Genomic DNA, 56000 nt, shown 5'->3' with positions numbered 1-56000 from the left:
GCCAAGTACCACGAAAAGGAAGCCGAGATCATCGCCCAGGCCGGTCGCCCGGGTGCACTGACTATCGCCACCAACATGGCGGGTCGTGGTACCGACATCCTCTTGGGTGGCAACTGGGAGGTGGAAGTCGCGGCAATGGAGAACCCTACTCCGGAGCAGATTGCGCAGGTCAAGGCCGACTGGCAGAAGCGTCACCAGCAGGTGATCGAGTCTGGCGGCTTGCATGTGATCGCTTCCGAGCGTCACGAATCCCGTCGTATCGACAACCAGCTGCGCGGTCGTTCCGGCCGTCAGGGTGACCCTGGATCCAGCCGTTTCTACCTGTCGCTGGAAGACAGCCTGATGCGCATCTTCGCCTCCGATCGGGTGAAGAACTTCATGAAGGCCCTGGGTATGCAATCGGGCGAGGCCATCGAGCATCGCATGGTTACCAATGCCATCGAAAAAGCCCAGCGCAAGGTCGAGGGCCGCAACTTCGACATTCGTAAGCAACTGCTTGAATTCGACGACGTGGCCAACGAGCAACGTAAAGTTATCTACCACATGCGTAACAGCCTGCTGGCAGCTGACAATATTGGTGACACCATCGCCGAGTTCCGTCAGGAAGTGCTCGACGCTACCGTTGCCCAGCACATCCCGCCGCAATCGCTGCCAGAGCAGTGGGACGTGGCAGGCCTTGAAGCGGCGTTGGCCAGCGATTTCGGGGTGAAGCTACCGATCCAGCAATGGCTCGACGAAGACGATCACCTGTACGAAGAGACCCTGCGCGAGAAGCTCATGAACGAGCTGATGGCGGCGTACAACGAGAAGGAAGAGCAGGCAAGCGCCGAAGCCCTGCGTACCTTCGAGAAGCAGATTCTGTTGCGTGTTCTGGACGACCTGTGGAAAGACCACCTGTCGACCATGGATCACCTGCGTCACGGCATTCACTTGCGTGGCTATGCGCAGAAGAACCCGAAGCAGGAGTACAAGCGCGAGTCCTTCAACCTGTTCCAGGAATTGCTCGAATCGATCAAGCGCGACACTATTCGCGTCCTCTCGCACGTTCAGGTTCGCCGCGAAGATCCTGCCGAAGAAGAAGCTCGCCTGCGTCGCGAAGCAGAAGAACTGGCCGCTCGCATGCAGTTCCAGCACGCCGCAGCCCCTGGTCTGGAGCAAGTCGAGGAGCAGGAAGAGGGCGCTGAAGTTGCCGTCGCCGCTGCCCCGGTACGCAACGATCAGAAGCTGGGCCGCAACGAACTGTGCTGGTGTGGTTCGGGCAAGAAGTTCAAGCACTGCCACGGCCAGATCAACTAAAGTCTTCTACCCGGCAGTCTGCTGATTCACGAACACTACGCCGCGACTGGTACCTTGCCGTCGCGGCGTTGTTCCATCTCAAGCACCGGCATTTCTGGCCCGGTGTACTTTTTCTAGGAGCGCTTACATGGCTGTTGGTCTTGGTCCTTTGCCAACGTTGCACCCGGTTCCAGGCTTTGAACTGGGTATCGCCTCTGCAGGTATCAAGCGCCCGGGGCGCAAGGACGTCGTGGTCATGCGCTGCGCCGAAGGTTCCAGCGTGGCCGGTGTGTTCACCCTCAACGCCTTTTGTGCAGCGCCCGTTATCCTGGCCAAGCAGCGCGTGCAAGGTACCGTGCGTTACTTGCTGACCAACACTGGCAATGCCAACGCCGGTACTGGCGCGCCGGGCCTGGCCGCTGCCGAGCGCACGTGCGCCAAGCTGGCTGAGCTGACCGGTGTCGACGCCAGCGCGGTGTTGCCGTTTTCTACAGGTGTCATCGGTGAGCCGCTGCCGGTCGAGAAAATCGAAGGCGCCCTGCAGGCTGCGCTGGACGATCTGTCGGAAAACAACTGGGCTGAAGCGGCCACAGGCATCATGACCACTGACACCTTGCCAAAAGGTGCCAGCCGTCAGTTCCAGCACGACGGCGTAACCATCACCGTAACCGGCATCAGCAAAGGCGCCGGGATGATTCGTCCGAACATGGCGACCATGCTCGGTTATATCGCCACCGATGCCAAGGTCGCGCCTCAGGTGCTCAAGGACCTGATGCTCGATGGTGCCAACAAGTCGTTCAACCGCATCACCATCGATGGCGATACCTCGACCAACGATTGCTGCATGTTGATTGCCACGGGCAAGGCAGATGTGGCCGAAGTCACCGAAGCCCGTGGTTCGTTGTTCGAGGCGCTTAAAAAGGCGGTGTTCGAAGTGTGCATGGAAGTGGCTCAAGCCATCGTCCGTGACGGCGAAGGTGCTACCAAATTCGTGACTGTCCAGGTCAACGGCGGTGGCAACCATCAGGAATGCCTGGATGTGGGTTACGCCGTTGCGCACTCGCCACTGATCAAGACCGCGTTGTTCGCCTCCGATCCGAACTGGGGCCGCATCCTTGCTGCCGTGGGTCGTGCTGGGGTGCCGGAGCTGGACGTCAGCCTGATCGATGTGTACCTGGGTGATGTGTGCATTGCCAGTAAAGGTGGCCGCGCCGCGACCTACACTGAGGCGCAGGGTTCTGCAGTGATGGCCCAGGAGGAAATCACCATTCGCATCGAGCTGGGCCGTGGCCAGTGCAGCGAAACCATCTGGACCACCGACCTGTCCCACGAGTATGTGAAGATCAACGCCGAATACCGTACGTGACTTAATCGCCGGGCAAGCCTTTTCCCACCGTGGGAGCGGGCTCGCCCGGCGGCAGTCCCCCTCGATGGAGCCGAACATGAACTACCACCTGATCATCGGCGACAAGCTGTACTCTTCCTGGTCGCTGCGCGCCGCCCTGGCCCTTGAGCTGGCCGGCGCAACGTATGAAGAAACCCTGATCAAACTCAACCAGCCCGACACCCGTACACGGCTGCTGGAGTATTCCCCTACCGCCAAGGTTCCGTTGCTCAAATGCGAGCACGGCATCATCGCCGACTCCCTGGCGATTGCCGAGTACTTGGCCGAGCGTCACCCGCACGCCAATCTGTGGCCGACGGATGTTGCTGCCCGTGCACAGGCTCGGTCGGCCTGCGCGCAGATGCACAGCGGCTTTTTCGCCCTGCGTGGCAACATGCCTTTCGATCTGTCCCGGGACGAAGCGCTGGAGAATGTTCCGCTGGACGTTCAGGTAGACATCGATCGCATCGTCGCCCTCTGGTCTGAATGTCGTCTTGCCAGCAAAGAAAGCGGTCCGTTCCTGTTTGGCCAGCCATCGTTGGCCGATGCCTTCTTCGCCCCGATAGCCGTGCGTTTACGTACCTACCGGGCCGAGGTGCCGGCAGACGCGGCAAGTTATATCGAAACCATCTACCAGTGGCCGGCCTTCCAGGCCTGGCAAAAGGCTGGCCTGGCGGAGCGGGAAGGGTGAAACGTATACATGTAGCGGCGGCGGTGATTCGCGGTGCCGACGGTCGTATTCTCATTGCCCGTCGCGCCGATAGCCAACATCAAGGTGGTTTGTGGGAGTTCCCAGGCGGCAAGGTCGAGGATGGCGAGGCTGTCGAGCTGGCGCTTGCCCGCGAGCTGAATGAGGAGCTGGGTATTGTCGTCAGCGCTGCGCGACCGCTGATCAAGGTCAGCCACGACTACAGCGACAAGCAGGTATTGCTTGATGTCTGGGAGGTCACAGGTTTTACCGGTGAGCCCCATGGCGCTGAAGGGCAGCCCCTGCTTTGGGTATCGGCCCGCGAATTGGCGCAATACGATTTTCCTGAAGCCAACCGGCCGATCGTTGCAGCTGCGCGCTTGCCGGCTGAATACCTCATTACCCCGGAAGGCTTGGAAGTGCCGCAGATGTTGCGCGGTATTCAGAAAGCCATCGCTGGCGGGATCAAACTGGTCCAGTTGCGCGCCCCGAACATGTACGACCCCAAGTACCGCGATGTGGCCGTCGACGCTGTAGGCTTGTGTGCGGGCAAGGCGCAACTGATGCTCAAGGGGCCGTTGGAATGGCTGGGGGATTTCCCTGCTGCGGGCTGGCACCTGACTTCGGAGCAACTGCGCAAGTACGCCAGCAAAGGCCGTCCGTTTCCGAAAGAGCGTTGGCTGGCGGCATCGTGTCATAGCGCCGAGGAAATGGCGCTGGCCGAGCAGATGGGAGTGGATTTCGTCACCTTGTCACCGGTGCAGGCGACCCAGACGCATCCCGATGCCCAGCCGCTAGGCTGGGAGCAGGCACAGCAACTGATCGAAGGCTTTAATAAGCCTGTGTATCTGCTCGGTGGTGTAGGTGCTGCCGAGCGGGAGAAGGCCTGGCAGCATGGTGCTCAAGGTGTAGCAGGCATTCGCGCGTTCTGGCCTGAGGTCTGAATCAAGAGCTGCGGCGATGAAAGCTTCAGGGTTTCGCTGCAGCCTGCCAAAGCACTTCGGCTACACCTTGGCGGCGCCCGATCAGGCGCGCCGCCACAAACAGCAGATCCGATAACCGATTGATGTATGCCAGGCCAACCCCGGCCAGTGGCTCGACGCTGTTCAACTGTTGGCAGCGGCGTTCGGCGCTACGCGCCAGACTGCGGCATACATGGGCTTGCGCAATCAATGCCGAGCCACTGGGCAAAATGAAGTTTTCCAGTGGTCCCAGTTCTTCGTTCCAGCGATCGATAGCCGCTTCCAGGCGTTCGACCTCAGCACTGTTGAGCGCCTGATAGCTAGGCATTGCCAACTCGCCACCGAGGTCGAACAAACGGTGTTGGCAGGGTGCCAATACCTCTGCCACTTCGTCCAACCCGTGTTGGTCCAGCCCGGCAAGCAGCACCCCGAGTTGGCTGTTAAGACTGTCGACTTCGCCGATCGCCTCGATACGGGGGTGATCCTTGGGCACCCGACGGCCGTCACCGAGACCAGTTTCGCCTTTGTCACCGGTACGGGTGTAGATCTTCGATAACCGAAAGCCCATGTTCATGTCTCCAATTTGTGTGGCTCGGCCACTGTCGGCACACTGCCAGCCAATGGCAGGCGCAAGGTAAAGCAGGTGCCTTGACCCGGTGCGGATTGCACCTCCATCTGGCCTTTGTGGTTATTGGTGATGATGAAGTACGACACTGACAGGCCCAGCCCCGTGCCCTGACCAATTTCCTTGGTGGTGAAAAAGGGCTCGAAGGTCCGTTTTCGCACAGTCTCCGGCATGCCGACACCGTTATCCTCGACCTGGATCTCTGCCCAGGGTGGATTGAGTCGCGTGCGCAGGATGATCCGTCCTGGTTCGCTGTCGTCTTCGCGCAGGTGTATGGCCTGGGCTGCATTTTTCAGAAGATTGAGCAGCACTTGCTCCAACTCGTTGGCAGTGCAGGGTACCGGGCCCAGATTGGGATCGAACTGACGCACAATCGCTTGTCCCTTGAAGTCGAAGCCGATGGTCAGGTCGAAGTCATTGCCAGCAATTTCTACCGCCTGGTCGATAAGGGCCGGTAAGTCGCAGGGTGCCAGCTGACGGTTGCTGCGGCGGCTGAAGCTGAGCATGTGGGTGACGATTTTTGCGGCGCGGGCACCCGCCTGCTGAATGCCATCGAGCAGCTGCGGTACTTCTCGGCTTTCCAGGTAGCGGTTGACCACAGGAAGATCCACGCCGATTTCGCCCGCTTGCTCCTGGTTTTTCGCCAGGTCCGGCGACAGGCGACGACGGATGTTCTGAACGTTATGCAAAATCGCCCCCAGCGGATTGTTGATCTCATGGGCCATGCCTGCGGCCAGGCCGCCGACCGAGAGCATTTTCTCCGACTGCACCATCATTTCTTCAAGCGACAGGCGTTGGGTGATGTCGTCGATACGGATCACCACGCCGCGTCCACCACCGCCCATCAACGGATAGAAGGTCAGCGCGTAGTGTCGAGCGTCTTCGCCCTTGGTCCAGGTTACTCGCTCGATTTTCGCTACCCGATGCTTCTCGACGCTTTCCTTCAACTGCGGCAGGAACGGCTTGAGGGGCTCGAAGGCAAGGAAGATCGGTTGGTTCAAGGCTTCGTCCAGCGGCGTTCCGGAAAGCACACTGGCCTCCTGGTTCCACTGGGTGACGTAGAGCTGTTCATCGAGGGCGATCAGTGCCGAGGGCATGGAGTCGATGATGCTGTTGAGGTAGTTCTGGAAACCTGTGAGCTTCTTCTCGATCTTGCTGCGTACCTGAACCTCAAGCTCCAACTTGCGGTTGGTGTGACGGGTTTCCTCGGCCAGGCCCTGGGCTTGGTCGTAGGCATCCTGGAATTCGTCGCGGGCCCGCTTGAGCTGCTGTTCACGCGCCTCGATACGCGAGAGCATGGTGTTGAACGCATCGGCCAGGCTACCGATTTCGTCGTCATTGCCGCGTTGCGCGCGCAGTGAGTAGTTTTCTTCGCGGGTCACCTGGCGAGACAGTTGTTCCAGCGAGTTGATCGGCTGGGTGATCAGGCGCTTGATTTGCCGGGCAATGATCATCCACAACAGAATGCTGAATACCAGGATCCCCAGGCTGGCGGTAAGAATGCCGGTGTAGAAGGCCATGGGCAGTTCGCTGCTAGCCACCATCAACAGGTAGCCGGGAGGAGCCCCCGGACGCGTCAGCTTGGTGAGCTGGGTATTGCGAAACTCGGTGAGCCGCCAGTTCTCGATATGCCGAAAGCGCGTGGGCAGGGGCAACAGTTCGCCATGCTGCAGTTGCGCCAGCAGCTTGCCGTCGCTGCCGTACACCGCTGCGGCACGCAATGGGGTATAGCTGTCGAGTTCCTTGAGCAGGGCCTGGGCTTTTTCGGGCGAATCAGCCGCTTGCGAGGCCAGTTGCGGGTTGGCCACCAGGCGACCGATGGTCTGCAGTGCCTGGGGTGCCATGCTTTCCTGGGAAATCCAGTAGGCGGCGCTGATGAAAGTCAGGTTGGCCACCAGCAAAATGGTGATCAGCAGTACCAGCAGGGCGGCCAGCAGTTTTTGCCCGACTGGCAGGTTTTCCAGGCGTTCGCGCAATGTCATGTGTGAGCGGGATCCCGGTGTCAAGGTGAAGGGCAGGGTAACGCTGCGCTCAGTCGCAGGGCAATCCGCGTGCGCTCAAGTGTTCGAGCAGGCGCCGATAGAGGCGCTCCAGGTGCGGCAGCTCAAGGTGGTGCCGGCTGGCAGCGCGGCAAGCGTGACCAAGCAAGTAGTGAATTTCGGTACGGCGGCCCTGTCGCACGTCCTGATACATGGAAGAATAGTTGGCTGCGGTAGCCTTGATCACCCGTTCCACTTCCTCGCTGAGCCCTTGCGCCGCTTCGGTCTGGCCGCAACACCGTAGCAGTTCGGCGAGCTCGGCGCAGAGCGTCGCTACTTCACAATGGTGCTCTTGCAGGCCACCGTTGCGACAGTCATGCAACACGGTCAGCGGGTTGATCGCGCAGTTAAGCGCCAGCTTGCGCCACAGGCGGGTGAGAATGTCTGGCGTCCATTGGTGGGGAATCGCCGCATCCTGAAGGTCATCGAGCCACTCAGGCGCCACTGGATTGGCCTGGTCGCCCAGCCAGTTAAAGCCGTGACCGGCGAAGTTCACTTGCCAGTCAGCCTCGCGGAAGGCCCCTTCGGTGCTGGAGGCAAAAATACAGCGGGCGTGTGGAACCTGATTGGCTACCGCGTCCTGACTGCCGAGGCCATTCTGCAACAAAATCAACTCGGCGCCGTGAACCAGCCGAGGGGCCAGTTGCGCGACCGCCTGCTCGGCATCATAGGCCTTGCAGGCCACCAGCAGTCGGTGGATCGGTGTAGTGTCCTGTACGGTTTGCGCCGGGATTGCATGCAGTTGCGCCTGGCCTTTTTCGATCAGGGTCAGGCCCCCGGTCGCTTGATAGGCTTCAAGACGTGCGCAATCGCGTAGGATCAGGCGGACCGCTTTGCCTGCACGGGCCAGTCGACAAGCCCAGAGGCTGCCCAGACTGCCGGCGCCGAGAATATGCCAGGTGCTGCTCATCAGCGTTTCGCAACCGTTATAATGAGCCGGTATTTTAACCGTCAAACCCTGCGCGCTCCATCGCCCTCTTTCAATAGAGCCGAGAGCGTGCGTTTATTTTTTGGAGAGAAGGTATGCCGTCGTTCGACGTGGTATCGGAACTGGACAAGCACGAAGTCACCAACGCAGTGGAAAACGCGGTCAAGGATCTGGATCGCCGCTATGACCTCAAGGGCAAGGGCAGCTTCGAGTTCAAGGAAAAGGACCTGGCCATCACCCTGACCGCCGAAGCCGAGTTCCAGCTGGAAGCGATGATCGAGATCCTCAAGCTGGCCCTGGTCAAGCGCAAGATCGACGTCCAGTGCCTGGAAGTGAAGGATGCCTACGCGTCGGGCAAGGTAATGAAGCAGGAAGCCACCCTCAAGGAAGGCATCGACAAGGAGCTGGCAAAGAAGATCGTCGCTCACATCAAAGACGCCAAGCTCAAGGTCCAGGCGGCCATCCAGGGCGAGCAGGTACGCGTCACCGGCAAGAAGCGTGACGACCTGCAGGAAGCCATCGCCGCCTTGCGCGCCAAGGAATTCGGCATGCCGCTGCAGTTCAACAACTTCCGCGACTGATTGCGCTGTCTTGGAACCTTGGCGCTGTTTTGGCGTCCGAGGTTCCTGTTGCCGCTGAAACGATTGCGGCGCGATTTTTACAGCTTTTGCCCCTCGGCATCAGGAGAACATTATGGATTTGAGTGCTGAAGTCGATCAGCTGGTCAAAACGTCGCAAACCTGGATCCCCTTGATCATGGAATACGGTAGCCGCCTGTTGCTGGCACTGCTGACCCTGGCCATAGGCTGGTGGGTGATCAACAAGGTGACTTACCGCCTGGGCAAATTGCTGGCATTGCGTAATGCCGACCTGGCACTGCAAGGCTTCATCAGCAGCCTGGTCAACATCATTCTGAAGATTCTGCTGGTGGTCAGCGTTGCCTCGATGATCGGCATCGAGACCACCTCGTTCGTCGCCGCGATCGGTGCTGCGGGTCTGGCCATCGGCCTGGCCTTGCAAGGCAGTCTGGCGAACTTCGCTGGCGGTGTGCTGATTCTGCTGTTCCGTCCATTCCGCCTGGGTGACTGGATCGAAGCCCAGGGCGTTGCCGGTACTGTCGACAGCATCCAGATTTTCCACACCGTGCTGCGTACTGGCGACAACAAGACAGTGATTCTGCCCAACGGCAGCCTGTCCAACGGGATCATTACCAACACCAACCGCCAGCCGACCCGTAAGGTGGTCTTCGATGTAGGTGTCGATTACGAAGCCGATCTGCAAAAGGCCCGTCAGGTGCTGCTGGATCTGGCCAAGGATCCACGTATCCACCAGGACCCGGCTCCACAGGCGGTGGTTTCGCTGCTGGGCGATAGCTCTATCACCCTGTCTCTGCGGGTTTGGGTTAACACTGGCGACTACTGGGATGTGATGTTCATGCTCAACGAGCATGCGCGTGACCGCCTGAAGGCAGAGGGTATCGACATTCCCTTTCCGCAGCGGGTTATCCGTGTAGTGCAGGAAGCTGCTGTGCAGTAACCAACGGCTTGATCGCGGGGCTGGACCGCTGCCACAGTATCCCTGTGGCAGTGGGCTGGTCCCGGGATTACACTTGTTCACGTCTTCGCGCTTTCTGCGTTTCGGTGTTTCTGGCATATAGGCTGGCTTACTTCTGTTTGTCCGGTCTTATCATGCTTACCCCCCTGATCCATATCACCCCATTGCGAGCGTTCTGCTTCGCCATGACCCTGGCGCTGTTCGAGTTGCTGACCTACGTTGCCAGCGATGTGGTGATGCCAGCCATGCCGGTCGTGGTCAGCGATCTGAATGCCAGCCCGGCGTTCATTCCCCATGCGCTGAATTTATACCTGCTCGGCGGCGTGCTGCTGCAATGGCTGATCGGCCCACTTGCGGACCGCTATGGCCGCAGGCCGATGTTGCTGGTGGGTTGTGCCATTTTTGGGGTGACGTGCCTGGCTACCTTCTGGGTGCAGAGCATCGAGCTTTTCAACCTGCTGCGACTGTTGCAGGGAATTGGCCTGGGCTTCGTGGTGACAGTCAGTTATCCGGCCTTGAACGAAGCATTCAGCGAGGCGGACGCGGTGCGGATGATGGCCTTGTTGGCCAATATCGCGCTGCTCTCGCCGTTACTTGGGCCTTTGGTGGGCACCTTGTTACTGGAGTGGGTGTCCTGGCGCTGGTTGTTCGTTATCTTTGGCGCCAGTGCTGTGGTCTCGTGGCTGGCGCTGTATCGGTTTATGCCCGAGACACTTGGTGTGGCGCGCAGTGATGGTACGCGCCTGGCGTTCCAGCCCATTCACCTGAAAACCTTGCTGGCCGGTTACGCCCAACTGCTTGGCAATCGGCGTTTTGTTGCCGGCAGCGCAGCCTTGGGTTTGATTGGCCTGCCACTGATCGGCTGGATCGGACTTTCGCCTGTGCTGCTGATCCACGACGAAGGCTTGAGTACCCTGCATTACGCCTTGTGGCAGTTACCAGTGTTCGGTGGCCTGATTCTCGGCAATCTGGTGATCAATCGTATTGCCGATCGCTATGCACTCACTACCTTGATTCGCGGTGCGCTCTGGCCATTCTTGCTGGGGCTGTTCGCGATGATGCTCGGTACCTGGCTGGTGCCCAGTGTGGCCGCCCTGGTAGCCGGCATGTCGGTGTATGCCCTGGGCCTGGGTATTGCCAACGCGGTGTTGTACCGCATGACGCTGTTTTCCAGCGAGCAGAGCAAGGGATTGGTTTCGGCAATGCTCGGGATGATCACCATTGCCCTGTTGGGTGTGGGCGGTGCCTTGCTGGCAATGATGGGGGCCGGGGCCAGCCTGTTGAGTTTCGCCATGGCTGCCGGGCTGGCCGGGCTGCTGGCGCTATGGCCGCTGAAGATCGTTCTGAGCGCATCCAGCGTATCTTCCGAAGCAGTGCCGGGGTAAACCCGGCAACAGCCTCAGAGGCGGTCAGGGGCGCTGTTCGGCGGCGGTGCTGTCGACCGGTAGCTGTTTGCCGCGGCCTTGCTCCTGATGCCAGTGCAGGGCGATCAGGATCAAGGTCGGCACCCCGAGCAGCGCGGTGATCAGGAAGAAGTCGTGGTAACCGAACTTCTCCACCATGACGCCGGAGTAGCCGCCGATCAGGCGCGGCAACAGCAGCATGATCGAGCTCAGCAGGGCGTATTGGGTGGCCGAGAACTTCAGGTTGGTCAGGCTCGACAGGTAGGCAACAAAGGCCGATGTGGCCAGGCCCGAGCTGAAGTTGTCGAGGGAAATGGTCACCACCAGCATCTGCAAGTTGGGGCCCATGTCTGCCAACATCAGGAACAGGATATTGGTCGCCGCCGATGCTACGCCGCCTATGAACAGAATCGGCAAAATACCGAAACGCACAATCAGCAACCCGCCCATCCCCGCACCGACCAACGTCATGATCAGGCCGAAAATCTTGCTGACACTGGCTATCTGATCCTTGGTGAAACCCTGGTCGATATAAAAAACGTTGGCCATCACGCCCATCACCGTATCGGACATCCGATAGGTCGCGATCAGTCCGAGCAGCAGCAGTGCCTGCCAACGGTAGCGAAGAATGAAGTCATTGACCGGCGTCAGCACCGGGGCCAGGCCGCGGCGACCCATGGACGACAGGCACAGCGTGGTCAAGGTGATGTACAGGATCGCCCGCAGAAAGGCCCGGTCTTCGAGCAGCAGATCGAGCATGCTCATACCATCGAACAGCACGCTGGCGAAGTCAGTGTTGTACAGCTGAGTGAAGGTCGCAGGCACCGAGACCAGCAGCACAATCAGTACAAACACCGATACCAGTTGATGCACCAGCCCGTAGCGGGCGGCCGACAATTGGGTGCGAAGCGGAACGGGCGGCTCGCGCATCAGCAGGGTGGTGATCACCGCAGGCAACATGAGTACGCCGAACAGCACGTAGGTGCCGGTCCAGGCGCTGTGCAGGTAACTGAAACCGGTAGAGCCAAAGCCTTCGGCAAAGAACAAAGCACCGGCTGTGGCGAGCAACGCTGCAACCCGGTAGCCGGCCATGTAACTGGCGGCCAGGGCAGCCTGGCGCTGATCATCGGCGATTTCCAGGCGATAGGCATCGACAGCGATATCTTGTGTGGCAGAGGCAAAGGCGACCAATACGGCCAGGGCAATCAGCCAGGACAAGTGCTTTTGCGGATCGCAGAAACCCATGCCTACCAGGCCGATCACCACCAGAATTTGCGACAACACCAGCCAGGAGCGGCGTCGACCTAGCTTGCCGAGCAATGGCAGGCGCCATTGGTCGAGCAGCGGCGACCAGACCCATTTAAAGGCATAGGCCAAGCCAATCAGGCTGGCATAACCAATGGTTTCGCGGGCTACCCCAGCCTCGCGCAACCATACCGATAGAGTTGAAAACACCAGCATGTAGGGCAAGCCGGCGGCAAAGCCGAGCAGCAACAGCACCAGGGTAGACGGGCTGGCATAGGCAGCGAGCGCAGCGCGCCAGGTTTTACGGGGCATGGGCCAACATCTGCCTCAAGTTTACGAAAACAAAGCGCGCACTCTAACCGCTGTGCTCCATCGGGCGCCAGCCATGGCGTAACATATCCACACGATTATTGTGCAGAGTGACGCCTTCTGCTCGTAGCCGAGCGCGTTGTTCGTCGCCAGAAGGCGTACCCAGAGTCAGGCTCAAGCGCCCACCGGCGCCAAGGACTCTGTGCCACGGCAACTGGGTGTCGGCTGGCAATTGGCTCAACGTTCGCCCGACCCAGCGTGCGGCGCGGCCAAGACCTGCCAATTCGGCGAGTTGTCCATAGCTCACTACCTTGCCGGCTGGTACTTGGCCCAGCACCGAAAAGAGTGCCATTCGTCGGTCCTGTGCACCTTGCGAGGGATCACCAGAGGGCTGATTCATCGCGCCCTCACAGGCATTGGCGCGGAAACTGGCCCGCTCATCGGGCAAACACTCATTGAACTCATCCGCATCAGGTCGGTCTGTCCTTGCTCTATAGGCGGGTATCTGGATAATGCCCGACTTTTTGCAAATCAGAGCCCGTTATTGCTTATGTTTTCTAGAGTCTTGTTGTCCTTCGCTGTTGTTGCCGCCTGTTCTCCAGCTATCGCTGATACCGTCTGGATGAAAAACGGTGACCGGCTCAGCGGCAAGATCAGTGTCTTTGATGGTGGCAAACTGTTGCTGCAAACCGAGTACGGTGGCTCCATCGCTCTGGACTGGAAACAGGTCAAGACGCTGGAAAGCGATCAGGAACTGCTGGTCAAACAGGACGCTTACACCGGTGAGAAAGCCAAGTCGTTGACTGCGGCTGAAGATGGCAAGGTCATCCTCGCCAATGGTGAGACGCCCAAGACAGTAGAGCTGGCCAGTATTCAGCAGATCATGAAACCCAAGCCTGTGCTTGAGGATCTGTCGTGGAAGGGCAATGTCGACCTGGCCATGGACTACAAGCGGGCCGAGTCCGATAGCGATGATTACGACATCGACTTCAAGACCACCGCTCGCCACGGCCGCTGGCGTCATCAAGCGGAAGGTGAATACAACCGCGAGAGCAAGGACGACGTCACCACCACCAACAACTGGAGTGCCGAATACGCACTCGACCGCTTCATAACCGAGAAGTGGTTCTGGCAGGGTCGCCTGGAATACAAGCGTGATCACATCGAAGACCTGGCCCGCCAGCGTACCGTAGGTACCGGCCCTGGTTACCAGTTCTGGGATGACGAACTGGGCGCTTTCTCCCTGGGCTCGCTGGTCAACCGCACCGACTACGAATATGCCGATGGCGGCAAGGACAATTTCTATTCCCTGGCCATGAAGTGGGATTACAACCGCTACCTGATAGGCAAGCGTGTCGAGTTCTTCACCAACGGCGAAGTCGGCAAGCCGCTTGATGGCGTGGCCAACTATGCGCTGGATGCCGAGGTCGGCCTGCGCTACAAGGTCACTGAATGGGCGTCGCTCAACCTCAAGGCCGAGAAAGACGTCATCAGTGGTACCCGTGATAGCGACCTGGACAAGACCCGCTACACCGCAGGCTTTGGTGTGGCCTGGTAAGTCTGCTGGCAACTCCCGGCGATAATGATTATTTTGACGGTTATCCAAAGGGCCGCATCGCACCTGCGGCCCGCCCTCAGAACATTGTCGAATCGGGAGTTACAGCGTGAGCGCAAAAGTCGCACAACAAGCCCGGGAATTGCTGCTCAAGGAATACCGGGGCGTTCTCTCGACCCATTCCAAGTCGATGCCAGGCTTTCCCTTCGGATCGGTAGTGCCGTATTGCCTTGATGCCCAGGGCAACCCGCTGATACTGATTAGCCGCATCGCCCAACACACCCATAACCTGCAGAAAGACCCCAAGTGCTCTTTGCTGGTGGGTGAGCGTGATGCCGAAGACGTGCAAGCAGTCGGGCGTCTGACGGTACTGGCGCAAGCGCGCAGGTTAGAAGAGCCAGCGGCCATCGAAGCTGCTGCCGAACGCTACTATCGCTATTTCCCCGAATCGGCCAACTACCACAAGGCCCATGATTTTGACTTCTGGGTGCTGGAGCCGGTTCGTCACCGTTACATCGGTGGCTTTGGTGCCATTCATTGGGTCGATCACCTGAGCCTGGCCAACCCGTTTGCCGGCAAGGCCGAGCAAAGCATGATCGAGCATATGAACAGCGATCATGCCAGTGCCATAGAGCATTACGTCCAGCTCAGCGGCCTGCCGCGCGAGACGCCAGCGCAGATGGTCGGAATCGACAGTGAAGGCATGCACCTGCGTATTGGGCAAGGCGTACACTGGCTACCGTTCGCGGTACCTTGCAATACGCCGATACAAGTGCGCGAAGCGCTGGTTTTTCTGGCCCGCGCGGATCAATGGCCGGCCCGCGAACGTGCCGAGGCTTGAAAAAGCCATTTCTCGTAACCATTAAAGGTGAACTGCAAGAACTTCTTGCGCAGAGGAACCGTTGATGCGTGCTTTTCTATTGCTGTTTCTGATTTTTCCGGTGCTGGAGTTGTATGTTTTCTTCAAGGTCAGCACCGCGATCGGCTTCTTCCCGGCGCTGCTGCTGATTATCGCGGGCTCCGCCCTGGGTGTGCTGGTGGTGCGGGTGGCCGGTCTTGCTACCGCCCTGCGTGCCCGTGAGAGCCTGCAGCGCGGTGAGTTGCCCGCCGAAGACATGTTCCACGGCCTGATGCTCGCCCTGGGCGGCGGCCTGCTGCTGTTGCCTGGTTTTATCAGCGACGTGATCGGCCTGGTATTTTTGCTGCCGTTCACTCGCCGCCTGCTGGCGCGCAAGATGCGTGAACGCGCCGAGGCCCAGGCAATGCGCCAGCGTGCCTTTGGTGACGACCCATTCGTAAGCCGTCCAGGCCCCGGTGCGCACCCGCGTCAACCGAATGTGATCGAGGGTGAGTACGAACATCGCGATTCTCGTGAGCCCCGCGACCCCCGCGATCTGTAAGCCTGCAAATGTTTGTCCGAACGGCCCCTGATGGGGCCGTTCTGCTGTAGGGGCTTGGAATGCAAAATATTTCATGTTCAAGCCTTGTAATTGATCTTGGCGACCTCATGTAGGGGTTACCGCAAGGTTTCCGGGGATCTGCCCCGGACATAACATGGGTGGTTCGCACTGCGAGCTACGAGCGGCTACGCCGCAAGCATCAACCTGCCGGTGTCTTCACCGGCCGATGAAAACCACAATTAGGAGAGATCGACAATGAAGCTTCGTCCTCTGCATGACCGCGTCGTTATCCGTCGCAGCGAAGAAGAATCGAAAACCGCTGGCGGTATCGTTCTGCCAGGTTCGGCCGCTGAAAAACCTAACCGTGGCGAAATCGTCGCTGTAGGTACCGGTCGCATCCTGGACAACGGTGAAGTGCGTGCGCTGGCCGTGAAAGTGGGTGACAAGGTGGTTTTCGGCCCTTACTCGGGCAGCAACACTGTGAAAGTTGACGGCGAAGACCTGCTGGTAATGGCTGAGAACGAGATTCTCGCTGTTATCGAAGGCTGATTCCGCTGGTTTCCCGTTACTCCAAAGTATTCAAGGATTAAACGATCATGGCTGCTAAAGACGTAAAATTCGGCGACTCCGCCCGCAAAAAAATGCTCGTTGGTGTCAACGTTCTGGCTGACGCTGTAAAAGCGACCCTGGGCCCAAAAGGCCGTAACGTTGTTCTGGCCAAGAGCTTCGGCGCTCCAACCATCACCAAAGACGGTGTTTCGGTTGCCAAAGAAATCGAACTCAAAGACGCTTTCGAGAACATGGGCGCCCAGCTGCTCAAAGACGTTGCCTCCAAGGCCAACGACGAAGCGGGTGACGGCACCACCACCGCCACCGTTCTGGCTCAAGCTATCGTCAGCGAAGGCCTGAAAGCCGTTGCTGCCGGCATGAACCCGATGGACCTCAAGCGCGGTATCGACAAAGCTACCATCGCTATCGTTAAAGAGCTGAAGTCCCTGTCCAAGCCTTGCGCCGATTCCAAGGCCATCGCTCAGGTAGGTACCATCTCTGCCAACTCCGACAACTCCATCGGCGACATCATTGCCGAAGCCATGGAAAAAGTCGGTAAAGAAGGCGTGATCACCGTTGAAGAAGGCTCGGGCCTGGAAAACGAACTGTCTGTCGTTGAAGGCATGCAGTTTGACCGTGGCTACCTGTCTCCTTACTTCGTCAACAAGCCAGACACCATGGTCGCCGAGCTGGATGGCCCTCTGCTGCTGCTGGTTGACAAGAAAATCTCCAACATCCGTGAACTGCTGCCTGTTCTGGAAGCTGTTGCCAAGGCCGGCCGTCCGCTGCTGATCGTGGCTGAAGACGTTGAAGGCGAAGCGCTGGCTACCCTGGTAGTCAACAACATGCGCGGCATCGTCAAGGTTGCAGCCGTCAAGGCACCAGGCTTCGGCGACCGCCGCAAAGCCATGCTGCAGGACATCGCTGTCCTGACTGGCGGTACCGTGATTTCCGAAGAAATCGGCCTGAGCCTGGAATCGGCTACCCTGGAGCACCTGGGCAACGCCAAGCGCGTAACCCTGTCCAAGGAAAACACCACCATCATCGACGGTGCTGGCCAGGAATCGGACATCGAAGCACGCGTCAAGCAGATCCGTGCCCAGATCGAAGAAACCTCTTCGGACTACGACCGTGAAAAACTGCAAGAGCGTCTGGCCAAACTGGCTGGCGGTGTTGCCGTAATCAAGGTCGGTGCTGGTACCGAAGTTGAAATGAAAGAGAAGAAAGCCCGCGTTGAAGACGCCCTGCACGCTACCCGTGCAGCCGTTGAAGAAGGCGTGGTACCTGGCGGTGGTGTTGCACTGGTTCGCTCGCTGCAGGCCATTGCTGACCTTAAAGGCGACAACGAAGACCAGAACGTTGGTATCCAACTGCTGCGTCGCGCTGTTGAGTCCCCACTGCGTCAGATCGTTGCCAACGCTGGCGACGAGCCAAGCGTAGTTGTCGACAAGGTCAAGCAAGGTTCGGGTAACTTCGGTTACAACGCTGCTACCGGTGAGTACGGCGACATGATCGAAATGGGTATCCTGGACCCAGCCAAGGTAACTCGTTCGGCGCTGCAAGCTGCCGCTTCGATCGGTGGCCTGATGATCACTACCGAAGCCATGGTTGCCGATGCTCCTGTTGAAGCTTCTGCTGGCGGCGGTATGCCAGACATGGGCGGCATGGGTGGTATGGGCGGCATGGGCGGCATGATGTAAGCCAGCCTTACCTCGCTACGAAAAGAGCCCCGCTTGATGCGGGGCTTTTTTTTGGTTCACGAAATTCCGAGGGTATGATCTTGGGGTGGGGCGGGGCGGGGCTGGGATTTGAGTCTGTGAGCTTATCCATTCAATGCGGCGCCGCTGTTGGCCCCTTCCGCCCTTACGGCGGGTCCCTTTTGTCTTGGCAAAAGGAACCAAAACCGTGTGTCCCTGCATTCGGCCCTACGCTGCGCTCCGGGTCCCTTCGCTCCGGCATTGCTCCCGTCGGGACCGCACCGAAGGGCCGTCCTGGCCCTACGGTGCTCGCAGGCCATCCATGGCCTGCACCCGACTACGCAATACCTACACTCAGCCTACTGAAGGGACGATCCAGGGTGTCTGGGCTGGCGATGTACGAAGAGCCAGATCAAAAGCAAAAGCTGCACACCAGCACCTCGCTGTTGCCGTTGCCGTTGCCGCTGCTGTGCTTCTACCTACACAAATCGTGCACCCGCCACAAATCGTCCCTTCAGCAGGCCGAATGGAACCCTTGCATAGTGGGGCGACGGCCATGGGTGGCCGGCGAGCGCCGCAGGGCCAGGACGGCCCTTCGGCGCGGTCCCCACAGGAGCAAGGGTGGAATGAGGGAACCCGGAGCGCAGCGTAGGGCCGGATGCAGGGACAGGCCCAACCATCCGCTAGGAGCGGACGTGTCCCCGTGATGCTTCCAGCCAGTAGCCCAGCTATGGATGAGAGAAAATACGGTGCACGCCAAGCCCATCAAGCACTGCATCGATCAATGCCCGAGCAGCTTCTACGTGCTGACCTGCGCCGGAAACGATAGCGCGGTCGTTGAGGGAGAGGTGATCGAGTGCATCGCCGATCGTGGCCTCGGCGCATCGCAGTAGCTGGCAAGCGTGAAGCAGCGCTTCTTCGGCGGGAATGCCTTCGCGGACGTTGAACATTCCGTTGGTGCCGAATGGCGTGTTGGCAGTGCTTGCGGTGGATAAATCAGGGGGATCGGGGACGAGCTTCTTCATGGTTGACCTCTATGATGGAGAGTAGACAACCACGCCTCGCTGCTAAACGAAGGGTGGTAGCTGTACGTGGGTTAGCAGACCGGTCATAGAGGAACCCGGCGCACCCGAAGGCGCCCCACGCACAGCCACCATATCAGCGGTGTGCCGTTAACCTCATATGAGTAGTCGGACTGCTAAATCCGATCGTTGGACATTCCAACGACGACAGCAGCCTAGGCCCAGGAAGGGCCTGGCACAATAAGGCAACGGCGCCGGAAGTATGATTCAGAATAGTCCGACAGAAAACGCCTACAGACTTGCGATTTGTCGCTGCCCGTTGTGAGGTAGGCGCTGTCGCCAATCAGGGGGTGGCTGAATTGGCGCTATCACGGGTCATGTCGCGTTGTCGCTGCGCTGCGCCCACAGCGACAGACGCCGGTTTTCGATACAGCACCCAGTAATAGCAGCCCAAACTGATCAGCCAGCAGAACACGGCAGTCCACACGTTGTGCGAGAAGAAGTGCGCGCCTTGCAGCATGCGCCCAATCGAGAAGACCGTGCCCAGGCCAAAGGCGAACAGCAACGCTGCGCGGGCCAGGCGTGGGTGGCGGTCGCGCAGGGCGAAGAACAGGGCAAACAGGGTGAAGCCCGTTGCCGCATGACCACCCGGCCAGCAACGCCCAGGTTTGTCGGTGGCGGGACGGGTGCTGAGCAGTTCGCTGTAGGTTTCCTTACCGCCGAATTCCTTCAGGCTCCACGGGCATTGCACCGCGGTAACCGCTTTTACCGGGGTAACGAAACTGGTCGACAAGGCCATCGCCAGTACCAGATACCCCAACTCTCGGCGCCAGCCTTTAAGGCGTGACCAAAAAAAGCTTGAGATATAAGCAATGATGGCGCCCACGCTAAGCAGAATGACTGCCTGTTTGGCGCGGTCATGCAGGATGTCTTCGAGGAAGTAGCTGTGGCGCCCTACAAACTGACCCGCCACTGGATCGAATGCCAGTTTGGCCAGGTCCATGTCCAGAGAGGTGAGCTCTAGCAAAACAAGGGTCAGGGCAATGACCAGGGGCCCCCCAAGGGCGATCCACAAATTGAGCGGGCGAGAAGCGGCGGGTAGGGACATGGCAGGTCCAGGCAGGTCGAAGTGGCAATCCGGACCGGCAATTCTCAAGGAGAGGCTATAACTTGTCCGTGAAGACAAAGTGAAAAAATCGTTAGCTTGCAATAAAGTCTCGGCCACCTAGCCGAGCGTGGCTGATGGCCGTAAGCTGCGCCTGCCAAGCAGGCAAATGCCCCGGACGGGAGAAGCTCCATGCGAATTCTATTGGTTGAAGACAACCGCGATATCCTCGCCAATCTGGCCGATTACCTGGGGTTGAAAGGGTATACGGTGGATTGTGCCCAGGATGGACTGTCAGGTTTGCACCTGGCAGCCACTGAACACTATGACTTGATCGTGCTCGACATCATGCTCCCGGGCATTGATGGCTACACCCTGTGCAAGCGCCTGCGTGAAGACGCTCGTCGCGATACGCCAGTGATCATGCTCACCGCTCGCGATCAGCTCGATGACCGCTTGCAGGGCTTTCGCTCCGGCGCCGATGACTACCTGCTCAAGCCCTTCGCGTTGTCGGAGCTGGCGGCCCGTATCGAAGCGGTACTGCGCCGCGCCCAGGGTGGCGGTCGGCGTACGCTGCAGGTCAGTGACCTGATCTACGATCTGGATACCCTGGAGGTTACCCGCGACGCAAAATTGCTCAAGCTCAACCCGGTTGGCTTGAAGCTGCTGGCGGTATTGATGCAGAAGAGCCCGCATGTGCTGCGTCGCGAGGTGTTGGAAGAAGCGTTGTGGGGCGATGATTGCCCTGACAGCGACAGCTTGCGCAGCCACGTACATCAACTACGCCAAGTTATCGACAAGCCTTTCGAGCGTCCTTTGCTGCACACCGTGCATGGCGTCGGTTACCGCTTGGCCGAGGGCCGTGATGGAGTTTAAACAAAGCCTTGCCCAGCGGATCATCATTGCCTTTGCCTTGATGAGTGCGCTGGTGGCTGGCGCGTTCGCATTCGGTATCGTTGCCACTGTGCATCTGGTTGAAGAGCGCCTTATCTCGGCAGTGCTTGGTGGTGACCTGCAGCGTTTGCTGCGCATGGACAGTGTCAATGACTGGAGCCACAGGCCGCGTCCGGACCAGTTGTTCTATTACAGTGGCGGGCGCGACGATTTCGAAATGCCCAAGGACTTGCGCCACTTGAGCCCGGGCTTTCACGAAGTGTTCCGTGAAGAGTTGTCCTATCACGCCATGGTCGAGATCGTGGATGGACGGCGCTATGTTCTGCTGCAGGACCAGAGCGATTTCGAAGAACGTGAGCGCGTGCTGTTCGCCGTTGTGGTGGTGGGCTTTGTCTTGAGCCTGGTGCTGGCCGTGTTTCTGGGCTGGGTGTTGGCGCGACGGGTGATGGCGCCGGTTATTCGCCTGGCGCATCAGGTGCGACACCGGGACCAGTTGCTGGGCCTGGCCCCGCCGCTAGCACCGGACTACGCGGATGACGAAGTCGGGCAACTGGCCGTCGCCTTTGACGACACCCTTGGACGTCTGCGCGATGCCCTGACGCGCGAGCGGTTATTCACCAGTGATGTCAGCCACGAGTTGCGTACACCATTGATGGTGCTGGCCAGCTCGTGCGAGCTGTTGCTGGTCAATCCCAATATCGATACCCGCGCGCGCTCCCAGGTTGAGCGAATCGCCCGCGCCACCGAAGAAATGCAGGAGTTGGTGAAAACCTTCCTGATGTTGGCCCGTGCCCAGCGTGACGAAGGTGCAGTGGCATCGCAGGCGAGTATCAAGGAAGTGGCGGACGATCTGGTTGGCGTCTGGCGTGACACCATCGAGCAGAAAGGGTTGACGTTGCATTACGACGCCCATGCGGGTTCTACCAAACTGTACAACGCCACATTCCTGCAGGCGGTCATGGGTAACTTGCTGCGCAATGCCGCGCATTACACCGACTACGGGTTCATTCGCCTGATTCTGGAACCGGAAGGGTTCAGGGTCGAGGACAGTGGCGTGGGAATCCCGGAAGAACAACGTGAAGCCATGTTCCGTCCTTTTGTTCGTGGCGATGAGCGGCGAGGAGAGGGCCTTGGTCTTGGGCTGTCGCTGGTTCAACGAATTTGTGATGACCAGAACTGGACGGTACGCCTGACCGCGATGGAGCCCCATGGTTGCTGCTTTCATGTGGACCTGAGCCGTGGTCCGGAACGTTCCCTCGAAGATGCGTGAAATGTTCTGTAGCGTTTATCGGCGCAGCTAACGAATTTTTCACACGGGCATAACCTGGCGCTGACGCTTGCCTGCTTAAGGTGGGCGGCATTGGAGTCAGGAGATGCACCATGCGTAGCCCCATCAAACTCGAGTTTTCCGAGAAGTACGACCAGCAACACGCCCAGGAGTACTTTCTCAAGCATCAGGATGGCTTGGCTCGGCGCCTGTCTCACCAGCGGGATGAACAATTGGCCCGTCGCGCGCTGGCCCTGGTTGGTGAACCAGGGTTGGTGCTCGACCTTCCCTGCGGCGCGGGCCGCTTCTGGCCTTTGCTCGCAGAAAAGCCCAATCGCGTGATCATTGGTGCGGACAACTCCGAGGCAATGCTGGAGACCGCCACAAAGTCGCAACCTGCGCATATTGTCGAGCGGGTACGGACCTTGCAGACATCCGCCTTCGCGATCGACTTGCCGGACAACTCGGTCGACAGTATTTTCTGTATGCGTCTGATGCACCATATCGGTGATGCTGCCCATCGGAAAACAATTCTCTCTGAATTTCAACGGGTTACCCGCGATAGCGTAATCTTGTCGCTGTGGGTAGACGGCAATTTCAAAGCCTGGCGGCGCAAAAAGCTCGAAAAAGATCGTTACGCTGAAACCGGAAAGGACAGTTATCAGAATCGCTTTGTGTTACCGGTTGCCACGGTCGAAGAAGAGTTCCAAGCCGCTGGATTCCGAATCCAGGAACGTTTGGACTTTTTGCCGCTCTATGCCATGTGGCGAGTTTATGTATTGCGTAAGGGGTAGTAAGGCATGGCGGTAGGGCGTTCAGAACCAACGGCAGCAAATCGGTTTGACCATTTCTGGCAGCAACAGGGCGAGTGGGTGGAAGAGCCGAACCAGCGCCGTGGTGGGGAAAGCGGTGTGCAGCGGCTCAATGATGAAAATGGCCAAACGCTGTATTCCAAACGCCAGATTGGACATATCTACCGCAGCCTGATGCACCCATTCGGCCGCCCGACGGTATTGCGTGAGTACGATGCAATCAACAGCTTCGCGCAATTGGGCGTGCGCGTCCCGCATGTCGTTTATTGCGGCGTCGAGCGTGATGCGCAGAATCAATGGCGCGCATTGCTGGTAAGCAAGGCGCTGGACGGCTTCGAGGATAGCGACAACTGGTACGCCAGTGGCGCGCGCGAACGTTACAGCGATGCCCTGCATGAGCGCATGCTGCAGGATTTGGCACAGAACCTGGCACGTATGCACCGCGGTCATTGGCAACACGGCTGCCTGTACGGCAAGCATGTGTTCATCAAGGTGATAGGTGAAGGCGATGAGGCCCGCGCCGAAGTGGCGCTGCTCGACCTCGAAAAATGCCGACGACGTATCAGCTGCCATCGCGCAGCGGCCAACGACCTAAAGCAACTGCGCCGCCATTCGTCATTCAATGACGCAGAATGGCGAAAGCTACTCTACTTTTACAAAACGGCGTTTGGCAGCGCAGTCAAAGGTTTAGAGTAATGAAACTAGAAATAGCTCGAGGTTTGTTTCTGGTGGCAGCCCTAGGGGTGGCCACTGCTGCCGTTGCGGCCTGGGAGGAACCTGGACCCGTGGTTTTCAGTCATGCCGCTGCCGAGCAGTGTCCGCTACCGCGGTTGGTCAAGAGTCAGGTAACTGCCAGTCCTGACCATGACCTGCTGCTTTTCCTGTTTGGCATGAGCCAAGGCTTGCGCCCACAAAGCTGACGGAGGGTGCTTAACGCACGCCTGCCTCGCAGCCACGCATGAGCAGTTACAGCGGATCGCGAGGCAGGCTCGCTTGGGTTTTGGCCGGGGCGGTCTGAGGTTTATCCGCTCGTGCCAGCAGGGTGTAGACACACGGCAGGACGAACAGGGTAAACATGGTGCCCACCGACATGCCGGTGGCGATGACAATTCCGATGTCGAAACGACTTACCGCCCCCGCACCGTCCGCCAGAATCAGCGGGAACATCCCGAAGACCATCGCCGCCGTGGTCATCAATACTGGGCGCAAGCGAATTGCAGCCGCTTCCTCCACTGCCTCCCGGGCAGTAAGCCCCTTGCTATCACGTAACTGGTTGGCGAATTCGACGACCAGAATTCCGTGTTTGCTGATCAAGCCGATGAGCGTCACCAAACCGACCTGGGTGTAGATGTTCATGCTCGAGATGCCGAGGAACAGTGGAATCAGGGCCCCGCAGATCGACAAGGGTACGGTGACCAGGATCACCAGTGGATCGCGGAAACTCTCGAACTGCGCTGCCAACACCAGAAAGATGATTGCCAGCGCCAAGCCAAATGTCACCCATAGCGCGCTACCTTCCTGGACGAATTGCCGTGCGGCACCGGCGTAGTCCACGGCGTAGCCTTGCGGGGCTTCTTCGCGGGCAATGTTGCGCACGGTCTCCAATGCTTCCCCCATGCTGACCATGGGGAAACCCTGGATGATCGCCGAGTTGAGTTGCTGGAACTGGTTGAGCTGGCGGGGCCGCGCACGGTCGTTGATGGTAATCAGGGTCGATAACGGCAACATCTGGCCTTGCTGGCTTTTTACGTAGTAATTACTCAGCCAGTCGGGATTGTCCCGATAGGGGCGTTCGACCTGGGCGATCACCTTGTAGCTGCGACCATCGATGGTAAAGCGGTTGATCTCCGCTTCGCCCAGCAACGTCGCCAGGGTGCCGCCCAGGGCATCCATGGACACCCCCATTTGCGCGGCCTTGGCCCGATCGATTTCAACGACGACCTCCGGCTTGTCAAAGGCCAGGTCAATGTCGAGGAAGGCAAACTTGCCTGAATCCTGGGCGCGCGCCTTGACCCGTTCGGCCACCTCCAGCAACGACTCGTAGTCGTTGGCGGTATTGATCACGAACTGGAATGGCAGGCCTTCACCGGTGCCAGGCAAGGAGGGCAGGTTGAAACCAAAGATCTGCAGGCCGGCAATGCCCTCAAGTTTGCTTTGCACCAGTGGCAACAGTTCCATTTGGGTACGACTGCGCTCGTTCCAGGGTTTGAGTAGGAACCCGCCGATGCCCGACTGCACACCGTTGAAGCCGTTGATCTGGAACGAGGAATAGTACTCGGGGAAGGCCTTGAAGATTTCGATGAACTCATCGGTGTAGGCGTTCAGGTAGTCGAGGTTGGTGGGCTGCGGTGCGGTGGCCATCATGAAAATCACGCCTTGATCTTCATCCGGGGCCAGCTCGTTCTTGGTAAACATCAGGAACACTGGAATCAGGCACAGTACGATTACCGCGAAAACCAGCACCACAGGCCGAGTGTTGAGGGTGGCATGCAGGAGCTTCTGATAGCGCACCTTGAGACCTTCGAACAGCTTGTCGAGGCGGTGTGCCAGGCCGCTGGGGTTTTGTTCGTGGCGCAGGAGCATGGCGCACATCATTGGCGACAGTGTCAGGGCAACAATGCCGGAAATTACCACCGCACCGGCGAGGGTCAGGGCGAATTCCTTGAACAGCGCCCCGGTAAGGCCTTCCAGAAAGCCGATGGGGGCGTACACCGCCGCCAGGGTGATGGTCATCGACACCACCGGCATGGCGATTTCCCTGGCGCCCTCCAGGGCTGCATCGAACGGTGTCTTGCCCTCTTCGATATGCCGATGGATGTTTTCCACCACGACAATGGCATCGTCCACCACCAAACCAATAGCCAGCACCATTGCCAGTAAGGTCAGCAGATTCAGCGAGTAACCCATCAGTTGCATGAAGAACAGCACGCCGATCATCGACAGGGGAATGGTAATGACCGGAATCAATACCGAACGTAAGGCGCCGAGAAACAGAAACACCACGACGATGACGATCAGCACCGCTTCGACCAGGGTTTTCACTACCTCATCGATCGATGCCTGGATGAACAGAGTGGCGTCGTAGGCGATGGACGCCTTGAGGTTGGGTGGCAGCTGGCTTTCCAGCTCCGGCATCAACTTGCGTACTTCCTTGATCACATCCAGCGGGTTGGCGCCGGGGGTGGCCTTGATGCCGATGTACACCGAAGGCGTGCCATCGAAAGAGCTGACGGTGTCGTAATTTTCCGCGCCCATTTCGACGCGCGCCACGTCGCCGAGCAGCACCCGACTGTCGCCGCTGGTCTTGAGTGGAATACTGGCGAAGGCCTCGGCGGTTTTCAGTTCAGTGGTGGCATTGATGCTGGTCACCACGTATTCGCCCTTGACCTCGCCGGCTGCCGAGAGAAAGTTGTAGCGTCGTACGGCATCGGTTACCTCATTAGCGCTCAGGCCGTACCCTGCCAGTTTCACCGGGTCGATCCACAGGCGCATGGCAAACAGCTGGTTGCCGAGGATTTCCGCCTCGGCCATGCCGGGCAGGGTAGCCAGCTTGGGCTGAATCACCCGTGACAGGTAATCGGTGATCTGCGGATTGCTCAACTCGCTGCTGTAGAAACTGATGTACATCAGCGCCGAAGCGTCGGCGGCTTCCTTGCTCAACACCGGGTCTTCGGCATCTTGAGGCAGTTTGTTCTTTACCTCGTTGGCCTTGGCCAGCAGTTCGGTAAACAGGCGGTCGCTGTCTGCGCCAATGCGGGCGTAAATGGAAATAACCGAAAAATTCTGTCGACTCACCGAGGTCATGTAGTCGATGCCCTCGGCACTGGCCAGGCTTTGCTGCATGGGTTGGGTGATATAGCCCTGGATGGTTTCGGCGTTGGCCCCAGGGTAGGCGGTGGTGACTGTGATCAGCGCGTTTTCCATTTGCGGGTACTGACGGATCGGCAATTTGCTCCAGGCCTGAAAGCCCAGTAACACGATCAATAGGCTGACCACGCTGGCCAACACCGGACGTCGGATGAACGGATCGGTAAAAGCCATGATGCATCCTCGATCAGTTGATCCGTGATGGGGTGTTGGGCGCTGGTTGCAGGGTCTTATCCGGGCTGATCGTGATGGAAGCGCCTTGAGTCAGTTTCAGCTGTCCGGCGGTCACCACCTGCTCTCCAGCTTCCAGGCCCTTGATGACCACCACCAGGCCATCGCGACGTTCACCTGTTTCGACGAAGCGCCGCTGGGCGACCAATTCGGGTTGGCCCTCGGCATTTTTCTGCACCTGGCCTTCCTCGTTCTTCTTCGCTACGGCTACATACACCGAGTTGCCATAAAGGGTGTAGGTCACCGCGCTTTCCGGCACCACCACCCGAGGCTGCGGATTGGGCAGCAACACCTGCAGGCTGCTGAACATGCCAGGCAACAGCTTGCCCTCTGGATTGGCCAGGGTGGCGCGAACTTGTACGTTGCGTGTGCTGTCTTCGACTTTGGGGTTGATTGCACTGATTGTGCCGGGGAAGGTTTGCTGAGGATAAGCGGCAACGCTGACCAGCACTTGCTGGCCGATGCTCAGTTTGGGAATGGCCTGCTCGGCGACGAAGAAGTCGACATACAGGCTGCTCAAGTCTTGCAGGGTGGCAATGACGGTGCCGCTGGCCAAGTAGGCACCGATGTCGACCTGGCGAATGCCGATGGTGCCGCTGAATGGCGCGCTGATGCTCTTTTTCGCCAGCGCAGCCTTGAGCTGATCGACCACGGCCTTGTTGCGCTTGTATTGCGCACTCAGGCGGTCGAATTCTCCGCGAGAAATAGCCTGGCTGCCGACCAGTTGGCTACCGCGATTGAAGTCCACCTGGGCCAGGCCCAGGTCGGCCTGGGCGGTGCCAAGCAGCGCGGTCTCAACGTCGCTGTCCAGTTCCAGCAGGGGCTGGCCTTTGCTGACTTTCTGCCCGGATTCAAATTGCAGTTTCTTGACCGTGCCTGCGGTTTCCAGGCTCAAGTCGACGCCTTGCAGGGCGGTGAGGCTGCCAACAGCGGGCAGGCGGTTTTGCCAGGCGCGCTCGCTGGACTCGGTCGCCGCCACGCTGATCGGTGGCTTGGGGGCCGAGAACATCTGGACCTGCTGATAGATGGAGAATGCCTTGTAGCTTCCAAGAACCAGCACGAGTAACAGAACAACACCTAACATGATGAGCATGCGGCGGCGCAGCATAGTCCAGTTCCTTGGATACGAATTATTGTTCGTTTAGCACGACAACGGGCGATCCTGCCCACGTGCGATGTAGCCGAATATTACGCATTTGACCTGGCCTGGGAACCCTGTGTTCCAGGCCCAATGACAGTAAGGCCGATCAGGCCAGGTGCAAGTGGTTGTCCCAGAGCCCGGAAGGTAGCTGCAAGGGTTGGCCGATCAGCTCGCTCTTGCGGCAATCATACAGACGGCAACGGCCCTGACCCGAGGTTACGACGAAACCGTCGGCCACCGCGCCAACACCTGCGCAGTCTGGCATCGGGGCGTCCAGGCGAACCTGGGCGGTATCCAGATCCCAAATGAACAGGCGATTGGCCCGTGGCGCTGTCAAGGCGACCAGGCGCAGCTCACTGTGAATAGCCACGCTGGCAGTGTAGTTGGCCATCGACTGCAGTTGCTGCTCAGGTACGGCAAAAGCCTGAAAAGGCTGCCCCGGCCGTTTGATCGCCAGCAATTGGGCAGTTTCTTCACCCGAGCCCATGAACTGCTGGCCCGCGACGATGGTGCCGTCATTGGCAATCGCCAGGTGGCGCACACTGTTCATTTGTTGCGACAGCACCTCTTTGCTCAGCAGTGTGCCGTTGCGTTGCATCAGCACCAGGCTTGGTTGCATGGCATCCAGGTTCATCTCTACGCGACTTTCGGCCTCGGTACGAATGCCGCCATTGGCGACCACCAGGGTTTCGCCGTCTGGCATCCATGACACCTGGTGAGGACCGATGCCGTGAGTAGAGATTTCACCACTGTGGTGCAGGCGCTCACCGTCAAAGCGGTAGACCCCGAGCACGCCACGACCTGGATCGGTGGTGTCGTTCTCGGTTGCATACAGCCATTCGCCGCTCTTGTGGATAACGGCGTGGCCGTAGAAGTGCCGGTTCGGCTGCGAAGCGATGGTTTGCAGCAAGCGGCCATCGCGCAGGTCGATCAGGTAGCTTTCTGTGCCGGGGCGCCGGGCGACAAACAGGGCAATTGGCTGCTCGGGGTGATTGATGATGTCGTGGCAACGCTGGCCGACCTCGGTGGCGAACACCTGCGTACCATCGAGGCGATAACCGACGGCATAGTGCTTGCCGTCAGCGTCGTCGCGCGCCGAAAGTAACAGCGGGCCGTTGTCCTTGCCGCGAAACAGGGTCCAACCGCCCAGCGTGATGGCGCTGAGCAGGACGCTACCGATTTTCAGAGCCTGGCGTCGCAACATGATCAGTCACCGTCGTTGGCATTGAAGCCCAGCTGAATGCCCAGCGCCTTGGCCAACTCGCCTTCATGCAGGCGGTGGACGACGTTGAGGCTGTCATAGATATCGTTGAGTTGCTGGCGACCGGCTTCGTCTTCAAGCAGTTCGCCCAGCGGCTTCTGTGCGCCGTTCAGCAGTTTCACTGCGTTGGCGTAGGCCGCGTCGATCTTATCGGTCAGGGCTTTCTGGTCCTTGCCCAGCAAGCCGCGCAGCCCCTGGTTGTCGACACCTACCCAAACGGTTTGTGCAGCGCTCAGGCTGGCTTCCAGGCTTTTGAGCGAGGAATGGCTGCGCCAGGCTTCTGCCTGCAAAGGCTGAGGAATGCCTTTGCTCAGGCGGCCCATGGGCGCGCCGAGTTTTTTCTTCAACGAATCCAGTGCGGTAACCTGCGCACGCAGCACATCAGCGATGGCTTCATGGGAGTCGGCGTAACGCTGGTTGGGGAACTTGGTCATCTGCGCGAGCATGCCGTCGGTGTTGTTCCAGCCTTTGAGAATCTCTTCGGCCAGGGCTTTCTGATGTTCACCAATGGCGACCAGCAACGGGCAATAGCGGGCCTTCTGTTCGGCGCTGGCGATGTCTGGCTTGCTGTCGAACAGAATGTACTCGTAGGCGGACAGGCCGCGCACTACCACGCTGGACTTGGCAAGGCTTGCAGCATCGACCGGCTTGTCGGCGCCCACCAGTTGCTCGACCTGACGACCGACCAGGTTTTTCTTGTCGGGCCAGAACTGTACTTGCCAGGCGCGGTTGCCTTCGGCCAATGGGCCGATCAACAGCGGTTGCAGCTCGGCCCAGGCTTTTTGCGCGTGCAGAAAGTCTGCGCGTGCCGTGGCAAGGTCCGACTTGCCTTCACAGTAAGCCAGGGCGCTGACAGCCAGTTGGCGGTCGGCTTCTACCCAGCGGCTGTAGGTCGGCAAGATCACTTGCTTGGCGATGGCCGCAGACGTCACGGCTTGAGGGTCCTGCGGCGAGCAGGCGCCCAAGGCAAGAGCGGCGAGGCTGGTGAACAACAGTTTAGGTCGGAACATGCCCGGCTCCTTGGTCTTAAAGTGAATTCAGGAACGCCAGCAACGCGGTGCGTTGCTCGGCATTGAAGGTCAATACGTGCTGCTTGGCCGCTTCGGCTTCGCCGCCGTGCCACAGCACGGCTTCGAGCAGGTTGCGGGCGCGGCCGTCGTGAAGGAACTGGGTATGGCCACTGACCGTCTCGGTCAGGCCAATGCCCCACAGCGGTGGCGTGCGCCAGTCCTGGCCGCTGGCGGCAAACTCGCTGCGGTTGTCGGCAAGACCAGGGCCCATGTCGTGCAACAGCAAATCGCTGTAAGGGCGAATGAGTTGGTTGGCCAGCTCGGGTTCGGCGGCATCGGCAGCGGTGGTAAAACTTGGGGTATGGCAACTTTGGCAGCCAGCCTGATGGAACAGGTTTTTGCCGGCAAGCACTTGAGGCGAGTCGACGTCCTGACGCGCAGGTACCGCCAGGTTGCGGGTGTAGAAGAGAATCAGGCGAAGAATATTGTCACTGATTTCAGGTTCGCCATTGGCACCGTTGCCATTGGGTGCCTTCAAGCAGTCGACCTGGCTCGGCGTGCAGTCATCCATCGGCCGCAGGCTGGTAGTCAGGCCCATGTCGCCGGAAGCGGCGTGCACGTTCTGCTGATTGATATTGGGTTGTCCGGCCTTCCAGCCAAAGCGACCCAGGACCGTTTTGCCCTGGGCATCGTCCCAAACCTGGTTGGCGCGGCCGCGGATACCGTCACCGTTGCGATCTTCGGGATCGGCATTGGCCAGAATCGCTGCCTCGGGTATGGCTTCGAGCAGGCCCAAGCCAATCATGGGCGGGGCGACCCGGGCGGAAAAGCGTGTATCAGGGTGCATGGGGCCGTAGCCGAGCTGGGTGATCTGTAGTTGCGGCTGGCGCAATTCGACACGGCTACCGTCCTTGAACACAACGGGTACGGGTGTGTATTGGACGCGTACTTTGCCCTCGGGTGCAACGCCCGGCACAGCCATGTCCTGGAGCTGGCCGCCATAGACCGGTTCGGGAACAATCCCCAGTTGTTCGATGACTTTGGCGTACTGCGGCTGGTCAGGAATCGACAGGCGCACCAGCATCGACACCGCATGCTTGGCTGAAGGTCCAGGTGGATGGCCGCGACCGTCCTTGATGTGGCAGTTCTGACAAGCATTGGAATTGAACAGCGGGCCCAGTCCATCACGGGCGGTGGTGGTCGCCGGGGCGATCACCCACGGGTTGCGAAAGAAACTATTGCCGACACTGAAGTCCAGGCGTCGGCTTGGCGCCAGATTGGCCGATGGCATCGAGTAGGCATTCTGGTCGCGCTTGTTGACGGTGGTCTTGCCACCGGCGAAGGCCTCACCGGGTTCAGACTGGGTAAAACGCGGGGCGTCGTCGCAGCCGGCCAGGGTCATGGCCAGAAGCAGGGGGCTGAGACGGAGCAGCAACGAAGACATCAAGAATCCTGAGCTTGAGCTAAAAAACCGGCGTGCAAGCTTAGCAGGCTCAGGAACATGGAATAAGAGGGATTTGCGTTAGCTTGATGAAATCTGTCTTTGTTTACCATGACGCGCAACGCGCCATCGCAGTTGTTACCCGCTTGGCGTCGGCAACAGTGGGGGTGGACGGAAACGAAAAAGCGACCCGAAGGTCGCTTTTTCAGATCCAGCTGCTTGATCAGAATTCGTGATCAGCGGTGTCTGGATTGAGGTTGGTGATGCCCAGCTTGCCAGCGGCTTGTTCGATTGCGCCGGTCTGCTTGACCAGGGAGGCGATTGCGTCGCGTACGATCTGGTTGCCGGCAGTGTTGTCGGCAGCGATCAGTTGATCGTAGTGCTCGCCTTTGAGGGCGTGGTCGACAATCACCTGGATCTTCGCTTCGGTCGCTTCCAGGTCGGCCTTCAGCGTGGCGTCGGTGGCGGGGTCGACTTTGGCTACCAGCGACGACAGGCTAGGGCCGGTCAGCTTGCTGCCATCGGCGCGGGTGTACTCGCCCAGGTAGACGTTACGGATACCCTTGGCATCGTAGAAGTGCGAGTAGTGGGTGTTGTCGCTGAAGCAGTCGTGCTCGTCTTCAGGCGAGTTGGCTTCCAGGGAAACCTTCATACGCTCGCCGGCCAGTTCGCCCAGCGACAAGCTACCCATGCCGAACAGCATTTTGCGCAGGCCGTCGGTGACAGGCTCTGCTTCCAGCGTGGCGCGGTAGTTGGTGGAAACGTTAGGAGCCCAGTTGCCGACCATTTCTTCCAGGTCGCTGACCAGCAGTTGGGTCACAGCCTTCAGGTAGGCACGGCGACGCTCATTGTGACCGCCAGTGGCGCCTGCGCCTTCCAGGTAGTCAGACGCTGGACGAGCACCTGCGCCCGGGCCAGTGCCGTTCAGGTCCTGGCCCCAGAGCAGGAATTCGATAGCGTGGTAGCCGGTAGCGACGTTGGCTTCGGAGCCGCCCAGCTCATTCAGGCTGGCCAGTTTTTCTGGAGTGATTTCCTTGACGTCGAGCTTGTCGTCGCCAACCTGGATCTCGGTGTTGGCGATGATGTTGGCTGAAGCGCCTGGGTTACCCAGTGCGTGCTCGTAGCTGGCGTCGACATAGTCGATCAGGCCTTCGTCCAGGGGCCAGGCGTTAACTTGGCCTTCCCAGTCGTCGATGATGGTGTTACCGAAACGGAATACTTCGCTCTGCAGGTAAGGCACGCGAGAAGCGACCCAGGCAGCTTTGGCCGCCTTGAGGGTTTCGTCGTTCGGCGTGGCGAGGAAAGCGTCGATGGCGGTTTGCAGGGTCTTGGCGGTGCTCAGCGAGTCGCTGTAGACGGCGTGAACGATGTCGGCGTAGTGCTTGACCACAGCCTTGGCAGCTGCCTCGTCGACGGCACCTGCGGTAGCGGCGGCGGCAGCTGGGGCCGGGGCTTGGGCTTGCGGCGCGGCGGCCTTGTCCTTGTCGTCGCCACAACCGGCGAGAGAGATGGCAATGGCCAACAGACTGGCGGTGGCCAGAGGCATACGAATCATGGCGAATTCCTGCGTCGAGAGGTTGGACAGGCGTACCGAGGTACGCAAAACTGCAACATAATGCGAAAGATTTGCATTTTGTGTAAAGAGGCAGCCACGTAAATATTCAAATGCGTGTATCTGCCTGTTCGCTCAATGTCTTCAGGGGCTTAGAGAATCGAAACCTGATTGCGCTGGGCTTGGCGCAGGAAAGCCGTAAGCTCACGGGCTGGCAGCGGCTTGCTGTAGTGGTAGCCCTGACCTTCATGACAGCCCTGGGCAATGATGTAGGCTTCTTGTTCCGCGGTTTCGACGCCTTCGGCGATAACCTGCATGCCCAGGCTCTTGCCCAACTGAATGATGGCGCGAACGATGGTGGCATCGTCGTCATCATCGAACAGGTCCTGGACGAAGCTTTTGTCGATATTGATCTTGTCCAGCGGCAGTGATTTCAGATAGCTGAGCGAGGAATAGCCGGTACCAAAGTCATCAATGGCGATCAGTGCGCCGGAGCGTCGCAGGCTCAGCAAGTGTTGGGCAGCGGTGCTGATGTCTTCCATCAGGCCGGTTTCTGTAACTTCCAGCTCCAGGCTGCGTGGCGGCAGGCGATAGATTTGCAGCAGGTTGTTGACCACCCGCGGCAACTCGTTGTGGTGCAGTTGCACGGTCGAAAGGTTGACCGCCATGCGCAATTCGCTGAAGCCCTGATCGTGCCATTCGCGCAATTGCCGGCACGCCTGGTCGAGCACCCACTCGCCGATGGTAATGATGTTGCCGTTCTGTTCCGCCAGGGGGATGAACTGATCCGGGGGCACCATACCCAACTCCGGATGTTGCCAGCGCAGCAGGGCCTCGACACCGACCACACGATGATCGCGGTAGCTGATCTGTGGCTGGTAAACCAGGTACAGCTGATTGCGCGGCAGGGCTTCGCGCAGGTCCTTTTCCAGTTCACGACGACGGCGCATTTCGCTGTCGACGCTGGCGATGTAGAACTGGTAACGATTGCGCGAGCGGGTTTTGGCCAGGGTCATGGTCTGCTCGGCTTTTTGCAGCAGCTTCTCGGTGCTGTCGCCGTCTTCCGGGAACAAGGTAATGCCGATGGTTGCCCGCAGGCGAATTTCCTGATGGTCGAGGGCGAAGGGTGCCTCCAGGTTATCGAGAATGCTTTGCGCCAGTTCCGCGGCTTCGTAGGGCTGCTCTATGTCTGCCTGGACCAGGGCGAACTGGTCGCCACCCAAGCGTGCGAGGGCGCCAAGACGACCGCTGTGGGCGCGCAAGCGATCGGCCAGGGCGAGCAGCAACTGGTCCCCGGTCTGGTAGCTGAATTGCTCATTGATACCCTTGAAGTCATCCAGGCCAACACACAGCACCGCGACCCGGCGTTGCAGGCGACCGGCGTCAACGAGGATCTTGTCCAATTGCTGTTGAAGTTGCTGGCGGTTGGGCAGGCCGGTGAGAAAGTCGTACTGGGCCATGCGCAACAGGCTGTTCTCCGCCTCGTGGCGCAAATGTGTATTGCGCTCGATCGAGGACAGAAGCTGGTTTGCAGTATTGACCCATACTCCCAGTTCGTTGCGCTCATGCCCCTTGATCAAGGGTAACTGGTGCTGACTGGGGCGGTCGGGATTGATCTGGGTAAGGTGCTCGATGATCTTTGACAGGGGCTTGGTCAACATCCAGTGATACACCAGATACAGGACCAGACCCATGGCCAGGGCGCGAAGCACGCCGGATATGAAGATGATGACCGAATTGACCAGAAAGCCGGCGCCATAGGAGGCCGTGTCGAGGGTAATACTCAGGTCGCCATAATATTCGCTGTAGGGGCCACGGCCGACCAGTTGCGTGGTGAACGTGCGTTCCTGACCGAGGATCAGGTCGGTCAACCAACGCGAAGGCGACTCCTGCAGGGGGCGGTTTTTCTCGGCGAGCATGGTTTCATTGGGGTGGCCAATGGAAGCCATGCGTACGGACTCGTCCTGGAACAACCCTTCTATGACCTGCATGCCCATTTCCTTGTCCAGGCTATAGACCGCCTGGGTGGATGGGTCGCGAAACATGTCGAGAATTCGCTGGGCATCGTTGGCCACTGCCTGACGCGTCTTGTAGGCGTCAAAGACGATCTGCGCACAACTGAGAACGACACCAACCACCAGTGCCGAGAGCAGTACGACCCTGAGCAACTTGACCGATAAGCTGTTTTTGAGTTCCAGCTTCAATGGGGTTTCCTTAATCCATGCGCATGACATCATTTTGCCATCAATTTTGGCAATCCACTATCGGCCGTTGTCACAACCTTCACGTTAAACGCGAAGTGTTTCCTGCAATCTCTTTATCGGATGCCCGGCCGTGCGACTTTAATACTGAAAGTGAACTTTCCAAGAGTTGATGTTAGCGCGGTATCAGCGTGGAGCAAGAGCCAGAGGCTATGTCGAAGTCGAAAAAAAACCCGGACAAGCCGGGTTTTTTTCACTGCGTTCGCTTAAGCGGTGAAGGTCTTGCCTTCGAACTGCTCAGCAACGAACTTCCAGTTGACCAGGTTCCAGAATGCCTCGACATACTTAGGACGCAGGTTGCGGTAGTCGATGTAATAGGCGTGTTCCCAGACGTCGCAAGTCAGCAGCGGGGTGTCGCCGCTGGTCAGCGGGCAGCCGGCGCCGATGGTGCTGGCCAGAGCCAGGGAACCGTCAGCCTTTTTCACCAACCAGCCCCAGCCGGAACCGAAGGTGCCGACCGAAGTCTTGGTGAACTCTTCCTTGAACTTGTCGAAGGAGCCGAAGGCAGCGTTGATGGCTTCAGCCAGCGCACCGGTAGGTTGGCCACCAGCGTTTGGCGCCAGGCAGTTCCAGTAGAAGGTGTGGTTCCAGACCTGAGCGGCGTTGTTGAAGATACCGCCCGAGGAAGACTTGACGATTTCTTCCAGGGTTTTGCCTTCGAACTCGGTGCCTGGGACCAGGTTGTTCAGGTTCACGACATAGGTGTTGTGGTGCTTGTCGTGGTGGAACTCCAAGGTTTCCTTGGAAATGTGCGGCTGCAGGGCGTCGTGTGCATAAGGCAGCGGCGGCAATTCAAAAGCCATGGTGATTCTCCTAATCAGGTCTGATGCGGTGAGCGCAAGGCCGATCACGGGCGGCCGGTGTGCGTCGGGGAGTTTGTACTCTTTGCGACGCAAGGGCTGGATCATAGCACCCGGCCCTGTGCTTAACCACGCAACAAGTGTAGGGGAAAGAGGTTCCAGAGCCTTCGATCCCCGCAGACGAGCGGCAGTCAGGTGAAGATCAACTGGGCCGCCACGGCGAACATCATCACCGCGACCATCAGGTCCAGCAGTCGCCAGGTGCCGGGGCGGGCCAGCCATGGGGCAAGCCAGGCGGCGCCCAGGGCCAGGGTAAAGAACCACAGCAGCGAGGCACTGGCCGCGCCCGCCACGTAGGCACCGGGTACCGTCTGTTGCGCGCCAAGGGAGCCGATCAGCAACACTGTGTCCAGATAAACGTGGGGGTTGAGCAGGGTGACGGCCAAGGCGCTGAGCAGCACCGCCCGGCGCGAGCGCAGACCCTGGCCTTCTTCTTGTTGCAGGCTTTGTTTCGAGCAGGCGCGCAGCAACGCCTTGCTGCCGTACCAGATCAGAAACACGGCGCCACCCCAGCGCGCCACTGCCAGCAAGGTCGGGTTTTGTGCCAACACCGTAGCGAGGCCGAAGACCCCAGCGGCAACCAGCAAGGCATCGCACAGCACACACAGCGCCGCCACCGGCAAATGGTGTTCACGACGCAGACTCTGGGCCAGAACGAAAGCGTTCTGGGTACCGATCGCCATGATCAGGCCGAAGGCGACCAATAGGCCGTTCAGGTAGCTTTGCCACATAGGAAGCGCTCCACAAGCACCGGCAGGAGGCCAGCGCGGAAATCGGAAAGAAGATGCTGGCTATTTTGCAGTCGGCATCTGTATAAGAAAAACAAATAAAGCTGATCTGGCATTAGGAAAAATAATGTTCGATTACAAATTGCTTTCGGCCCTCGCGGCCGTCATCGAACAGGCCGGTTTCGAGCGTGCAGCGCAGGTGCTGGGCTTGTCGCAATCGGCGATCTCGCAGCGCATCAAGCTGCTCGAGGCGCGCGTCGGGCAACCGGTGCTGATCCGCGCCAACCCACCGAGCCCAACCGATGTCGGCCGGCAGTTACTCAACCATGTGCAGCAGGTGCGCTTGCTGGAGCGCGACCTGCAAAGCCAGGTGCCGGCGCTGAACGAGGAGGGCATGCCGGAGCGCTTGCGTATCGCACTGAACGCCGACAGCCTGGCCACCTGGTGGGCGAGTGCGGTGGGAACTTTCTGCGCCGACCAGCAGGTGTTGCTGGATCTGGTGGTGGAGGATCAGGAAGTTGGCCTCAAGCGCATGCGTGCCGGTGAAGTGGCCGCCTGCCTGTGTGGCAGTGAGCGCCCGGTGGCTGGCGCGCGCAGCATTCTGCTGGGGGCCATGCGTTATCGTGCGCTTGCCAGTCCGGCCTTCATGGCGCGTTATTTTGCCGAGGGCTTCGACGCCAAGCGCTTGCCGCGCACCCCGGCGCTGGTCTTCGGGCCGGATGATTTTCTTCAGCACCGCTACTTGGCTACCCTGGGCAGCCAGGATGGCTTTATGCATCACCTGTGTCCTTCTTCCGAAGGCTTCCTGCGCATGACCGAGGCGGGGTTGGGATGGGGGTTGGTGCCCGAGTTGCAGGTACGTGAACAGTTGGCCAGTGGGCGATTGGTAGAAATTTCGGCGGATAAACCCATCGATGTCCCCTTGTACTGGCATCATTGGCGCAACGGCGGGCAACTGCTCGGGCAATTGACCGAGCACTTGCGACAGACCGCAGGGCAGTGGCTGGTGCCCTTGTAGGCGCTGGTAGCGTCAGCAGCATCTGAAAATTGGTTAGGCGGAGTGGTACATGCGAATTCTGGTCACCGGCGCAAGCGGCTTTATTGGCGGGCGCTTTGCGCGCTTTGCCCTGGAGCAGGGTCTTGATGTTCGGGTCAACGGCCGGCGCGCCGAAGGCGTCGAACATCTGGTGCGCCGCGGGGCTCAGTTCATTCCCGGCGACCTGGGCGATGCCGATCTGGCGCGCCGCCTGTGCCAGGGCGTCGATGCTGTGGTGCATTGCGCTGGAGCGGTGGGCAACTGGGGCCGCTACCAGGACTTTTACCAAGGCAACGTGGTAGTTACCGAGAATGTGGTCGAGGCTTGCCTCAAGGAACACGTGCGACGTCTGGTGCACTTGTCGTCACCGTCGATTTACTTCAACGGCCGCTCGCAGTTGAATATCAATGAAGAGCAGGTGCCGCGGCGCTTCCATGATCACTACGGGGCCACCAAGTACCTGGCTGAGCAGAAAGTATTCGGGGCGCAGGAGTTCGGTCTTGAAGTGCTGGCGCTGCGGCCACGTTTCGTTACCGGCGCGGGCGATGTCAGTATTTTCCCGCGGCTGTTGCAGATGCAGCGCAAACGCCGCCTGGCAATTATTGGTAACGGCCTTAACAAGGTCGATTTCACCAGTGTGCAGAATTTAAACGAAGCGTTGCTCAGTGCATTGTTTGCCGATGAACAGGCTCTGGGCCAGGCGTACAACATCAGTAATGGTCATCCACTGCCCGTGTGGGATGTGGTCAACTACGTGATGCGCCAGATGCATTTGCCGCAAGTTACCCGCTATCGCTCCTATGGCCTGGCCTATAGCTTGGCCGCGTTCAATGAGGGGGCTTGCATGCTCTGGCCAGGGCGCCCACAGCCGACCCTGTCGCGTTTGGGGATGCAGGTAATGAGCAAGGACTTCACCCTGGATATCAATCGCGCCCGCCAGTTGCTGGACTACCGACCCACGGTCAGTTTGTGGACGGCCTTGGACGAGTTTTGTGGCTGGTGGAAAGCGCAAGAGCCCCATCGGTGAACCCGCAGGAGGGTTTGCGGTCGATCAGTGCGCCGTGTAAGCGGTTTATACTAATGCCTATTTGCTATTACGGCGGTTGAAGGCTCCCATGCGTAACGATGCTCAAGACAATTTCGACAATGTTCCGACTTTGCGTGCCCAACTGCGCGACGACGATGATTTCGACAGTCTGCCGCCAGACCGCGGTCCGATTGTCGCGGGCGCGCGTAAAGCCCCAAGGGCGGTAAGCACTGGGCCATTGTGGGCATTGCTGGGGGCCTCGGTGATTGCGTTGGCAGGGCTTGGTTGGTGGAGTTTCCAGCAGATCTCGTTGATGGAACAGCAACTGATTGCGACCCAGGAAAGCTTTGCCCGCATCAGCGAAGAAGCGGCAGGACGGCTGCAGGTAATCAGTGGCAAGGTCGATGCCAGTGAGACCAGTGTCACCAGCGGCAGCGAGGCGTTGAAGGTGCAGATCAAGCAACTGCAAGCCAATCTGCTCGAGCAAAAACAGCAGCAACAAGGTGTCGCTGGCCAGGCAGGCGATTTGAGCAAGCGCCTGGAGCAAGTGCTGACCCAGGCCACTGAGCAGCAGGCGGCTTCGGCAGCGGCCACCGCCAAGTTGCAGGAAGAGTTGCAGGCACAGCTTAAGGCTGTGAACGCCGAGTTGGCTGCCTTGAAGGCGGCGCAAGTTGATGGCGGCAAGCTCGACACCCAGATCAAAAGCCTCACTGCCGATATTGCGGCCTTGAAAAAGCAGGGCAATCCGAATACTGCAATCGAGCGTCTGGAGCAGGATTTGTTGGTGCTGCGCAGCGAGCAGGACAACCGCGCGGCAACGCCTGTAGCGGCGGGGGCTTCGGTCGCCGAGTTTGATGCGTTCCGACGTCAGATGAGTCGCAGCATTACGACATTGCAGAGTCAGGTACAGAACCTGCAGCAGCAGATCAACGCTCGGCCGTAGCCGGTGGGGCGTACCGCGTGATCTGCTGCACAGTGGTGGTCAAACCTGAATTACATCCGTGGGTAATCGATGTAACCCACCGGACCTTTGGCGTAGAAGGTTTCCGGGTGCGCTTCGTTCAAGGGTGCATCCGCCGCCAGTCGCGCCGGCAGGTCAGGGTTGGCAATGAACGGGACGCCGAAGGCTACTGCATCGGCTCGACCGCTGGCCAATGATGCGTTGGCGCTGGCTTTGCTGTAGCGCTCGTTGACGATGTAAGGGCCGCCGAAGGCTTCCTTGATCAATGGCCCGATGCTGTCGTCGCCTTCTTTTTCTCGCGAGCAGATGAAGGCAATTTTGCGCTTGCCCAGCTCACGGGCAACGTAGGTGAAGGTTTCTGCGCGATTGGCATCGCCCATGTCATGCAGGTCGGCCCGTGGGGACAGATGAACTCCGACCCGTTGCGCACCCCACACCTCGATCAAGGTATCAGTCACTTCCAGCAGCAAGCGTGCGCGGTTTTCCAGGGAACCGCCGTATTGGTCGGTGCGCAGATTGGTGCTGCTTTGCAGGAACTGATCGAGCAGGTAGCCGTTGGCAGCATGCACTTCCACGCCATCAAACCCTGCGGCCTTGGCGTTCTCGGCGCCAGTGCGATACGCCTCGATGATGTCGGCAATTTCCTCGGTTTCCAGGGCCCGTGGGGTCGGGAAGTCGGCCATCGGACGTACCAGGCTGACGTGGCCTTTAGGCTGGATTGCGCTCGGTGCTACCGGGGCTTCGCCATTAAGGTAGAGCGGGTGCGAGATACGCCCCACATGCCACAGTTGCAGGTAGATCCGCCCACCGGCGCCATGGATGGCTTTGGTCACGCTGGTCCAGCCGCGTACCTGATCGTTGGACCAGATACCCGGGGTATCCGGATAACCGACACCCATTGGTGTTACTGAAGTGGCCTCGCTGAGGATCAGGCCGGCGCTGGCACGTTGTACGTAGTACTCGGCCATCAGTGCATTCGGCACGCGGCCTTCGTCGGCGCGGCAACGGGTCAGCGGGGCCATGATGATGCGGTTCGGCAGCTCAAGGTCGCCGAGGGTGATCGGATCGAAAATAGTCGTCATAGGTACCTCAAGACTGATTAGTGAGTAGCAGGGGCCAGTTCGGTTTTGCCACCGCGCTGGCTGAAGGTGATCAGGGTGACGATGAGCGCGAGTACTGCCAGCGCAGCGGCTGCCAGGGGGACGCGGCTAAGGCCCAGTCCTTGTGCGATGACCGTGCCGCCGACCCAGGCACCGAGGGCGTTGCCCAGGTTGAATGCGCCAATGTTCAGGGTCGATACAAGGTTGGGGGCAGCCTTGCCGAAGGTCACCACGTTGACCTGCAGTGCAGGTACGGCAGCGAAGGCCGCTGTGGCCCAGAGGAACAGGGTGATTTGCGCGGGGATCAACGCGGAGCTTGTCCAGCTCAGTACAGTGGAGATCACGGCCATGCTGGCGAACACGCCAACCAGGGTGGCGGCAAGGCGTTTGTCCGCCAACTTGCCTCCGACAATGTTGCCCAGGGTCAGGCCAACACCAATCAACAGCAGGGTCCAGGTCACGCCGCGTGGCGACACGCCAGTGACATCACCCAGCAGTGGGGCGACATAGGTGAACAGGGCAAACATCGAGGCCGAGAACAGTACGGTCATCGACAGCGACAACCAGATACCTGCGCCCTTGAGGGCGGCCAGTTCGGCGCGCATATCGAGCTTTTCTTCGTCATGGCGAAACGGCAAGAAGCGAATAAGGCCAATCAGTGCGATCACGCCGATTACCGTCACTGCCCAGAACGTCGAGCGCCAACCGTACTCCTGACCCAGGGCGGTGCCCAGCGGCACGCCAAGCACGTTGGCCAGGGTCAAGCCCGTGAACATCAGTGCCACCGCCGAGGCGCGACGATTGGCCGGTACCAGGCTGGCCGCCACCACCGAACCGATACCAAAGAAGGCGCCGTGACACAGGGCGGTGACCACCCGGGCAAACATCAGCAGGTTGTAGTCGCTGGCCACCGCACAGAGTAGGTTGCCGACGATGAACACGCCCATCAGGGCGATCAGCGCAGCTTTGCGCGGTAGCCGCGAGGTGGCCAGGGCCATGAATGGCGCCCCGATTGCCACGCCTAATGCGTAGCCGGTGACCAGCCAGCCTGCGCCGGGAATCGTCACGCCCAGGTCTGCTGCAACATCAGGCAGCAGACCCATGATCACGAACTCGGTGGTACCGATGGCGAAGGCGCTGAGCGCCAGAATTATTAACGAAAGGGGCATTGCAAGGTCCTTGTCAGAGCTCGTGGCTCATCTGCTTGAGAAACGCCTGGATGGTTTCCTCGTTGCGCTTGAAAAAATGCCACTGGCCGATCTTCTGGCTGCTTATAAGACCTGCACGCTGCAAGGTGGCCAGATGGGCCGAGACGGTTGACTGCGACAGGCCGCAGCGTTGGTCGATTTGACCGGCGCAAACACCGTGTTCGGTGCTGTGGTGCTGGTCCGGAAATTGCGCGTCGGGGTCTTTCAGCCAGTTGAGGATTTCTCGCCGTACTGGGTGGGCCAGGGCTTTTATTATTTCGTCGAGATCGAGAGGCATGGTTGGGCTCGTGGTTGTGTAGCGGTATATCGCGATGAGGCGAAATATAAATCGATATTTCGCGATATACAAATATGAAGAGGTTCTTAGCTCAGCTTGAATCGCTATATCGGGTTATAACGATATGGTGGGCACTGGTGCTAAACTGCGCGCATGAACTATCTCGCACACCTACATCTGGGCGGCCAGCAGCCCGAGCAGTTGCTCGGCAGCCTTTATGGCGATTTTGTCAAAGGGCCGTTGGCCGGGCGCTTTTCTGTTTCCTTGGAAGCGGCTATTCGCTTGCACCGGCAGATTGATGTATTCACCGACAGTCATCCCTTGGTACTGCAGTCGCTTGGGCGCTTTCCCCGGGAACGGCGACGGTATGCCGGGATCATCCTTGACGTGTTCTTCGATCATTGTCTGGCGTTGCACTGGCACGACTATGCCGAGCAGCCGTTGGAGCAATTTACCGGCAACGTCTATCAAGTACTGGCAGCGCAAGCGGATTTACCCGGGCGGCTGGCACAGATCGCGCCGTATATGGCGGCGGACGATTGGCTGGGGTCATATCGTGAATTTGCGGTGCTGGAGCAGGTGTTTCGCGGTATCGCTCGGCGCCTGTCTCGCCCGGAGGGCATGGACGGGGCGCTGGAAGAGGTGGACGCGCTGTATGCACCCTTGATGGATGACTTTCGAAGCTTTTACCCCGAGCTACAAGCCTTCGCCGGCAAGGCCCTGTCGCAACGTTAGGCCGCCTTGGCCCGGCGTGGCGTATGGACCGCTGGCTGATCGGTGCCAAACAATGCGGTTTGAATAGCCTGCTGGGCCTTGAACGCCAGCGCAGCACGTTCTTCGCCGCTACTGGCTATCGGCTTTAGCAGGTGGATTTCCACTTCGGCGCACTCATGCTTGAACAAGCGCATCAGGTGCGAAAGCAGATCATCATCGCCAACGAACGGGGCGATCGGGTCGACTTGGCCATCGCGAAGGTAACGCAACGCTACCGGTTGCAGCGGTACTTGGGTGTTGATGGCACTGGCTAACAGGCGGCCATGGAAGGTACGCAGGCTGCGCCCATCCGTGGTGGTGCCCTCCGGGAATATCAACAATGCGCAGTCGTGTTGCAGATGTTGGCTGATTTGGCTGCGCAACAATTGGCTGTCACTGCCACCGCGGCGGATGAACAGGGTCCCGGCCTTGAGCGCCAGCCATCCCGCTACTGGCCAGGTGCGAACTTCCGCTTTAGACAGGAATGACAACGGGGTGAGCATGCCGAGTAGGGGGATATCGGTCCAGGACACATGGTTGCTGACCCAGAGCATCGGTTGTTGTGGCAATTGGCCGAGCACCCGCACCTTGAAGGGCAGGGCATTGCTCAGCGTGCGCATGAACAGTTGTGACCAGCGCTGACGGCGTTCAGCCGAGGCTGGGATGCGCAGGTGTTCGTAGACGGTGAATAACGCGGCCATTCCTAAACCGAACATCACCACCAGCAACACCCGCAGCATGCGTGCGACGACGCGCAGGCGCTGCATCACACCGCTGCCTTGAAGTGGCGGGCATAACGCGGGCATAGCTCATCGCGTTTGAGCAGAATGAACACATCGGCGACCTGGAAGTCTTCATCCCAGCAGGGCTCGCCGCAAATCTTCGCCCCCAGGCGCATGTAGGCTTTGAGCAGTGGCGGCATTTCGGCGATGACGTTCCCGGGTAATGCCAGGCTTGGCAGCGGATTCTTCGGTTCGGCGCGCAGGTTTTCAGTGCACAGGTGGCGTTCGCGCAGGCGCTGCATGATCGCGTGGGCTTGCACACCGCCATCCTGCATGGGAATGCTGGCGCAACCCATCAGGTAGCTGTAGCGCCCCTCATTGAGCACTTCAGCCAATTCGGCCCAGAGCACGGCGATGGTGCCGCCGTTGCGGTAGGCAGGGTCGACGCAGGTGCGACCGAGTTCCAGTATGGGTCCTTGCAGGTGGCCAAGACCATGCAGGCTGAATTCTTCTTCGCTGTAGAAGCGCCCCAGGCTGTTGGCCGCCTGATGGTCGAGCAGGCGAGTGGTGGCAACCAAACGACCGCTGATGAGATCGCGCACACCGATGTGGCGGCAATGAATGTCGTAGTCATCCATGTCCAGACCCAACTCGGCACCCTTGAGCTTGGCGTTGAATTCACCGCTGAAAACGTTGAAACGAAGCGTTTGTGCTTCCTGCAGGGCCGTTGGCCCGACCAGGCGTTCGGCTTGTAGACGGCGTTCAGTGCTGTTGTCGCTAGTGCGAGCGATCCGAGTCATTACGAGTCTCCATAAGCCAGCCATGGGGTTGCGGCCGGTCGGCTTTGTTGTGCAAGCTCAGCCTAGGTAGACGCAGTGTCACCGCCATGAACCTTTGGTGATGCTTGTATGACAGCCCTCAAGGAGCGCTTCGATGACCTGGCTGCAACGACTCAACGACCGACAGCGACATCACTGTTCTGACAACCTGGCCGATAGCTACAGCAGTTTGCTGGCGCGGCTAGGAGCGGTCAGTCCGTTTGAATTGGCCGTGTTGGGGGCGCGCGCCATGCCAACTCCGGGACTGGCCTTTCTGCTCGGTTATCAGGCGGCCTTGCGCGTGCTTTGGCCCAGCGCCCCGGCGAGCCTCGGTGCCTTGTGTGCCAGCGAGCGACGCAGCGTACGGCCGGCGGATATGCAAGTACGCCTGGATGATCTGCGTCTGAGCGGCAGCAAGGACTTCGTCACTGCCGGGCTGGACGCCGAGTGGCTGCTGGTCGCTGCACGCAGCGAGGTCTCTGGCGAGTCACCGCAAGTGAGCCTGGCAGTGGTCTATCCGGGTGAGCCGGGCGTGCGCCTTGAGCCGCTGCCCGCTTTACCCTTGATGCCGGAAGTGGGGCATGCCCGCCTGCACCTGGATCAAGCCTTGTGTGAGCGCTTGGCGGGGGACGGCTGGGACGCTTATGTCAAACCCTTCCGCACCCTTGAAGACCTCTATGTACTCAGCGCCCTGTGCGCCTGGCTGTATGGCGTGGGACAAGACAACGGTTGGCCGCAAGCTTTGCAATTACGTCTTATCGGTCTGCTCGGTGGCTGCGCCGAGGGCAGCCGACAATGCGCCGACGCTACGGCATGCCATTTGTTGCTGGGCGGATTGTTCGCCCAATTCGCCGCGCTCAAGGATGAGATCAACCAGGCCCTGAGCCTATCGACAGGGGAATGGGCTGCGCTGTGGCAGCGTGACCAGGGGTTACTGGAAATCGCTAGCGCCGCGCGGGCCAAGCGCTTGGCCAAAGCCTGGGCTAGCGCCGGGTTGTCATGAATACAAGCTAGTCTCAGCAGTCCCAGGTCTTGAGTGACGCCGCATGTACAAAACGCTGTTGGCTGTGACGCTCAGCCTGTTTCTCACCAGTCACCGGGCGTTTGCCCAGGAAGTCTGGCCCAGCCCTGACTGGAGCGTGGCGGATGACTCCAGCAGTACGCGCTGGCGAGACGTTCAGGCCTATGCGTTTGCCGCGCGTGACGACAGTCATCGTGAAGGTGTGCGTACCGATGCTTTGGTGGTAGTCAAGAAGGGGCGCATTGTTTACGAGCACTATGGCGCGCCAACCACCGCCAATACCCCGCACCTGACCTGGTCCATCAGTAAAAGCGTGTTGGCTACGGTACTGGGCGTTGCGTACGGTGAGGGCCGTTTTCGCCTCAACGACCCGGTGGCTCGGTTTTATCCGCCGATGCAGGCCCACCCTCATGTTCGGCTGGAGGATCTGCTGCATTGGGCCAGTGGCCTGAATTGGCAGGAAAACTACGAATACGCACCGCTGCATTCATCGGTGGTGGCGATGCTCTATACCCGTGGGCGCAGTGACATGGCCGCCTTCACCGCCGCTCGACCCGCAGCCCAAACGCCAGGCCAACGCTTTCTCTATTCCAGTGGTGACAGCAATCTGTTAGCTGCAGCCCTGCGTACAATGCTACCGCCTGGGCATTACGCATCGTACCCCTGGGAAGCTCTGTTCACGCCGCTGGGGATTGAATCAGCCGTGTGGGAGAAAGATCCCAGCGGCACATTTGTCGGTTCATCCTATCTGTATATGAATGCACGCGACCTGGCGCGGATCGGCTTGCTGATGCTGCAAAACGGGCGCTGGCAAGCGCGGCAGGTTGTGCCCCAGGAATGGGTTGCCTTCAATCGCAAGCTGTTCGACAAGGCAGTCGCCGAACCTGGAGAAGCCAATCCTGGCGGGCACTGGTGGCTCAACCAGCCGCTGCCCGGCGGCGCACGGCCCTGGCCGGATGTGCCGGCCGACACCTTCGCGGCCTTGGGTCATTGGGGCCAGGCGCTGTATGTGCTACCGCAGGAGCAGATTGTCGTGGTGCGTTACGCCGATGATCGCGATGGCCGCTTTCAACACAACGAGTTGCTTAAGCGGGTGTTGGCTGCACAGGCCGAGGGGCAACCATGAAGCGCTTGTGGCTGCTGCTCGTGTTGCTCGTTGTGGCCTGGGGGTGGCACGAGCGTCAGGCCTTGGCGGATTTCCCCGGGATTCTCAGCGCCTATTCTGCCAAGGAGTACTGCTCCTGTCGGTTCGTCATGGGTTTCGATACGCCTTACTGCCAGGCCTACGTGCGCCAGTATCTGCCCTTGAGCCGACTTGAGGAAAACACCCAGGCTCGCCAGGTCACTGCTGTGGGGCTCGGCGTTGAACGTCGTGCACTGTGGCGCGGTACCCGCGAAGGCTGCAGCTTGCTGCCGTGAGGGCAGCCGGGTAATGTTGACGACCTCAGTGTTACAGGATCTCTCATGTTCTCTTTGCCTCGTCTGCTACTTGCCCTGCTTGCTGTCGTGAGCCTCTCGGCCAATGCCAATTGGCACCTGGATGGCGAGTCTTCGCGCCTGTCCTTTATCTCCAGCAAAAATGGCGATACCGCCGAAGTTCACCGCTTTTTGGTGTTGCACGGCAAAGTCGACCGTAAGGGCGCCGCCGAGCTGATGATCGAAATGGACTCCAACAACAGTGGCGTGCCATTGCGTGATGAGCGTATGCGTAAGGATTTGTTCGACTATGCGCGCTTCCCGGAAGCCAAGGTCAGGGCCCAGATCGATCTGCGTCCGATCAACGACCTGGCCAATGGCGCTCAGGTCGAGTTGCGCATGCCGTTGACGGTCGAGCTGCATGGCAAGGAACACAGTTACAACGCCTTGTTGCTGGCCACACGCCTGGACGAGCGGCGTTTTCAGGTGGTGACCCTGGAGCCCTTGATGCTACGCGCCGAAGACTTCGATTTGCTCCCAGGCGTGGAGACGCTGCGTAAACTGGCGGGGCTCAAATCGATCAGCCCGTCAGTGCCGGTTAATGCGGTCCTGATCTTCACGGCGCGCTGACATGGCCGGACCGGTCTTCCCTTGGCGAGATGGCAACCGGTTCGAATTATTGATCGATGGCCCTGCGTTTTTTCCGCGCATGCTTACAGCCATCGTACGTGCTGAGCAGCAGGTCGATCTGGAGCTGTACCTGGTAGAGGCGGGTGCCTGCGCCGAGGCCATGGTCCAGGCGTTGATCCAGGCGGCTGAACGCGGCGTGCAAGTGCGCTGCCTGTTCGATGACTATGGGGCGCTGGCCTTCACCTTGAATTTACGTAAGCGCCTGATTGCGGCGGGGGTCGAGTTACGCTGGTATAACCGTCTGAGCTGGCGCCGGGGCGTGCGCAATCTCTACCGGGATCACCGAAAATTGCTGCTGGTCGATCAATCCTGGGCGGTTGTTGGCGGTACCGGTGTTACAGATCAATTCTGGGTGCCGGAACAAGATACCAGCGAGTGGCATGAGGTGATGGTGCAGATGCAGGGGCCGTTGGTGGCCGACTGGCAAATGCTCTTCGATCGCCAATGGCGCGCCAACCTGCGCCGCACGGCCTGGCGACCACCCACGCACTTCGGCCTGCCGCGCCTGCCTCATGTGCCTGATCGTGGCGAGGGTATGGGCCGCGTAGCTTATGCCGATGCCCGCCAGCATCGGGACATTCTGCAATCGCTGGTGCGTGCATTGAACAGCGGTCAAAAGCGTATCTGGCTGGCTACGCCCTACTTCTTGCCGACATGGAAAGTACGTCGCTCCCTGCGACGGGCTGCCGCTAACGGTATCGATGTGCGGCTGCTATTGACCGGCCCACGTACCGATCATCCGTCGGTGCGTTATGCCGGCCATCGTTATTACCCGAGATTGTTACGTGCAGGGGTGAAAATCTACGAATACCAGCCGTGCTTCTTGCACCTGAAAATGGTGCTGGTGGACGACTGGGTGAGTATCGGCTCGTGCAACTTCGATCATTGGAATCTGCGATTCAATCTCGAGGCCAATGTCGAGGCACTTGATCCGCCGCTGACGGCTGCGGTAGCAGCGAGTTTCGAGCGTGACTTTGCGCAAAGCCTGTGTATTGATTTCGCCCATTGGCATGCGCGACCGTTGTGGAAGCGCTTGCAGCAGCGGGTATGGGGGTGGTTGGACCGGTTGGTGGTTAACTTGCTGGATCGGCGTAACTAACCTCGGTGGATTTATATAGCGGGCCAAACGTTACTGACGCATTCAGTGTGTATCCATGCGAGATGAGCTTCACCGCATGCAGCTGGGCGATCTTGGGTTTGCTGCATGGCACGTGGCTAAATCATCCGGGTAACCTGCCTGGTTTTCTCGCCGATTTGCAGGCATCAGCGGCGCAATACGTCTTACCCCATCGGCGACCTGATCGATGGTTTCCTAGAGCGGTCAAGCACCGGCCAGCAAAATACCCGACCCGAAAATGAAAATGCCAGTCAGCTTAACTGACTGGCATTAGGCATTTGCCGGGCTTTTTCACCACAAGTTGCGAATTACTTCACCTCAACCGCCAGACTTTCGGCGATTTTACTCTGCCACAGTGCAGGCCCGGTGATGTGCACCGACTCACCATTGCTGTCGACCGCAACGGTAACGGGCATGTCCTTGACATCGAACTCGTAGATCGCTTCCATTCCCAGTTCGGCGAATGCCAGTACCTTGGACTTCTTGATCGCCTGGGCCACCAAGTAAGCGGCACCACCGACAGCCATCAAGTAAACGGCTTTGTTGTCCTTGATCGCTTCGATGGCGGTAGGGCCACGCTCGGACTTGCCGATCATGCCCAGCAGGCCGGTTTGCTCAAGAATCTGACGCGTGAACTTGTCCATCCGCGTAGCGGTAGTTGGGCCGGCAGGGCCAACCACTTCTTCGCGTACCGGATCAACCGGGCCCACGTAGTAGATGAAACGCCCCTTGAGGTCGACCGGCAGCTCTTCGCCACGGTTGAGCATTTCAACCATGCGCTTGTGCGCAGCGTCACGACCGGTGAGCATCTTGCCGTTGAGCAGGATGGTCTCGCCCGGCTTCCAGCTTTGCACCTCTTCCGGCGTCAGGGTGTCGAGGTTGACACGGCGGGCCGATGGGCCAGCTTCCCAGACGATTTCTGGGTAGGCATCCAGCGATGGCGCCTCAAGATCAGCCGGGCCGGAACCGTCGAGCACGAAGTGGGCGTGACGGGTCGCTGCGCAGTTAGGGATCATGCAGACCGGCAGTGACGCGGCATGGGTTGGGTAATCCATGATCTTGACGTCGAGCACGGTGGTAAGACCGCCCAGGCCCTGGGCACCGATGCCCAGCTGGTTAACTTTCTCGAACAGCTCCAGGCGGATCTCTTCGATACGGTTTTGCGGACCACGGGCCTTGAGCTCGTGAATGTCGATGGATTCCATCAACACTTCCTTGGCCATCACTGCGGCCTTCTCGGCGGTACCGCCGATGCCGATGCCGAGCATACCCGGCGGGCACCAGCCAGCACCCATGGTCGGAACGGTCTTGAGCACCCAGTCGACGATCGAGTCGGACGGGTTGAGCATGGCCATTTTCGACTTGTTCTCGGAGCCGCCGCCTTTGGCCGCCACATCCACTTCTACGGTGTTACCCGGAACGATGGAGTAGTGGATGACCGCAGGGGTGTTGTCCTTGGTGTTCTTGCGAGCGCCTGCCGGGTCGGCAAGGATCGAGGCACGCAGGACGTTTTCCGGCAGGTTGTAGGCGCGACGCACGCCTTCGTTGATCATGTCGTCCAGGCTCATGGTGGCGCCATCCCAGCGCACATCCATACCGACGCGTACGAACACGGTGACGATACCGGTGTCCTGACAGATCGGGCGGTGGCCAGTGGCGCACATGCGCGAGTTGATCAGGATCTGCGCGATGGAGTCACGCGCAGCAGGCGACTCTTCACGCAGATAGGCCTCATGCATGGCCTGAATGAAGTCAACGGGGTGGTAATACGAAATGAACTGCAGGGCGTCGGCAACGCTCTGAATCAGGTCGTCTTGCTTGATCACGGTCATGCAGCGCGCTCCTCTTAAAGACGGGAACATTCAATAAGGTATTCCGACGCGGACAGGCCGAGGTGTCGAAACGACCTTTCACGGCGCGCCGACGGTCTGACTGGCGGCGCAAAAAGGCGCGGCAGTATAGCGCGCATCGGCCATTGGTTCACGTATCAGTGGTCTGACGAAGGTCGGTAACCGCTAGGCATCGTTTTTGCGTAACGCCTGTTTATGCATAAACTGACTGCCTTGAAGGTCCGGGAGACCATTGATGCCTGAATTGCGGGTGGGTGAGCAGCAGTGGACAGTGGCGTCGGGCAGCAATCTGCTCGATGCCCTCAACACTGCAGGTTTTTCAGTGCCGTACAGTTGCCGCGCTGGCAGTTGCCATGCATGTCTGGTGCGCTGCCTGCAAGGCCGGCCGCAGGATGCCCGGCCCGATGCCTTGAGCGCGGACCAACACCGCTTGGGTTGGCGCCTGTCCTGTCAATGTCGGGTCGAAGACGATTTGCAGGTTGCCCTGTTCGATCCGCATCAAGATGGTATCGGCGCAACGCTGATAGCGCACGATTGGTTGAGCCCGACGGTGTTGCGCCTGCGTCTGCAAGCGGAGCGAGCGTTGCGCTACCAGGCAGGTCAGCACCTGGTGTTGTGGAGTGCCAACGGCGTAGCTCGGCCTTATTCATTGGCCAGCCTGCCCGATGAAGAGCGCTTTTTGGAGTTTCATCTGGATTGTCGTCGGCCCGGTGCGTTCTGTGACGCAGCGCGCCAACTGCAGGTTGGGGACGCCTTGCGGCTTGGTGAGTTGCGCGGCGGCGCGTTGCATTACGACCCGGACTGGCAGGAGCGCGCGCTTTGGCTATTGGCTGCAGGTACGGGGTTGGCGCCGTTGTGGGGTATTTTGCGCGAAGCCCTGCGACAGGAACACCACGGACCGATTCGTCTGCTGCACCTGGCACATGATGGCGAGGAGCATTATCAGGCAAGTGCCTTGGCTGAGCTGGCGAACGATCACCCGCAACTGCAAGTGGAGTTGCTCACTGCCCAAGATGTGCCCCAGGCGTTGGCATCGATACGTTTGCAATCACGCCAGACGATTGCGCTGGCCTGCGGTTCTCCCGCCAGCGTCGAGCAGTTTTCCCGGCGACTGTTTCTGGCAGGGTTGCCGCGCAACCAGCTGTTTGCCGATATCTTCATCGGGCATGCATAAAAAAACCGCAGCTCAGGCTGCGGTTTTTTCGTTACCTGGCAGAATCAGACCAGCGAATCGCCAACATGCAGGATCTTCATGCCGTTGGTGCCACCGATGGTGTGGTAGCTGTCGCCTTTGGTCAGGATTACCCAGTCACCAGGCTCCACCAAACCACGCTTGAGCAGCTCATCGACCGCCGCCTGACTGACTTTCTCAGGTGCCAGGGCAGCTGGATCGAAAGCAATCGGGTAGACACCGCGGAACATCGAGGCACGAGCCTGGGTGGCGCGGTGTGGCGACAGGGCGAAGATCGGCACCGAGGAGCGCAGGCGCGACATGATCAGCGGGGTGTAGCCACTTTCGGTGAGGGCGATGATCGCCTTGACGCCAGGGAAGTGGTTGGCCGTGTACATGGCCGCCAGGGCGATGCTTTCGTCACAGCGCTCGAAGCGGGTGTGCAGACGGTGGCTGGACTTCTGGCTGGTAGGGTGCTTTTCAGCACCCTGGCAGATGCGCGCCATGGCCTGGACCGCTTCGATCGGGTAGGCGCCAGCAGCACTTTCGGCCGAGAGCATCACCGCGTCGGTGTTGTCGAGCACGGCGTTCGCCACGTCGGACACTTCAGCACGGGTTGGCATCGGGTTCTGGATCATCGACTCCATCATCTGCGTAGCAACGATGACGGCTTTGTTGTTGCGACGAGCGTGCTGGATGATTTTCTTCTGGATAGCGATCAGCTCGGCGTCGCCGATTTCCACACCCAGGTCACCACGCGCAACCATCACGGCGTCACTGGCAGCGATCAGGCCATCGAGGGTTTCGTCGTCCGCGACCGCTTCGGCGCGTTCGATCTTGGCTACCAGCCAGGCGCTACCGCCAGACTCGTCACGCAGGCGTCGGGCGTATTCCATGTCGCTGGCATCACGCGGGAAGGAAACGGCCAGGTAGTCCAGGTCCATTTCGGCTGCCAGCTTGATGTCGGCTTTGTCTTTTTCCGTCAGGGCCGGGGCGGTCAGGCCACCCCCTCTGCGGTTGATGCCTTTGTGGTCGGACAGCGGGCCACCGATCAGCACCGAGCAGTGCAGAGCATCGCTGGTGGCGGTTTCGACCCGCATCACCACGCGACCATCGTCGAGCAGCAACTCGTCACCGACGCCGCAGTCTTTGACCAGGTCTGGATAGTCGATACCGACGATATCCTGGGTGCCGTCCGTCAGCGGGTGAGCGGTAGAGAACGTAAAGCGATCACCGACTTTCAGTTCGATGCGCTTGTTGGTGAATTTGGCGATACGAATCTTCGGGCCTTGCAGGTCGCCGAGCAGTGCCACGTGGCGGCCCAGGCGTGCAGCGATCTCGCGAATCAGGCGAGCGCGAGCTTTGTGCTCATCGGGCGTGCCATGGGAGAAGTTCAGGCGAGCAACATCCAGACCGGCAAGAATCAGTTGTTCGATAACTTCCGGTGAGTTGCTGGCGGGGCCTAGGGTGGCGACGATTTTGGTACGGCGGATGGTCATGCACAGACTCCTATAGTGAAGCGCAGCGAAAGGCTACTCTGGAATTTCGCTGTAGTCATTGTTCCTTTGCACTACCTTGCCCGTTGGCAGGGGGGCGTTTGAACGGTGTTGTGGTGGTAGGCGCGATGGCGTGAGGGTATGCAACGAAGAGGGCAACAGGCCTTGCTGCTACAGATTTTTGGTTAAAGGTCGATAAACTGCGCAATACAGGAGATTCCCCATGCGAGCCTTGATCGTTATTGCCTTGGCGACCAGTGTCGTCGGCTGCACCCGTTGGTCGATGGACCATCATCTGAACAACGCCTACCGTGCCTATGACCGCGGCAACTGCGAGCAGGTCATGCTCGAGTTGTCGCAAGTAGACCGGACCAGCCGCGCACGGCCATTCATTCACCCCGAAGTGTCGATGCTGCGCGGCCAGTGCCTGGAACGCCAGAAGTTGTATGTTGATGCCGTGCAGACCTATCAGTACCTCATTGCGCGTTATCCGCAGAATGAGTACGCCTATCGCGCCCGTGCCCGCCTGCAGACCTTGGAGCAACTAGGGCACTTTCGCAGCGCCGAGGCCGCAACGACCCGACCGGTGGCCGCTACGCCTTGGCGTTAATACCAAAGTGCTCCGGGACGATTGTGACGCCAGAGTCAGGTTGCGCTAATCTTATGACTGAACCTTACACAAATCAGTAGCACTAGCGCGGCCCTGCTAAAGGGTCTCCGGCAGCGATTGCGATCATGTTTAACGAGCGCCGCATCGAGCGTCACCAGCTCCCTTATTTCCTCAAAGTCTTCAACCGTTTTACCGATCAGCCCATCGGCTACCTGGGTAACGTGTCCGAAGACGGCCTGATGTTGATCAGCCAGTTACCCATGCTGGTCGGTCCGGATTTCGAGTTGCAACTGAAAGTGATTGGCCGCACCGGTGGGGTCCACTTGATCAACCTGACCGCCAGCTGCCTGTGGTGCCATGAAGACGAGACTCCCGGCCACTACGATTCCGGTTTCATGCTGCTGCAGGCACCCGATGAATACCCCAAGCTGGTGCGCGCCCTGCGTAATTATTTCAGTTTCTACCCGTTAGGGGCTTCAGCCTGAGGCTGGCCGTGGCAAGAGAGTAGCCCTAGACTCTGGTCGACCCTATGTTCAGGACGACCCTGTGAGCACCAGCATTTTCTGGCACGACTACGAAACCACCGGTATCAATCCGCGCAATGACCGGCCGCTGCAAGTGGCCGGAGTTCGCACCGATCTCGACCTCAACGAGATAGAAGATCCGATCAATTTCTACTGCCAGCCCAGTGACGACATTCTGCCGCATCCGGCTGCCTGTCTGGTGACCGGCATCACGCCTGCGCAACTGGCCAGTCGCGGTTTGAGCGAAGCCGAATTCATGACGCGTGTGCATGCCGAGCTTTCTCGCCCGGGCACGTGCGGTGCCGGCTATAACAGTTTGCGTTTTGATGACGAAGTGACTCGCTACAGTCTTTACCGCAACTTCTTCGATCCGTATGCCCGCGAGTGGCAGGGCGGGAACAGCCGGTGGGACCTGATCGACGTGGTACGTGCCGCTTATGCGTTGCGACCGGATGGCATCGTCTGGCCCGAGCAAGAAGGACGCGTCAGCTTGCGCCTGGAATTGCTCACCGCAGCCAATGGTATTGATCATGGCCAGGCTCACGAGGCACTGAGCGATGTGCGCGCTACCATCGCGCTGGCGCGATTGATCCGAGAGAAACAACCTAAGCTGTATGACTGGTTGTTTCAATTGCGCAGTAAACAGAAAGTGCTGGACCAGATCCGCTTGCTGCAGCCGCTGGTACATATTTCCGGGCGTTTTTCTGCGGCACGTAATTACCTTGGCGTTGTCCTGCCGCTTGCCTGGCATCCACGTAATCGCAATGCCTTGATTGTCTGTGACCTGGGCATGGACCCGCAGCCCTTGTTGCAGGAGGACGGTGATTCTCTGCGCCAGCGCTTATACACGCGACGTGAAGATCTGACGCAGGGACAATTACCGGTACCGTTGAAGTTAGTGCACATCAACCGATGTCCGGTTGTTGCGCCACTGAATGTTTTGCGTGAGCAAGATAAGCAACGCCTGGATCTGGATATGTCCTTATTCCAAGCGCGGGCATCAAGCTTGATAGCGGCTGAAAGGACTTGGCAAGATAAGTTACAGAATCTTTACCGCGAGGAAGAATTTGCCCCGTGCGAAGATCCCGAGCAGCAGCTGTATGACGGATTTATTGGTGACCGTGACAGGCGTCTGTGC

Annotated in this window: 53 protein-coding genes (2 of these 53 cut by a window edge); 30 read left to right on the top strand and 23 right to left on the bottom strand. The window is 59.3% G+C overall.

What is annotated here, in order from left to right:
• From secA to H8F21_RS21575, 4 genes are all read left to right on the top strand, one after another.
• Nucleotides 1–1296, top strand: partial view of a preprotein translocase subunit SecA gene (gene secA, locus H8F21_RS21590; protein WP_203479521.1) — the end only. It extends 1440 nt beyond the left edge of the window; 1296 of the gene's 2736 nt are visible here — the last part of the coding sequence; the start codon falls outside the window, past its left edge; the stop codon is at nt 1294–1296.
• A 127-nt stretch (nt 1297–1423) separates the two neighbouring features.
• Nucleotides 1424–2641 (top strand): bifunctional glutamate N-acetyltransferase/amino-acid acetyltransferase ArgJ, encoded by a 1218-nt coding sequence (argJ, locus tag H8F21_RS21585; protein ID WP_203479522.1) that lies wholly within the window; start codon nt 1424–1426, stop codon nt 2639–2641.
• 76 nt (nt 2642–2717) lie between these two features.
• Complete coding sequence (locus H8F21_RS21580) at nt 2718–3350, top strand: glutathione S-transferase (RefSeq protein ID WP_203585283.1); 633 nt, start codon at nt 2718–2720, stop codon at nt 3348–3350.
• On the top strand, nt 3347–4291 hold the full coding sequence (locus H8F21_RS21575) for a Nudix family hydrolase (RefSeq protein WP_203479524.1): 945 nt from the start codon (nt 3347–3349) through the stop codon (nt 4289–4291). The genes H8F21_RS21580 and H8F21_RS21575 overlap by 4 nt, the downstream gene beginning before the upstream one ends.
• A gap of 25 nt (nt 4292–4316) precedes the next feature.
• Here H8F21_RS21575 and H8F21_RS21570 read toward each other — a convergent pair whose 3' ends face one another.
• The 3 genes from H8F21_RS21570 to H8F21_RS21560 are packed head-to-tail and all read right to left on the bottom strand — an operon-like array spanning nt 4317 to nt 7883.
• Complete coding sequence (locus H8F21_RS21570; RefSeq protein WP_203479525.1) at nt 4317–4877, bottom strand: cob(I)yrinic acid a,c-diamide adenosyltransferase; 561 nt, start codon at nt 4875–4877, stop codon at nt 4317–4319.
• A 2-nt stretch (nt 4878–4879) separates the two neighbouring features.
• Nucleotides 4880–6916 (bottom strand): sensor histidine kinase, encoded by a 2037-nt coding sequence (locus tag H8F21_RS21565; protein ID WP_203544137.1) that lies wholly within the window; start codon nt 6914–6916, stop codon nt 4880–4882.
• A 49-nt stretch (nt 6917–6965) separates the two neighbouring features.
• Entirely contained in the window at nt 6966–7883 is a 918-nt protein-coding gene (locus H8F21_RS21560) for a putative 2-dehydropantoate 2-reductase (RefSeq protein WP_203479527.1), read from the bottom strand.
• Nucleotides 7884–7996: 113 nt separating this feature from the next.
• Between H8F21_RS21560 and H8F21_RS21555 the strand changes: the two genes are divergently transcribed.
• The 3 genes from H8F21_RS21555 (at nt 7997) to H8F21_RS21545 (ending at nt 10840) form a co-directional block, all read left to right on the top strand.
• Nucleotides 7997–8482 carry a YajQ family cyclic di-GMP-binding protein gene (locus H8F21_RS21555; protein ID WP_136474703.1) on the top strand — a complete coding sequence of 162 codons (486 nt, stop codon included), beginning with the start codon at nt 7997–7999 and terminating at the stop codon, nt 8480–8482.
• A 175-nt stretch (nt 8483–8657) separates the two neighbouring features.
• Nucleotides 8658–9437 (top strand): mechanosensitive ion channel family protein, encoded by a 780-nt coding sequence (locus H8F21_RS21550; RefSeq protein WP_408004495.1) that lies wholly within the window; start codon nt 8658–8660, stop codon nt 9435–9437.
• 152 nt (nt 9438–9589) lie between these two features.
• Nucleotides 9590–10840 carry an MFS transporter gene (locus H8F21_RS21545; RefSeq protein ID WP_203479529.1) on the top strand — a complete coding sequence of 417 codons (1251 nt, stop codon included), beginning with the start codon at nt 9590–9592 and terminating at the stop codon, nt 10838–10840.
• Between the two features lie 24 nt (nt 10841–10864).
• Here H8F21_RS21545 and H8F21_RS21540 read toward each other — a convergent pair whose 3' ends face one another.
• Together H8F21_RS21540 and H8F21_RS21535 are read right to left on the bottom strand one after the other, a co-directional pair.
• A complete protein-coding gene (locus tag H8F21_RS21540; RefSeq protein WP_203479530.1) occupies nt 10865–12415 on the bottom strand; it encodes an AmpG family muropeptide MFS transporter in 1551 nt (516 codons plus the stop codon).
• A gap of 43 nt (nt 12416–12458) precedes the next feature.
• On the bottom strand, nt 12459–12812 hold the full coding sequence (locus tag H8F21_RS21535) for an MGMT family protein (protein WP_203585282.1): 354 nt from the start codon (nt 12810–12812) through the stop codon (nt 12459–12461).
• Between the two features lie 150 nt (nt 12813–12962).
• Between H8F21_RS21535 and H8F21_RS21530 the strand changes: the two genes are divergently transcribed.
• The 5 genes from H8F21_RS21530 to groL all read left to right on the top strand — a co-directional run bounded on the left by H8F21_RS21530 (nt 12963) and on the right by groL (nt 17616).
• Nucleotides 12963–13970: a DUF481 domain-containing protein gene (locus H8F21_RS21530; protein WP_203479532.1), complete on the top strand. Its 1008-nt coding sequence runs from the start codon at nt 12963–12965 to the stop codon at nt 13968–13970.
• A gap of 106 nt (nt 13971–14076) precedes the next feature.
• Nucleotides 14077–14808, top strand: a complete 732-nt coding sequence (locus H8F21_RS21525; protein ID WP_203544141.1) for a HugZ family pyridoxamine 5'-phosphate oxidase — start codon at nt 14077–14079, stop codon at nt 14806–14808.
• 64 nt (nt 14809–14872) lie between these two features.
• Nucleotides 14873–15367, top strand: coding sequence for an FxsA family protein (locus H8F21_RS21520; protein ID WP_203585281.1), 495 nt, complete (start codon nt 14873–14875; stop codon nt 15365–15367).
• A 255-nt stretch (nt 15368–15622) separates the two neighbouring features.
• Nucleotides 15623–15916: a co-chaperone GroES gene (locus H8F21_RS21515; protein ID WP_009050540.1), complete on the top strand. Its 294-nt coding sequence runs from the start codon at nt 15623–15625 to the stop codon at nt 15914–15916.
• 47 nt (nt 15917–15963) lie between these two features.
• Nucleotides 15964–17616: a chaperonin GroEL gene (groL, locus tag H8F21_RS21510; RefSeq protein ID WP_203479535.1), complete on the top strand. Its 1653-nt coding sequence runs from the start codon at nt 15964–15966 to the stop codon at nt 17614–17616.
• Nucleotides 17617–18341: 725 nt separating this feature from the next.
• Here the strand turns inward: groL and H8F21_RS21505 are convergent.
• Nucleotides 18342–18638, bottom strand: coding sequence for a DUF6124 family protein (locus H8F21_RS21505; protein ID WP_203478315.1), 297 nt, complete (start codon nt 18636–18638; stop codon nt 18342–18344).
• Nucleotides 18639–18978: 340 nt separating this feature from the next.
• Nucleotides 18979–19743, bottom strand: coding sequence for a phosphatase PAP2 family protein (locus tag H8F21_RS21500; protein WP_203585280.1), 765 nt, complete (start codon nt 19741–19743; stop codon nt 18979–18981).
• A gap of 189 nt (nt 19744–19932) precedes the next feature.
• Here H8F21_RS21500 and colR point away from each other — a divergent pair, with 189 nt between their 5' ends.
• The 5 genes from colR (at nt 19933) to H8F21_RS21475 (ending at nt 23633) form a co-directional block, all read left to right on the top strand.
• Complete coding sequence (colR, locus tag H8F21_RS21495) at nt 19933–20616, top strand: response regulator transcription factor (RefSeq protein ID WP_203478307.1); 684 nt, start codon at nt 19933–19935, stop codon at nt 20614–20616.
• Entirely contained in the window at nt 20606–21904 is a 1299-nt protein-coding gene (locus H8F21_RS21490) for a sensor histidine kinase (protein WP_203544103.1), read from the top strand. The genes colR and H8F21_RS21490 overlap by 11 nt, the downstream gene beginning before the upstream one ends.
• Before the next feature lie 110 nt (nt 21905–22014).
• Nucleotides 22015–22695: a class I SAM-dependent methyltransferase gene (locus tag H8F21_RS21485; RefSeq protein WP_203478301.1), complete on the top strand. Its 681-nt coding sequence runs from the start codon at nt 22015–22017 to the stop codon at nt 22693–22695.
• Nucleotides 22696–22701: 6 nt separating this feature from the next.
• On the top strand, nt 22702–23409 hold the full coding sequence (locus tag H8F21_RS21480) for a lipopolysaccharide kinase InaA family protein (protein ID WP_203478299.1): 708 nt from the start codon (nt 22702–22704) through the stop codon (nt 23407–23409).
• Entirely contained in the window at nt 23409–23633 is a 225-nt protein-coding gene (locus H8F21_RS21475; RefSeq protein ID WP_203478298.1) for a hypothetical protein, read from the top strand. Before H8F21_RS21480 ends, H8F21_RS21475 begins: the two co-directional genes overlap by 1 nt.
• A gap of 46 nt (nt 23634–23679) precedes the next feature.
• Here the strand turns inward: H8F21_RS21475 and H8F21_RS21470 are convergent, their stop codons facing one another.
• The 9 genes from H8F21_RS21470 to H8F21_RS21430 form a co-directional block, all read right to left on the bottom strand.
• Complete coding sequence (locus tag H8F21_RS21470) at nt 23680–26754, bottom strand: multidrug efflux RND transporter permease subunit (protein ID WP_203478297.1); 3075 nt, start codon at nt 26752–26754, stop codon at nt 23680–23682.
• A 13-nt stretch (nt 26755–26767) separates the two neighbouring features.
• Nucleotides 26768–27919: an efflux RND transporter periplasmic adaptor subunit gene (locus H8F21_RS21465; protein WP_203478296.1), complete on the bottom strand. Its 1152-nt coding sequence runs from the start codon at nt 27917–27919 to the stop codon at nt 26768–26770.
• Nucleotides 27920–28058: 139 nt separating this feature from the next.
• Entirely contained in the window at nt 28059–29156 is a 1098-nt protein-coding gene (locus H8F21_RS21460; protein ID WP_203544098.1) for a DUF1513 domain-containing protein, read from the bottom strand.
• Between the two features lie 2 nt (nt 29157–29158).
• Nucleotides 29159–30223, bottom strand: a complete 1065-nt coding sequence (locus H8F21_RS21455; RefSeq protein ID WP_203478292.1) for an imelysin family protein — start codon at nt 30221–30223, stop codon at nt 29159–29161.
• Nucleotides 30224–30239: 16 nt separating this feature from the next.
• Nucleotides 30240–31667, bottom strand: a complete 1428-nt coding sequence (locus H8F21_RS21450) for a di-heme oxidoreductase family protein (protein ID WP_203585279.1) — start codon at nt 31665–31667, stop codon at nt 30240–30242.
• A gap of 220 nt (nt 31668–31887) precedes the next feature.
• Nucleotides 31888–33219: an imelysin family protein gene (locus tag H8F21_RS21445; protein WP_203585278.1), complete on the bottom strand. Its 1332-nt coding sequence runs from the start codon at nt 33217–33219 to the stop codon at nt 31888–31890.
• Between the two features lie 149 nt (nt 33220–33368).
• Nucleotides 33369–35450 carry a putative bifunctional diguanylate cyclase/phosphodiesterase gene (locus tag H8F21_RS21440; protein WP_413243047.1) on the bottom strand — a complete coding sequence of 694 codons (2082 nt, stop codon included), beginning with the start codon at nt 35448–35450 and terminating at the stop codon, nt 33369–33371.
• A gap of 233 nt (nt 35451–35683) precedes the next feature.
• The gene (locus H8F21_RS21435; RefSeq protein ID WP_136474726.1) at nt 35684–36280 is read right to left on the bottom strand and encodes a superoxide dismutase; all 597 of its coding nucleotides are present in this window, start codon (nt 36278–36280) and stop codon (nt 35684–35686) included.
• Nucleotides 36281–36468: 188 nt separating this feature from the next.
• A complete protein-coding gene (locus H8F21_RS21430) occupies nt 36469–37068 on the bottom strand; it encodes a LysE/ArgO family amino acid transporter (protein ID WP_203478275.1) in 600 nt (199 codons plus the stop codon).
• A 124-nt stretch (nt 37069–37192) separates the two neighbouring features.
• Here H8F21_RS21430 and H8F21_RS21425 point away from each other — a divergent pair, with 124 nt between their 5' ends.
• From H8F21_RS21425 to H8F21_RS21415, 3 genes are all read left to right on the top strand, one after another.
• Nucleotides 37193–38083 carry a LysR family transcriptional regulator ArgP gene (locus tag H8F21_RS21425; protein WP_203544095.1) on the top strand — a complete coding sequence of 297 codons (891 nt, stop codon included), beginning with the start codon at nt 37193–37195 and terminating at the stop codon, nt 38081–38083.
• 49 nt (nt 38084–38132) lie between these two features.
• Nucleotides 38133–39128, top strand: coding sequence for an NAD-dependent epimerase/dehydratase family protein (locus H8F21_RS21420; RefSeq protein WP_203478270.1), 996 nt, complete (start codon nt 38133–38135; stop codon nt 39126–39128).
• Between the two features lie 88 nt (nt 39129–39216).
• Nucleotides 39217–40071: an ATPase gene (locus H8F21_RS21415; protein WP_203478267.1), complete on the top strand. Its 855-nt coding sequence runs from the start codon at nt 39217–39219 to the stop codon at nt 40069–40071.
• Between the two features lie 50 nt (nt 40072–40121).
• Here the strand turns inward: H8F21_RS21415 and H8F21_RS21410 are convergent, their stop codons facing one another.
• The 3 genes from H8F21_RS21410 to H8F21_RS21400 are packed head-to-tail and all read right to left on the bottom strand — an operon-like array spanning nt 40122 to nt 42674.
• A complete protein-coding gene (locus H8F21_RS21410) occupies nt 40122–41171 on the bottom strand; it encodes an alkene reductase (RefSeq protein ID WP_203585276.1) in 1050 nt (349 codons plus the stop codon).
• A gap of 17 nt (nt 41172–41188) precedes the next feature.
• Nucleotides 41189–42358, bottom strand: a complete 1170-nt coding sequence (locus H8F21_RS21405) for an MFS transporter (RefSeq protein ID WP_203585275.1) — start codon at nt 42356–42358, stop codon at nt 41189–41191.
• A 13-nt stretch (nt 42359–42371) separates the two neighbouring features.
• Nucleotides 42372–42674, bottom strand: coding sequence for an ArsR/SmtB family transcription factor (locus tag H8F21_RS21400; RefSeq protein ID WP_203478258.1), 303 nt, complete (start codon nt 42672–42674; stop codon nt 42372–42374).
• A gap of 153 nt (nt 42675–42827) precedes the next feature.
• On the opposite strand from H8F21_RS21400, the gene H8F21_RS21395 reads away from it, so the two are divergent.
• Nucleotides 42828–43409 carry an acyl carrier protein phosphodiesterase gene (locus H8F21_RS21395; protein WP_203478254.1) on the top strand — a complete coding sequence of 194 codons (582 nt, stop codon included), beginning with the start codon at nt 42828–42830 and terminating at the stop codon, nt 43407–43409.
• On the opposite strand, the gene H8F21_RS21390 is transcribed toward H8F21_RS21395, so the two are convergent.
• Nucleotides 43406–44194 carry a lysophospholipid acyltransferase family protein gene (locus tag H8F21_RS21390; RefSeq protein ID WP_203585274.1) on the bottom strand — a complete coding sequence of 263 codons (789 nt, stop codon included), beginning with the start codon at nt 44192–44194 and terminating at the stop codon, nt 43406–43408. The two genes, H8F21_RS21395 and H8F21_RS21390, sit on opposite strands and share 4 nt — an antisense overlap.
• Nucleotides 44194–44949, bottom strand: coding sequence for an L-ornithine N(alpha)-acyltransferase (gene olsB, locus H8F21_RS21385; protein ID WP_203478237.1), 756 nt, complete (start codon nt 44947–44949; stop codon nt 44194–44196). Before olsB ends, H8F21_RS21390 begins: the two co-directional genes overlap by 1 nt.
• 133 nt (nt 44950–45082) lie before the next feature.
• Here olsB and H8F21_RS21380 point away from each other — a divergent pair, with 133 nt between their 5' ends.
• From H8F21_RS21380 to H8F21_RS21360, 5 genes are read left to right on the top strand one after another with little or no spacing between them, the layout of a single operon-like run.
• The gene (locus H8F21_RS21380; protein WP_203478235.1) at nt 45083–45970 is read left to right on the top strand and encodes an acyl-CoA dehydrogenase middle domain-containing protein; all 888 of its coding nucleotides are present in this window, start codon (nt 45083–45085) and stop codon (nt 45968–45970) included.
• Between the two features lie 43 nt (nt 45971–46013).
• On the top strand, nt 46014–47114 hold the full coding sequence (locus H8F21_RS21375; protein ID WP_203585273.1) for a serine hydrolase domain-containing protein: 1101 nt from the start codon (nt 46014–46016) through the stop codon (nt 47112–47114).
• Nucleotides 47111–47407, top strand: a complete 297-nt coding sequence (locus tag H8F21_RS21370) for an amidase (RefSeq protein WP_203478229.1) — start codon at nt 47111–47113, stop codon at nt 47405–47407. The genes H8F21_RS21375 and H8F21_RS21370 overlap by 4 nt, the downstream gene beginning before the upstream one ends.
• A gap of 45 nt (nt 47408–47452) precedes the next feature.
• Nucleotides 47453–48034: a YceI family protein gene (locus H8F21_RS21365; protein WP_203478219.1), complete on the top strand. Its 582-nt coding sequence runs from the start codon at nt 47453–47455 to the stop codon at nt 48032–48034.
• A 1-nt stretch (nt 48035) separates the two neighbouring features.
• Nucleotides 48036–49193 (top strand): phospholipase D-like domain-containing protein, encoded by a 1158-nt coding sequence (locus tag H8F21_RS21360; protein ID WP_203585272.1) that lies wholly within the window; start codon nt 48036–48038, stop codon nt 49191–49193.
• Nucleotides 49194–49519: 326 nt separating this feature from the next.
• Here H8F21_RS21360 and H8F21_RS21355 read toward each other — a convergent pair whose 3' ends face one another.
• A complete protein-coding gene (locus H8F21_RS21355; protein ID WP_136474742.1) occupies nt 49520–51043 on the bottom strand; it encodes a fumarate hydratase in 1524 nt (507 codons plus the stop codon).
• A gap of 253 nt (nt 51044–51296) precedes the next feature.
• Between H8F21_RS21355 and H8F21_RS21350 the strand changes: the two genes are divergently transcribed.
• Complete coding sequence (locus tag H8F21_RS21350; RefSeq protein WP_203543558.1) at nt 51297–52235, top strand: iron-sulfur-binding ferredoxin reductase; 939 nt, start codon at nt 51297–51299, stop codon at nt 52233–52235.
• Between the two features lie 44 nt (nt 52236–52279).
• On the opposite strand, the gene pyk is transcribed toward H8F21_RS21350, so the two are convergent.
• The gene (pyk, locus tag H8F21_RS21345; RefSeq protein WP_136474744.1) at nt 52280–53731 is read right to left on the bottom strand and encodes a pyruvate kinase; all 1452 of its coding nucleotides are present in this window, start codon (nt 53729–53731) and stop codon (nt 52280–52282) included.
• Between the two features lie 220 nt (nt 53732–53951).
• On the opposite strand from pyk, the gene H8F21_RS21340 reads away from it, so the two are divergent.
• The 3 genes from H8F21_RS21340 to sbcB all read left to right on the top strand — a co-directional run.
• Entirely contained in the window at nt 53952–54338 is a 387-nt protein-coding gene (locus tag H8F21_RS21340) for a tetratricopeptide repeat protein (RefSeq protein ID WP_203585271.1), read from the top strand.
• Between the two features lie 125 nt (nt 54339–54463).
• The gene (locus tag H8F21_RS21335) at nt 54464–54823 is read left to right on the top strand and encodes a PilZ domain-containing protein (RefSeq protein WP_203478208.1); all 360 of its coding nucleotides are present in this window, start codon (nt 54464–54466) and stop codon (nt 54821–54823) included.
• 61 nt (nt 54824–54884) lie between these two features.
• Nucleotides 54885–56000 carry the 5' portion of an exodeoxyribonuclease I gene (gene sbcB / locus H8F21_RS21330; RefSeq protein ID WP_203585270.1) on the top strand. Its footprint extends 315 nt past the window's final position, so only the first 1116 of its 1431 coding nucleotides appear in the window; its start codon is at nt 54885–54887; the stop codon falls past the right edge of the window.

Source organism: Pseudomonas arcuscaelestis (genome assembly GCF_016881005.1).
In the GTDB taxonomy this organism is placed as follows: Bacteria; Pseudomonadota; Gammaproteobacteria; order Pseudomonadales; family Pseudomonadaceae; genus Aquipseudomonas; species Aquipseudomonas arcuscaelestis.
This window is presented reverse-complemented; position numbering and strand designations above follow the sequence as displayed.

What these genes read in the sequence shown, in the direction of transcription:
- argJ (WP_203479522.1), top strand. Translation starts at nt 1,424, where the DNA reads ATGGCTGTTGGTCTTGGTCCTTTGCCAACGTTGCACCCGGTTCCAGGC.
- H8F21_RS21580 (WP_203585283.1), top strand. Translation starts at nt 2,718, where the DNA reads ATGAACTACCACCTGATCATCGGCGACAAGCTGTACTCTTCCTGGTCG.
- H8F21_RS21570 (WP_203479525.1), bottom strand. Translation starts at nt 4,877, where the DNA reads ATGGGCTTTCGGTTATCGAAGATCTACACCCGTACCGGTGACAAAGGC.
- H8F21_RS21565 (WP_203544137.1), bottom strand. Translation starts at nt 6,916, where the DNA reads ATGACATTGCGCGAACGCCTGGAAAACCTGCCAGTCGGGCAAAAACTG.
- H8F21_RS21560 (WP_203479527.1), bottom strand. Translation starts at nt 7,883, where the DNA reads ATGAGCAGCACCTGGCATATTCTCGGCGCCGGCAGTCTGGGCAGCCTC.
- H8F21_RS21555 (WP_136474703.1), top strand. Translation starts at nt 7,997, where the DNA reads ATGCCGTCGTTCGACGTGGTATCGGAACTGGACAAGCACGAAGTCACC.
- H8F21_RS21550 (WP_408004495.1), top strand. Translation starts at nt 8,658, where the DNA reads ATGGAATACGGTAGCCGCCTGTTGCTGGCACTGCTGACCCTGGCCATA.
- H8F21_RS21545 (WP_203479529.1), top strand. Translation starts at nt 9,590, where the DNA reads ATGCTTACCCCCCTGATCCATATCACCCCATTGCGAGCGTTCTGCTTC.
- H8F21_RS21540 (WP_203479530.1), bottom strand. Translation starts at nt 12,415, where the DNA reads ATGCCCCGTAAAACCTGGCGCGCTGCGCTCGCTGCCTATGCCAGCCCG.
- H8F21_RS21535 (WP_203585282.1), bottom strand. Translation starts at nt 12,812, where the DNA reads ATGAATCAGCCCTCTGGTGATCCCTCGCAAGGTGCACAGGACCGACGA.
- H8F21_RS21530 (WP_203479532.1), top strand. Translation starts at nt 12,963, where the DNA reads ATGTTTTCTAGAGTCTTGTTGTCCTTCGCTGTTGTTGCCGCCTGTTCT.
- H8F21_RS21520 (WP_203585281.1), top strand. Translation starts at nt 14,873, where the DNA reads ATGCGTGCTTTTCTATTGCTGTTTCTGATTTTTCCGGTGCTGGAGTTG.
- H8F21_RS21515 (WP_009050540.1), top strand. Translation starts at nt 15,623, where the DNA reads ATGAAGCTTCGTCCTCTGCATGACCGCGTCGTTATCCGTCGCAGCGAA.
- groL (WP_203479535.1), top strand. Translation starts at nt 15,964, where the DNA reads ATGGCTGCTAAAGACGTAAAATTCGGCGACTCCGCCCGCAAAAAAATG.
- H8F21_RS21505 (WP_203478315.1), bottom strand. Translation starts at nt 18,638, where the DNA reads ATGAAGAAGCTCGTCCCCGATCCCCCTGATTTATCCACCGCAAGCACT.
- H8F21_RS21500 (WP_203585280.1), bottom strand. Translation starts at nt 19,743, where the DNA reads ATGTCCCTACCCGCCGCTTCTCGCCCGCTCAATTTGTGGATCGCCCTT.
- colR (WP_203478307.1), top strand. Translation starts at nt 19,933, where the DNA reads ATGCGAATTCTATTGGTTGAAGACAACCGCGATATCCTCGCCAATCTG.
- H8F21_RS21490 (WP_203544103.1), top strand. Translation starts at nt 20,606, where the DNA reads ATGGAGTTTAAACAAAGCCTTGCCCAGCGGATCATCATTGCCTTTGCC.
- H8F21_RS21485 (WP_203478301.1), top strand. Translation starts at nt 22,015, where the DNA reads ATGCGTAGCCCCATCAAACTCGAGTTTTCCGAGAAGTACGACCAGCAA.
- H8F21_RS21480 (WP_203478299.1), top strand. Translation starts at nt 22,702, where the DNA reads ATGGCGGTAGGGCGTTCAGAACCAACGGCAGCAAATCGGTTTGACCAT.
- H8F21_RS21475 (WP_203478298.1), top strand. Translation starts at nt 23,409, where the DNA reads ATGAAACTAGAAATAGCTCGAGGTTTGTTTCTGGTGGCAGCCCTAGGG.
- H8F21_RS21470 (WP_203478297.1), bottom strand. Translation starts at nt 26,754, where the DNA reads ATGGCTTTTACCGATCCGTTCATCCGACGTCCGGTGTTGGCCAGCGTG.
- H8F21_RS21465 (WP_203478296.1), bottom strand. Translation starts at nt 27,919, where the DNA reads ATGCTGCGCCGCCGCATGCTCATCATGTTAGGTGTTGTTCTGTTACTC.
- H8F21_RS21460 (WP_203544098.1), bottom strand. Translation starts at nt 29,156, where the DNA reads ATGTTGCGACGCCAGGCTCTGAAAATCGGTAGCGTCCTGCTCAGCGCC.
- H8F21_RS21455 (WP_203478292.1), bottom strand. Translation starts at nt 30,223, where the DNA reads ATGTTCCGACCTAAACTGTTGTTCACCAGCCTCGCCGCTCTTGCCTTG.
- H8F21_RS21450 (WP_203585279.1), bottom strand. Translation starts at nt 31,667, where the DNA reads ATGTCTTCGTTGCTGCTCCGTCTCAGCCCCCTGCTTCTGGCCATGACC.
- H8F21_RS21445 (WP_203585278.1), bottom strand. Translation starts at nt 33,219, where the DNA reads ATGATTCGTATGCCTCTGGCCACCGCCAGTCTGTTGGCCATTGCCATC.
- H8F21_RS21440 (WP_413243047.1), bottom strand. Translation starts at nt 35,450, where the DNA reads ATGTCATGCGCATGGATTAAGGAAACCCCATTGAAGCTGGAACTCAAA.
- H8F21_RS21435 (WP_136474726.1), bottom strand. Translation starts at nt 36,280, where the DNA reads ATGGCTTTTGAATTGCCGCCGCTGCCTTATGCACACGACGCCCTGCAG.
- H8F21_RS21430 (WP_203478275.1), bottom strand. Translation starts at nt 37,068, where the DNA reads ATGTGGCAAAGCTACCTGAACGGCCTATTGGTCGCCTTCGGCCTGATC.
- H8F21_RS21425 (WP_203544095.1), top strand. Translation starts at nt 37,193, where the DNA reads ATGTTCGATTACAAATTGCTTTCGGCCCTCGCGGCCGTCATCGAACAG.
- H8F21_RS21420 (WP_203478270.1), top strand. Translation starts at nt 38,133, where the DNA reads ATGCGAATTCTGGTCACCGGCGCAAGCGGCTTTATTGGCGGGCGCTTT.
- H8F21_RS21415 (WP_203478267.1), top strand. Translation starts at nt 39,217, where the DNA reads ATGCGTAACGATGCTCAAGACAATTTCGACAATGTTCCGACTTTGCGT.
- H8F21_RS21410 (WP_203585276.1), bottom strand. Translation starts at nt 41,171, where the DNA reads ATGACGACTATTTTCGATCCGATCACCCTCGGCGACCTTGAGCTGCCG.
- H8F21_RS21405 (WP_203585275.1), bottom strand. Translation starts at nt 42,358, where the DNA reads ATGCCCCTTTCGTTAATAATTCTGGCGCTCAGCGCCTTCGCCATCGGT.
- H8F21_RS21400 (WP_203478258.1), bottom strand. Translation starts at nt 42,674, where the DNA reads ATGCCTCTCGATCTCGACGAAATAATAAAAGCCCTGGCCCACCCAGTA.
- H8F21_RS21395 (WP_203478254.1), top strand. Translation starts at nt 42,828, where the DNA reads ATGAACTATCTCGCACACCTACATCTGGGCGGCCAGCAGCCCGAGCAG.
- H8F21_RS21390 (WP_203585274.1), bottom strand. Translation starts at nt 44,194, where the DNA reads ATGCAGCGCCTGCGCGTCGTCGCACGCATGCTGCGGGTGTTGCTGGTG.
- olsB (WP_203478237.1), bottom strand. Translation starts at nt 44,949, where the DNA reads ATGACTCGGATCGCTCGCACTAGCGACAACAGCACTGAACGCCGTCTA.
- H8F21_RS21380 (WP_203478235.1), top strand. Translation starts at nt 45,083, where the DNA reads ATGACCTGGCTGCAACGACTCAACGACCGACAGCGACATCACTGTTCT.
- H8F21_RS21375 (WP_203585273.1), top strand. Translation starts at nt 46,014, where the DNA reads ATGTACAAAACGCTGTTGGCTGTGACGCTCAGCCTGTTTCTCACCAGT.
- H8F21_RS21370 (WP_203478229.1), top strand. Translation starts at nt 47,111, where the DNA reads ATGAAGCGCTTGTGGCTGCTGCTCGTGTTGCTCGTTGTGGCCTGGGGG.
- H8F21_RS21365 (WP_203478219.1), top strand. Translation starts at nt 47,453, where the DNA reads ATGTTCTCTTTGCCTCGTCTGCTACTTGCCCTGCTTGCTGTCGTGAGC.
- H8F21_RS21360 (WP_203585272.1), top strand. Translation starts at nt 48,036, where the DNA reads ATGGCCGGACCGGTCTTCCCTTGGCGAGATGGCAACCGGTTCGAATTA.
- H8F21_RS21355 (WP_136474742.1), bottom strand. Translation starts at nt 51,043, where the DNA reads ATGACCGTGATCAAGCAAGACGACCTGATTCAGAGCGTTGCCGACGCC.
- H8F21_RS21350 (WP_203543558.1), top strand. Translation starts at nt 51,297, where the DNA reads ATGCCTGAATTGCGGGTGGGTGAGCAGCAGTGGACAGTGGCGTCGGGC.
- pyk (WP_136474744.1), bottom strand. Translation starts at nt 53,731, where the DNA reads ATGACCATCCGCCGTACCAAAATCGTCGCCACCCTAGGCCCCGCCAGC.
- H8F21_RS21340 (WP_203585271.1), top strand. Translation starts at nt 53,952, where the DNA reads ATGCGAGCCTTGATCGTTATTGCCTTGGCGACCAGTGTCGTCGGCTGC.
- H8F21_RS21335 (WP_203478208.1), top strand. Translation starts at nt 54,464, where the DNA reads ATGTTTAACGAGCGCCGCATCGAGCGTCACCAGCTCCCTTATTTCCTC.